Origin of the sequence: Mycobacterium neumannii (assembly GCF_048452905.1) — a bacterium.
GTDB lineage: Bacteria > Actinomycetota > Actinomycetes > Mycobacteriales > Mycobacteriaceae > Mycobacterium > Mycobacterium neumannii_B.
In genome coordinates this window covers 1,184,124-1,240,582 of sequence record NZ_JBCGVF010000003.1, presented here as the reverse complement: position 1 = coordinate 1,240,582, position 56,459 = coordinate 1,184,124, and the positions used below count along the sequence as shown (strand labels likewise).

Sequence of the window (56,459 nt, the reverse complement as noted above, 5' to 3'; positions counted from 1 at the left end):
AACGCCCTGATCAGCGCCGTGCGGTCGTTCAGTTGAGCTGGCGGACGAAACGCAGTTCTCGATGTGGTCCGGGCGGCAGTTCGGGCTGCGTCACATTGCCGTGCGGCACATGATCTGGACCACGAGCAAACTGCCGTCGGACTTTGCTTCAGTCCGCTATGTGTACCTCTAAAATGTCTGTGACGTGAGCCTTCGGCGATACCAGGGGCGGCGCCTTCGGTTGCTGAAAGACTCGTGAGCGATTGGTCAGCGTATAGGGGTGGTGGGTATCGTCCGCCGTCGATGGGACGACATTCATTCGCCAAGATGCGGCGGCGTCCGCGCTTGGCGGTCGTTGCAGGCGTGATTACCGCCGCCACGTTGTTTGTGGTCGGCGCAGACAGTTATCCGCAGGTCCGTGACGCGGTTGCGTGCTGCGACGTCGCCGCGGCGCCCCAACCACCGCCACCGGCGGTGAACCTGATGGCCGCACAACCGCCCGCCCCGAGTATCCCGCCCGTGCTGCCACAGGGCAGGGCGCCGGAAACGGGACTGCAGGTCGACACGATCTTGGCGGCGCGTGCGGTCAGCGCGGAGTTCCCCGAGATCCTCACCATCGGCGGCGTGCGCTCCGATTCTTTGAAATGGCATCCGCACGGGTTGGCGATCGACGTGATGATCCCGAGTGCTCGCTCGGCGGCGGGGATCGACCTCGGAGATAAGGTCCTGGCCTACGTCATGGCGAACGCGGAACGCTTCGGCCTCGAGCACGCCATCTGGCGCCAGACCATCTACCGCCCCAACGGCTCGAAGAATGTCATGTCGGACCGCGGTTCAGACACCGCCAACCACTACGACCATGTGCACATCGCCACGGCCGGCGGCGGATATCCGCAAGAGGGCCAGGTCTACCTCCGCTGACTCGCGCTGCGGTTGAAGCCGTCAATGTCCAGCACTCCAGCATCTTTCGTGTGGATTGACGGGTCGTCGCTCTCGTGACACCGGTATCGTTCGCGGAGGCGTCAGTCGAGCGACCTTGTCGCCTCGCGCGAACAGAGCTGGGCGCGTTGCGTTCTCGCTGTGCCCCCACCTCTCTGCGGCCAGACCATGGTTGTGTCTGAACGTCCGCATTGGCGAGCTGCGGGTCTCGGGGTAGATGGGCGGAACGCGAACGTACGCTGAAGTATGTGAGCGAGCAGGATCGCATCCGCTGGGAAGAGCGATACCGGAACCGTACGACGCCGGATGTATCCGCAGCCGAGATTCCTGCGGTGTTCGCTCCCTTCGAGGCCGAGTTCCCAACCCGCGGTCGGGCACTGGATCTGGCATGCGGGCCCGGGGCCGCCAGCGTGTGGCTTGCCCGTCGCGGGCTCGACGTCTGGGGTCTCGACATCTCGGCGACAGTCATCGAGCAGGCACGGGAACTGGCGGCGCAGGCCGGCGTGGGGGAGCGGTGTCGGTTCGATGTTGTCGATCTCGATGATGGCCTGCCGGCGGGCCCGCCTGTCGACGTCGTCGTGTGTTACCGCTTCCGTGATTCTCGGCTCGATCAGTCCATCGCAGAACGGTTGGCACCCGGTGGGCTGCTGGCGATCTCAGCGCTGAGCGTGGTCGGCGCTGGCGCCGGGCGCTTCCGGGTGCAGCCGGGCGAGTTGACTGCGGCGTTCGCTCAGCTCGAGGCCATCGCCGCGGGCGAAGGCGACGGCGAAGCGTGGCTGCTGGCAAGGAAACCGGCACGATAGCGGTACGGCGTACCCGGTCTGTCTGACGCGGAGTAAGCCGCGCATCGCGGTGGGTGAGGCGCGGCTAGATCGTCCGCTGTGCGACGAAGTCGGCGAAGTGGCGAAGGTCGATGGCGCCCCCAGCGAGTGCGTCGCCGATCGTCGTCTCGCCGACCCGGTCCCAGATCGAGAGCCGGCAGAGCCGGGGAGTCTGCGCCTGAAGCACTGCTATGTCTTTGACCGCATCGTAGAGCGCACGTTGCTTCCAGCGAGGCGAGCCAGGCCCGTCCAGGACGCCCGGTGGGCTCGACGGCCCGAACAGGGACTCGCAGGACGGAGTAGTCCACCGCTTACCCCACCTGCCCGCAGCGAGGCATTTCTTCTCAAAGTCATTGCAGTGGCCGAGGTAGGCGTCGCGACACGGAAGGGCCGTCGCCCACTTTGGTTGGAGCGTTCGAGCCCGGTAGCGGTTGAAGTGCAGTTCCTCGTCGAGTTCGACCACAAGCCCACCGGAGAAGGCGAGGTCCCATGCCCCGGGTCGCAACCGCGGCATCGGTGTCTGTCCGCCGAGCGACTCAAACAACTCGACGACCCGCTCGCGAGCGTCGGAGCCGAGAGCTTCGAGCCGAGGGGCAGGTGGAGCACCATGGCCACACTGAATCCGGCGCGGGCCATGAGATTCTGCAGAGCCTGTGCTCGAGCGCCAGTGCGGACCACAGGGATCAGTGTGGCAGTTAGTCGGGTGACTCCCGCGGCTACGCGCTTGTCTGACCGCTCGGAAGGTTGAGGCGAGGTTTCAGCTGAGGTCGTCGAGCACTTGGTAGGCGGCGTTATATCCGGGGATGAAGGTGATGCCGGGACCGCCGTGACAACCGGCACCGCCGAGATAGAGCCTGTCGATGCCGATCGGTAGATCGCGGAAACCCTTCGGGCCGGGCCGGTTCGGGCCCATGAGATCGGGGTGCAGCAGCCCGTGGCAGAAGTCCCCGGCGGGGGCGCCGAACATCGTGTTCATGTGGTACGGCGCGAAGGTGATGTGCCGGATCTGGATGTCCTTGAAGTTCGGCGCATAGCGGGTGATCTTGTCGATGACGCGTTGCGCCATCTCGTTTTTCAAATGCCCGTGCTGGTCGCGGGGCGTTTCGACGGGGAACGCGTAGGCGTAGGCACTGGCGGCGTGCTTGCCGGGCGGGGCCATGTTCGGGTCGTGCACGGACGGAATCTGGATGCCCAGCGACGGGTTGTCGGGAACGATGCCGCGGCAGGCGTTCTCCCATTGCCGCTGTTGCTCTTCCGGTGAGCCGAAGATACCGACGGACGGCTGCATACCGGGCTCGTTGAGCAGATCGTACGGCGGGGCGAACTCGGGCAGGCCGTCGAGGGCGAAGTGCATCTGGACGAAGGAGGCGCGGTGGTCGCGCCCCTGGAGTCGTTCTCGAAGCTGCGTCGAGACATGCTCGGGGTCAACGAGTTCAGTAAGGGTGGTGTCGGGGGAGAGGTTCGAGACGACGACGGGGGCGGTTATGGTGTGGCCGTCCTTGCAGCGGACGCCGGTGACCTTGACGTTGTCGACGAGGATCCGCTCGACCTTGGTGCGGTAGCGGATCTCGCCGCCGCGGCTTTCGAACATCTCGCGCAGGTGCTCGGTGAGGGCGCCGATGCCGCCTTCGAGTTTGGTCATCATCGCGGTGCCCTCGTCGGGGACGGCCAGGGCGAAGGCCAGACAGGTTGCGCTGCCGGGGGTGTAGGGCCCGCGGTAGGTGGAGTTGATGGCGAGGAAGGCGAGCATACCGCGCATGACGGCGTGGCGTTTCCTGTCGGGCAGGTAACGGTCGATGACGTCCATAGCCGAGCCGAACAGGGTTTCGTGGATGGCGCGGCGTTCGGATTCGTTTGCGGCGCAGGCGTACATCTCGTCGATGGTCTTGGGCGGTTTGCGAACGTCGAAGCGGCCGAGCGCCCGAGCGGGGCCTTGACTCCAGGCGATGAGTTCGGCCATGCCGGTGACGGCGTCGGTGCCGTGCTTGTCGGCGAGGTGAGTCATCAGTTGTATGGGGTCGCGGTAGAACACCATGGCTTCTTCGCCGGCCTCGCCGATGTTGACCGACATGACGTCGGCGTGGACGGTGGGCAGGGTGTCAAGGCCGAGGTCCTTGGTGATCTCGCTGGGGGTGGGGAACTGGACGGATCCGGCGATTTCGTAGCGGAAGCCGTCGATGAGTTCGACGGTGGCGGCCATGCCGCCGGCGTAGGTGTTGGCCTCGAGGCACAGGGTGCACAGGCCGGCGCGTTGGAGCAGGGCGGCGCCGGTCAGCCCGTTGTGGCCTGCGCCGACGACGATCGCGTCATAGTCACTCATGCGGGCAGGGTATGTCAGTACTGACATAATTGCGGCGGTACTGACAAATTTGTGCGATACGATCGCGGGACTATGGCGATGCCCGTGAACCTGCATCAGCAGCGCAGTCAGGCAACGAAGGACGCTCTGCGGCGGGTAGCGTTGGCGCGGTTCGCAAAGGATGGGTTCGCGAATGTGACGGTGTCGCAGTTGGCCGAGGAGGCCGGGGTTACTGAGCGGACGTTCTTCCGGCATTTCCCGACGAAGGAAGCGGTGCTGTTCGCGGACTACGAGACGCACCTGGAGTGGCTGGCCGAGGCGCTGGCGCGGCGGCCGGCGTCGGAGTCGCTGTCCGATGCGGTGATGGCGAGCGTCGCGAGCTTCCCGCACGACCTGGAGGTGGTGCGGCAGGCGGCGCTGCTGCGGGCGAGCATCATCGGTGAGCGGGTGGCCGGTCACCTGCGGGTGGTGCAGGCGTCGTTCGCGGCGGTAATCACCGACTTCGTCCGGAGGCGATATGCGGGTGTGCCGGACATCGAGCTGACGGCCGAGGTCGCGGGCGCGGTGCTGGCGGCGGCACTCGTTGTGGCCGTGGAGAACTGGGGGCGCGGCGGGTGCGTGGGTGATCTGGGGGAGATCGTCGCGGAGAGTGTGGATTTGGTGCGGTCGGGGCTCAACTTCTAACTGTCCGGTTCAGACGGTCGCCGGCTCCCGTCCTCTCCTCTGCAGACCGTCTTCTGCAGCAGTCGCCTGATACTCTGTCGCTCTCGCATCAATCGCGGGCTTCCGAAGTAGAGCATCGGTTGTTTGTACTCGCGACGACAAATGCTCCTCCTATTTAGCATCGCTCAATATGATGACAACGTGCCGCAATCCAATGCTGCTTTGCAGCCGAAGCCAATGAGACTAAGCGCGCTCGATCTTGATTTGGCGCCGGATGCCCCAGGGATCTATGCGTGGTATGCCCAGCTGGCACTCGGCAACCAGGACTGGGAGCGAAGCGATAGGGATGGCGTAGATGCGGCGATCGGCTACCTCATCAACGCCATATCTGATTACGCGCGCGTACACCAGCCAATTGCCATTCATTTGAAGGGTGAAGCAAGCTACAACTTGCACTGGTCGGGGAGGTTGGAGCGCGCGTCAATCGCGGACGGAAGTCCGCTTTCTGCGACGAGCGACGTCAAGGCTCGAATGGAAGGTCTTGCAGATCAGCCGGTCGTGCGTCGTCTGCTCATAAGCCTCTTACGCGCTGCGACACCCATGTTTGCGAGTCCGCTCTATATCGGCGTTGCCACCAACCTACGAGTTCGGCTCGGCCAACACATGGCTGCTTATGAGAACGCGCGAGCTTCACTTCGCCGAAGATCATCAACGATGACTGTCCAGGAAGAGGACGATTCCTTTGGAGCCCGTCTCGCAAGCACCGGTATGCCATTGGAATACCTCGAATGCTATGTATTGCCTGCAGATCTCGCTGAAGTGGCAGTGGAGGACAGCGGCACGACGCTGTCCGCGAGAGATGTCGCCGCGGCGGCGGAGTGGATCCTGCAGCGAATCTTCCTACCGGTGCTTGGGAGGCAGTAGATGACACTTAGCAGTTTGGGCGGCGCGCCGACGTTCCAAAACCTTGCGCAGGGCATTATCGGCGAGTTCGTGACGCCGGCAGGCAAGGTTGCGTACTTAATGACGAAAGCCCGGCTTGGTAAGGAAGCGACCGATCCAGAGCGCCGACTCACGCAGCATCTTGTGCCAGTTCGGGAAGTCATCCCGGCAGAACAGTTGGACTTTGACCAATTGCTCCAGCGCGACCTCGACGACCATCGTGTAGCAGTGAGCCTAGTACCGTACTTGATCAATACCGATTGGACCGGTCCTGCCTTTTTTCCGCCGATCGTTGCAGTCGCTCTGCCATTCGCCGGCCAGCAACCCTCAGAGTTTCCCGACTTCGATTCGCCGACTTCCATTGATGACCCATCAGGATTTTGGAGTCAGCAGGATGCCGGTGAGTACTTCCGTGTCCGACGCCTACTCGACAAAACTGGCCAACCAAACGCCGTTGCTCTCGGGCAGGTGTGGTGGAACGGCGAATTCTGCCGGACTGTGGTGATCGACGGCCAGCATCGCGCTATGGCATTGCTTGCTATAGATCGCACAATCCGTAAGAGTTGGCAGGGGAGTTCCGGTGCGCGCTACCAGTACTTTTATAAGTCGAGGATCGAGGAGGCGCTAAAGGACGGGCAGATTGCCGACATCGAGGTACCAGTCACATTGCTATGGTTCCCGGACCTCTTCGGCAAAGGTAAACAACCACATAAGGCCGCTCGAAAACTGTTCGTTGACGTGAACAAAGAAGCGCGTAGGCCCAGCGAGTCTCGCCTTATCTTGTTGTCCGACGGCGAACTCATCAACATACTGAGCCGTACCACGCTAACGCAACTGCGCAACCAGTCGGGCGAAGAGTTTTTGCCTCTCTATTGCGTGGAGTATGACAACCCAGGAGCGAAAACGACACAGGCTGCCCGGTGGTCAGCGCTAACCAACATACACGCGATCAGAGAGATGGTTTCACGGGCGGTTTTTGGTCCGGGGAAATACATCAACAAGGTCGATGTCACGATCGGACGCCGTGAAGCTGAAGAAGAACGCAACTCGTTCATGCGTGAGCAACTCGATGTCGAGACGCTCTTCCCGTCAGTTATCGAAGGTGACGAGCCATTCGCTCGAAATGATCTCGGGAACAGGAACTTTCCGGAAGTCGCTGTTGAGAGTCTCGTTGAGCGGTACCAAACAACCTGGGGGAAAGCCATACTCATCCTTCTCAGCAGCATCGAGCCGTGGGCCGCCCATGCGCGCGCACTTACCGAACTCAAGCAGAAATGGCTTGTCGACGATGCGATCGCCACCCTGGCGCACGACGCCCTCTTCAGCGGCGTGGGCATGTACTGGACGTTGCGAGATTCTGCGTCGCATTGGTTGGCCGATCCAGGTGCCTCGGCGGGTGGTACTCAAAAGCCGGACGTGGTCAAAGCTTGGGATTTGATTGCCGATAAGCAGAAAGAGTTTGAAGATCTGCGCGCTGAGCAGTTGCTTGACAGCAGAGCGAAGCGTGATGAGTGCAATCAGCTTTACCAGGCCATCAATACACACGCGTGCCAATTGGGCATCGCGTTGACCCTGGCCACTGTCTTTCGTCGCGCCTCTCTGGAAGGAGTTGAGGTAGTTGACCTCGCCTCGGCAATTGCCGCCGGGATCAATTCGTGGATGAAAAGTAAGACCGGCGGCACCTACGATCGGCGGCTGGTCCTTGCTAAGCGCCGCAACGACTTTCCGAAGTCTCCACTGAACATGGTGACAAACATGGACACCCCTCGCGCGGTTCAGTTTCGGTACTTTTGGTTGGAGATCCTTTCGTCGCCACAAGCAGTGAATGAGCTTGATCAATTTGTCAATGCGGAGAACCTGCATCAGCTTCGTGACGATGCGAGAAGTGCCTACGTGACGTACGTAGCGGGTGAAAAGTCACGCGCGCTCAAGACATCCAATCCCGAATTGAGCGAGAAGAAACGTAAGGAGCGCGGGTTAGCGGATGCACAAAAAGAGCTACGTCAGGCATTGACTAGATGGTTTGACAGGTCCGCGGCGGATATTGATGCATGGTTCGAAGTATCAGCGACAACGACCTCGACTGATGCGATCAACGAGTACCAAGATCAAGACGACGGTGAGCTGGAAGCTGCGAGTTCGACCGACGACGAGAGCTACGAAGAGGGCACGATGGCCGAAAGCTGGGGGGACGACGCGTAGACCCTGGCGATGTCTAGTTGAACTGGTGCTGTATCGGATACGCGGTATCGAATGGGGTTGCGGTTGCGGAACCGCCCAGCCAGGGTGGGGTGCGGCGGCGTAGTGTTGATTGCGCTCAAGCGATTCTGTCAAGAGAATCGGCGAGCTGCCGCTGCTAGTTGCAAACTTGAAGACGATGCCCTCGAACCACAAAACCCCCCGCGTCGAGCGTTGCGTTCCAGCCGGCAAGAGTTCCGATCCGCTCTGGAGCTGCGTAGAGACCCGCCTTAACTTCTGATCGCGTCAACTTTGCGTACAGTCGACGCCGCGGATGATCGAGCCCAATAAACTCTTCCTTCCGATGCAGTAGCGGTGGATTTGGCGACTGGCTGTAGTCGCGCCAATCAACCGAGAGTCTCTTGAGGTTCACGGTTACCGACGACGCGAGTGTGGGGTGTGCGTTCCGATCAAATTCCGGATAGGTCAGATATGACACTTGAGGTTCGGTGACGGAGAGTTTGATTAGGTTGGCGTGCTCAACAGTTCCGGATAGGGCGCGGGCGCACCCTTCATACACTTGAAGCACTGGAGGGAGCTCGCCCAACGCACTCTTATGCACATACAGAGCGCTTGGCGTCTGTTTGCCGACCCGCGAGCTCCGTGCGTTCACCAACACGATCGCCGGATCGCCGCACGCGAGCAACATTCGGTCGGCCTGCACGCAGGCGTCGTGGTACTTCCCGAAGTGCGCCCGAACATCCGCCGCCAGCGTCGGTCCCAGCTGCGTGAAACGGGGACGTCCGTTGAAACGTGACAATGCGATATATATCAACAGCTCTGCTCGCCGGTGAGCCGCTACTTCTTTCCAATACTCGTCGTCAGTCACCGTTCGAATGAGCTGGTGGCCTTTGGCGACGCTCCCAACGGCTCCCTTGATAGAGGTGATCTCGTCGGGCTTAAGTTCACCTGCTTTGGGTGGTCGCGCATGGAGGCGCATAAAGTCGAACAGCGGTCTGAGGGTGGCTTCGTTGGCTTGGTAGAGCTCATGCGGATCGATACGAACTCTCGGTCGATACGTATAAACCCGATTAGCGAGAAACTCTTGCGCATCGGAAGTCTCGCGGAAGACGTAGTAGATTCCCGGCGCCGCGGCGTGGGCTTCCGTTCCTAGCGCATCTTCAATCCAGCGGCCCAGTTCCGCTTGTTCATATAACTTTTGAAACGTGCCCGTCTTTGTGACAAGCCCGTCGCCTAGCGGGCGCCCTCCGAGGCTGCGTGCGTCCCACGTGAGCCGCGAAGACACTATGAGAACCTTTCGTGCGAGTTCCCATGCATTGCGTAACGTCTCGAGCCGCTCATGTGGATGTTCGATGACGTTCACGACATAGCCGAGATTGACTACGTCAGCGGGTTTTCGCTGAGTTGTTGGGCGGTGCGTTGGGTCCCAGCCATCGACCGAATAGCCCAGAGCCTTGAGGTGTCTAAGATCGTCACCGCGCCCACACCCGTAGTCGAATATCGATTTCGAGTCGTCGATCAAGGTATCGCGGATCGCAGTCGCGATGGGTCGTGACAGAGTCGCTCGACTCATAGCAGTTTTGTGGCGAGCGACTTGGTCAGTCATGCCGCCGGGTCGTCCGAAAGTCCAATGCCTGCAAGACCAACGACATCCGTCACTCTCGGGTCTCCGACGAGATACCCGATCCCGCGGTGGAGATGAAGGCGAAACTGGGTCGCGAGCGTCTCGTCATCTAGCGACCGTCCGTCAGCGTGACAGCGGAACCTTAGTAATCCCCAGTAAATGTCGCCGTAATCTCCAGCGAACACCTTCCATGACATTTCGATGTTGCTATCCAGAGTCAGCTGCAGGGCGGGCGGGGGAGCAGGCTCCGCGAGGGACCGACAGAATGCCCAGCGGCAGAGGACATTCCAGGTTGCTACCCCGGTACGCCGCTTTAAGGTGATCAGCTGATCGCGTGCGGCTTGTGAGAGACGTATGTTGTCGATTGTCATCATTTCTCCCAGAAGTATCCATCGACGACCGACGTCGCATTTTTCGCTTGATCAAATTCGAGCCGGTACTCCCGCCCGATGTGCTTGCGTATAAGTAGGTAAGCCTGATCGTCGATCTCGGTGTCCGTCGACAACAACAGCACCTGATGACTTGCGTGGGGGAAATATCGCTCGAGCAGGTGTTCTCTGTGGGATCCATCCAGCCGGCCGAGCGGAGTATCAATAACAATAGGTAGTGGCTGTCCTGCGGCACGCGCTAGTCCCCACAGCAAAGCGACGGCGAGGAGCTGCCGCTCACCGGCTGAAAGGTTGCTAGCCGGCAGCGGCAGGCCGTCCCGTCCGGTGAGCTCGACAGCATGGGACTCGGCATCTACAGAGACATCAGTGATGAGGTTTTCCTTCCTCATCAAGCGCCCCAAGGCATCCAGCACAAACTCGGATATGCGACCTAGGTGTCGGCGACTCGCGGCTAGTCGAAGTTGTTGCAGCGTTTGACGAACGCGGTCGACGTGGTCTACCAGCCGCCGGTCGTCGTCGACCGAAAGATTGGCGCGGGCGGCGGACTCGAGCGCTGCCTCGTAAGCGGCGTCTGCGCGGGCGCGATCTTGCCGAGTTAGATTCAGTCGCTCCTCTGCATGTGTGAGAGCCGCACGCCGGCGGACAAGAACTGCGGATGCCTCGTCTCGTTTCGCGACCAGAGAGCCGAGGGCTTCTCCGTCCGGTATTGCAACGAGAACTCGCTCCGCTTGCTCGAGTCTATTTTTGGTCTCGCTGCGCGAGGCGATGAGCTCGCGTAGTCGCTTTTCCGCAGTGGGCAGCGATGACGAGATGAGGTGACGAAGCTCTGCACCGTCTTGCAGACCGACGATCGCCTCGACGCTCGCTGCCTCGTCGCGTTCTTCCCGATCCCGCGTCATGAACTCGTCGATCTGGCTTCGAATCCCCTTCGCAACCTTCAATTCAGCCAGTAGCGCAGCTAGCTCAAGGTCACGTTCTACCAGCACATCGGCAATAAGTCTACTGCGCTCTGCATTGGTCTCGACTTCCACTCGCTCGGCCATACGAGTCAGGTGGTCACGAAGTTGCAGCAGCGGAGCCAATTCCCCTATCTCATAGCGAATTTGATCGTCGAAACGACTGAGATCCCTGCGCAGATCCTCTGCGTTGCGCTCTGCTGACTCGCGTTGATCAAACAGGTCGCCGCCCAGAGAGCGGTATTTCTCATCAAGCTCAAAGAGAGCCTTCTCAGCACGTTCAACCTCGACCCGCAGCGCTCCCAATTGTTGGGCGGCCGCTTCCTCCTCCTGCCGCGCGGCAGTAACTGCGTTCTGCTTCTCGTCGATGGCAGCGCGCAACTTGGTTGGTACTTGAGTGTTCTGATGTCGCTTACGTAGTACCGCGAGGTCAGTCGACAGTCGGTCGACGAGCTCGAGACCCATGAGCGAAGCAAGAGCAGACGAGAGAACTTCCTGTGAACGCTCCAGGTCTGCGAGTGCCTCGATTTGCTCGCCGTCGAAGAAGAAGAGTCCGGCAATGCCACGCGGAAGAAACGCTTCGATGTGCTCACTCCAGGTCGATGTGAGCGCCTCGTCATGACGGCCATCGACAGACACAAGCAGAATTTCACGTATCGACGCGCCAGTACTCCGCCAACTTCGCCGCACCCGGTATTCGCGTTCAACGCCCTCCTGGTGCGCGTGAAACTGGAGCTCGATTGCAGCGCCCTCACTTTCGGGCACACCGCGGTGAATGAGGCCACGAAGGTAGCTCTCGTAGCTCCCGGATTTACGGGCCGCAACCTGAGCGAGTGACCCGTAGAGCGCGAGATGAATCGCCTCCAAGAGAGTGGTCTTACCCGCTCCATTGAGCCCGCCGATGAGCACTATCGGCTTCTTAGGAGACGCCGGAGCAAGTTCGATCGTGTTTCGGCCGGCGAAGGTGCCGACGTTATGCAAGACGAGTTCATCGATAATCATTCGTTGGCTCCAACTTGTGCTTGACGGACGAAACCATCGGCAACATCGAGGGGGTCGGGATCTTCCAGAGGTGCGCTACCGTTGCGATCCAAAGCGGCTTTGCGCGTCTGAGCGCGTGATGTGGCATCGGCTTCATCGTCGTAAAAGCCGCGACGTAGCGCTTTCTCGAGTGAATCGAATAGACCCGCCCGGCGCGCACGCGATCTGTGGCGCTGCTCGATGTCAAGAAGCTCGCGTACCATCTCGAAGTGCAACCGATCGCCGCCGACGAGCTGCTTAAGCACCTCGACGGCCTCGGACCCGAGTGGCAGATGTTCGTCGAGCGGCTTGCCGGGATACTCGTCGCCCGTCGCTTCGCGGTAGATCCGCGGCAGGTTGTCTTCAAACTCATGCTTCTCGACGACCCATAGCCGCCGAATCTCTTCTAGTTCAGCAAGTGTCACAAGCTCAAGCGAGCGCACATAGTCTGGTCCGTTGGCCCGAATCCATGCCTGGGCTCCAAGTAGTTGAGTGAGCCACCGCTCGCGCGATTCTTGTGTGTAAGGACCTGGGATCGGTTTGTCGTGGAAGAGCTGAACCGACCCGTTCATCCGCCGGAAATCGCGCAGGTGCCGGTCGTCCGCAACATCGAGCGCGTTGCGCAGTTCGAGAAGTGGGAGCATCCATTCCTTCTCGTCATCGTTCTGGATCATGGCAGACATGGACTTGTCCTTGTCGACCAGAGTGCAAGTCCAACAACCGAATCGGCTGTCTCCGCAGCTCGGTGTCGTCGAGTCGACGACTAGCGGACATTCGCCATCAGGGGACGCCCCTTGGTACATGGTGAGTAATTCTTTATTCGAGTACCCCCACGGATTCGGAGTCTGCATCAGGAAAGTCCAGACATCGTCATTCGACCAGTTCTCAACCGGGGAGTAGACGAGACAGTTCGGGAGCGACTCGTTTGGGCTGAGGAGGTCACGTGATCGCTTTGCTTCGAGCTGGGTCATCCTGTGTGATCTGCCGCTGCTTTCCGCTTTACGAGTACCGAGGACCAGTATGGCTTCGCCGTGCGAACGCACCATGCTACGGATGAACGAATTCGACGGCTTGATCTTGAGTCGCTCTGTGCACCAACGGAATTTGGGCCGGGGCGCTGGATATCCCCGTCCAATCAAGTTGACCCAGAACGTGTCGGTGACAGCGGGCGTCAAACGGTGCGGCGTGATTGGGAGGTTCTGTGCAGCAGCTTGGTCCGCAAGGAAATCGAGGGAGTGGGTGACCCATGCTGCGACTACGGGATTCTCGACAAGCGTGTCAGTGCTGATTACGTGAACCGGCTTGGTCCGCTTCTTTTCCGGCAGTCCGGCGAGGGCTAGCCAGACTAGTTGGAGGACTGCTGTCGAGTCCTTGCCGCCTGAATAGCCGACGACCCAAGGCACTGTATCGGCGAGATACAACTCTTGCGTTTGTGTCAAGAGGGCGTCAACCGTTGATGCATAACCTAACTCGTCGAACGCGGAGTGCTTGCGTGGGGTGATGGGAAGTTGACGCTTCATCTGCCACTCCTTATAAAACCGTCTTCAGCCTGTTGTTCGTCTGGTGGTAGTTCGAGACCAAGGATGGAGCGGATATATCCGGCCGTAAGAAGCACGTTGGCGGCACCCTTGCTGACCTTGCCACCAACCGTGGCTCGCCCCTCCCAGGTCGACGCATTTGCTCGATGCCAGTCGATATTGGCTAGCTTCGACAACGTCTTTTCCCAGACTTTTTCGTCCTGAGACTGTCGGATGAGTGCGTTGCCGATTTTGCCAATTGATTGCAAAACGACGCCGTGACTGTGGATGAAGTCGCGTCTGACTTCACCCGAACTAACATCTCGGGATCGGACTTGATGCCACTCGGGAAACTGATCCGCGACCAGCATCCAGAAGCGGCTCGCTACGTCTACCTGCCGTTCAAAGGTTCCGAGCTCAACGCCCTCTAGCAAGGCCTTGTTGGCGCTGTACAAGGCGGACAGCGTGAACAGCTTGCGTGAGCGCGCGGAGAGGTTGCTGGTTTCTGTCTCGGTCAGATCGCTGAAGAACGGCGACCGCATCACGACGAGCTTCGTGATCGCGGACATCTCATCTCGATGGTCATACAGCACGCCGATCGACTTCGATGGCCGGATGGCGTAGCGGTTGAGGTCGGCAAACATCTGCTGGCAGCGGCTCAGGCCCACGTCCAGGAACAGAACGATGGCGATGCTTTCGTCACCCAGGTCGGGGTTCTCGGCAAGAGCGTGTTGAATCGCCGCCCGACGGTGCTGACCATCGTTTATTACAAAGCGCGCTGACATCGGGATTGTTAATGTCCCCACGCGCTCGCCAGGACCGTTCACACCCCCGGTCATCGGATCGAACTGAACCTCGGCGTTCACTGAGGCAGTCAGAGCCGAGAAGATGTAGGTGTCGGGGTTCTCCACGATGTACCGACTGATCTCAGGCACACGTGCCTTATTCAACGTGCGTTGTGCGCGCATCTCAGGGGGGAGTTCTTCCTCATCAAAGAGGAAGAGCCGCGGGATCAGTCTCAGTGGACACATCGTCACGTAGTACTCGCGACCAGCCTGGATGCCACGGATTGCTGGGAAAACGTATTCGTACCCGCTCGATCGGGTGCGTTCTTGGGGGTCGGACGCGGAAGGCTCGACTCTTACGGCCGTCATGCTTTCTCCTCGGTCGCAGATGTACGGAAGATTTTTCCGTACAAGGCGCTGTGTCGTTCCGTACTTGTGTCGGAAGCTACACGTACGCTTTGGCTCATGACGGTAACGACGCCCACCGACACGCCAACTTCTTCAACAGCGGGCGGACACGAGCGGCCCGTGTACTTAGACTGCAACGCGACTACTCCCGTGGATCCTCGGGTGGGTGATGAAGTCGCCTTCTGGATGTTCCGCGAGTACGGGAACGCAGGTAGCCGAACACACGCCTATGGACAAGCTGCAAAAGAGCGTGTCTCGAAAGCTAGGCGCCAGCTAGCAGATGTCGTGGCGGCTAGCGCGGACGAAGTGCTGTTTACGAGCGGTGCGACGGAGAGCAATAATCTAGCCTTACTGGGGCTCGCGAAATATGGGATGGCCAACGGAAAGCGGCACGTCATCTCTACCGAGATTGAGCATAAGGCCGTACAAGAGCCCCTTGAGGTGCTCGCACGGCAGGGCTTCGAAGTCACGAAGATTGCGCCCGGCACTGCTGGACGAATCTACGCGCGTGATATCGCCGACGCTCTCAGACCTGACACTTTGCTCATCTCCGTTATGGCCGTAAACAACGAGACGGGCATCGTGCAGCCAGTAGCGGAGATCTCCGAACTCTTGGCCGAACATGACGCCTACTTTCATGTCGACGGTGCTCAGGCATTTGGCAAGCTCCTCGATCCGCTTCGATCCAGCCGAATCGACCTATTGTCGATATCCGGCCATAAGATTCACGCTCCGAAGGGAATTGGCGCGCTAGTTGCACGTCGACGGCGGTTCAGTCGTCCGCCACTTGAGCCACTCATGTACGGTGGCGGTCAAGAACGGGGTCTACGCCCGGGAACCTTGCCTGTCGGACTGATCGCAGGTCTTGGGTTTGCTTCGCACCTAGCTTTGCAAGAGTACGCTGAACGGCTAAACCAGTGCGTAGCTATCCGTCGGGCGGCGCTCACCGCGTTGGAGCCACTCGGCATAGTCATAAACGGTGACCTTGAGGCGATGATGCCGCACACGCTGAATTTCACTGTGCCAGGGATAGATTCAGAGGCCGCCCTCGTTGGGCTGAAGGATGTCGTAGCAATCTCAAATGGGTCTGCCTGTACATCGCAAAGCTACGCACCCAGTCACGTTCTGTCAGCGGCTGGTTTGCCAGCCGATCAGGTTGCGGGTGCACTGCGCTTTTCTTGGAGCTACCTTACGCCACGGGTCCCATGGGAACTGGTGGCTTCGCGGCTCGCCGCGCTGGCACCCGATAAGTGACGTTTGCAGACTCGCGGATCACGGCAATGGACCGATCCACTCGTAGCTAGGCTTCATCGCTCGAATCGCCCTATCCGATTGGGGCCAAGGAGGAGTCCCCGCTAATCGGAGCTCACGATCATTGCGATTGGACTTACATCTGCCGCGACCGTTAGCTAGTGTCGCATCAATGGGAGACAGTTGCCGGACGGGTTCTCGGCTCGTCGCTCCACGATCTCAGTGGCCACAGGCAGTATGCGAACACCGTCAAGCCCTTGACCTGTCTGATGATTGACGAACTTAACTGGTCCCGTGTAGTCAACTTTCCGGGCAGCATCAGCAGCGTACCGGACGCGCCGGGTGTCTATGCTTTTGGCAAAGTAGCGAAGGTGCTCGGACTACCCTCATCTATCGAGTGGGTATATGTGGGCGAGAGCCGCAACCTTCGCCTCCGCCTTGCGAACCATCGCGCGATCGAAGAGGCCAATGAATTACTTGCAGCATGGTTGCGCTCGAATAAGAGTGGAATCGAAGTGTGGTACGCAACGACGGAACTGAAGGAACGCAAGACGGTGGAGCGGCGTCTGATCCGCGAGGTCGCGCCGGTATTCAACAAGATCAAATATCGAATAGGTGGTAATTAGGTGTCGAAGAACCCGGAAGATATCGCTGATGAAGTGCTAGCCACTCAAGACAAGGCCTCGGAAGCGATCCGCATTCTACTCGATCAGAAATTGGGCGTGCCAGGCAAAATACCTGTTTTTCGGACAAAAATGGGGGAAACCGAGTCTTATGTTGCGAGCGTGACCTTTAGTTGGATTAGGGCACACGTTGGATTCGCACACAATCTGCCTCTTTTCAGTCAGAAGATTAATCCTGAAACCAAAAAGATAGACATTGATCAAGAGACGATCGACCTCTTGATGCAGCGGCCACTAGATTGGTCCCGTCAAGGACCAATGGCGCAGTACCTACTCGCTAGGCAGAATCACAAATTCCCCCCTATCCTAGCGGCATTGAGTGACACATGGATAGACGACCCCTATTCTCCGAATTGGGCAAACGGGATCTCCCTCGAAAGCGCGGCGAAATTCACACCTTTCGACTCGGCTGGGCGGTTTGGCACGCTCGATATTCCCGAGTCCTCACAGCTCTTCGCCCTTGATGGTCAACATCGATTGCTCGCCATAAGTGGCGCTCTAGAACTCGTCGACGACGGTACGTTGTCGTTGTGGAATAAGGACCGGAAAAGACAAGTTGGGGTGCTTACCCGTGAGGAACTCCAAGATGAGTACCAGCTCACCGCCAGTGACCTGCAAAAGTTCCGACATGAATCTATCGGGATAGAAATTCTTCCTGCTGTGACGGTGGGAGAGACTAGAGAAGGGGCCCGCCGGAGAATTCGCACGATCTTCGTGCATGTCAATCGACTGGCATCACCTTTAGGCAAATCTCAGATGTCAGCGCTCGACGAGGACAATGGCTTCCGCATCGTCGCTCGTAGCATCGCAACCACCCATCCCCTTTTCAAACCGCTGGTTGGTGCAGATGGGACAAAGTTGGAGCGTGTCGATTTTGAGAACTCTAATTTGAATTCTAAATCCCCAGAGCTAACTACTTTAGAAACTATTGCGAATTCGGCGAAAGGCTTCCTGCAGTCACCTGCTTTCACGCGATGGGAGCCGCAGATTAAGGGTCTAGTTCCGCTGCGTCCGGAAGAGGCAGAGCTAGAACTCGGAACCACAGAACTAAATGCGTTCTACGACGAATTTATGGAGTTGCCTTCAATTCTCCAGGTGCGCCAAGGGATCGAACCCCGAAAAATGCGCGAATTTACGGACGAGGACGGGGCTCACAATCTTTTGATGCGGCCTGTTGGACAGATCGTGGTAGCCGCAGCTGTGGGTATTTGTCATTTCGAGCGGAAGATTCCGTTGCCAGCGATCTTCGCAAAGCTAAACGTCTTTGATAGCAACGGCGGATTCGACAGCATCGACAAGAGATCAAGTTACTGGTGGGGTCTGTTAACGACCACGGAGGCGCAGCCGCGGATGCGGGATGCGGGCCGCGGCCTCGCGATTAATCTGCTCACTTACCTCCTGGGCGGTTACGATCCGGCGGGATACACGACATTAACCGAAAGGGTCGAGAAAGCTCGTCGTACTAGCGAAGACGAAACCGTCGGCTTTGACGGGAATGTTTTAGCTCCGGGTCAACCACTGGTACTTCCGCCACTTTTCACTGCATAAGATGGTGACGCGAAGCCGGGTGGATCGTGCGGCCGATCAATTCGCGAAAGGCGACGAGAGTGTCGACGATCTTGATGCGGTGCGGATCTTTCGTGACGCTCGGGCTCCGATCCTCCGGGCTTTCATTGACGATTTATCTCCTGGGCTAAGGCCGGATGCAATTGGAATAGCAGGCCGCATAAAACGCATCAGCTCAATCGTTCGCAAATGCCGTCGAGGGCGAACACGCATCTCCGCTCTGGAGGACCTGGTGGGTTATCGCATAGTTGTTCGCGACTTGGAGGCACAGAAGGCATTTTGTGACGCCCTGGCGTCGTGGCCGAATGCTAAGCGGATCCGCGATTACACTTCAACACCACGCCCCGACGGCTATAGAGCAGTGCACATAATCCTCGAATATGACTTGGCTGATCAGTCTAAAGGTCGGATTGAGATTCAGGTCAGGACGATCTGGCAACATATTTGGGCGAATACCAGCGAAGCCTTCGGCTTGGCCGTCAAAGAGGGCGGCGGACCGGAGTCGATACGGAATTACCTCGAGGCGTTGTCCATAAGCGCAGCGTCGCTTGACGCGAGTGGAGATGTACCTGCGGGATGGGCGACGGAATCTGGACCATCGGGTCTGCCGTACATCGCAACTTTCGACGTGCGCCGGCGCGTCGTTCGAGGTGTTACTCCGTTCTCGGACATGGAGGACGCCCTGACAGCTCTCCTCATACGAGAGCGGGCGGATCTGCTTGACGCCGTGCTCCTTTTGGCCGAGTCCCCGCGCGTTCTACGCATCACTCATATCGGGTTGTTTCCGCAGGATCTGATAAGGGTCCTCGCCGACATCGAACCTTGTCTGACTGGTGATCAAACGCGCGCGTTGCTTAGCCCTGCCTAGGCATTCAGCTGCATCACCTCAACAGCGCGTGCGTGACTTCAGCGCCTCAGCCGCATACGTGAAACAAGAAGTTGGATTGTCAACCCTCTGAAAGTTGTTCTAGCGCTTGCACCGCTGCTGCATGAGGGCCATGGATGTCGATATCCAGCACCTCAACCTCGTCGACACCGACGCTGACTGCCACCAAATTGAAAACCATCGCGCTCGCCTTCCAGAGATCGTCGAGCCGATCGGCCGCCCCTGTGAGGCCGTCTTTACGCAGCTCATCGACGATTTCGCGGGGTGCGAGCTTACTGAACTTCCTATCGAGACTGCGTTTGGCGGTTTCATGAGATGCATCGGCACTTTGTTGAGCAGAGCGCACGATTTGCTGATACTCCAAGGCTAGTGAGCTCAAGTTTTCGGCCAAAAGCTCCGCCTCAACCAATAGTTGAGGTCTGCTACTAGTCATCGTCGCTAGCTCCTCCAAGCGTGTACGGTTGCCACCGCACAAGTTAACTCATCGAACCGACAAGCGATGTCATGGGTGTAGTTTCCTCGTTCGTCCGAGGTCGTGAGTGTTCTCCAGCGTGTCCGGGCGAGATGGTCGCCACCACCACCCATGTTGCGTTCTGTAATGCATTCAGTGGAGCGCGGTGGGTACGCCCCACTTGGTATTGAGTGACGGCCGCGTCAGTTGACGTGGCTAAGCTCTCGCTACCATCGATCCGAGGCTCACTGGGGAGGGGCGAGATGCCGTCGTTGATCTGCAGCAGAGAGCCGACGCGCCAGTGACCATCACCCCGACCGTGACGCCCAGATTGGCCAACGCTGCAGAGCGCCGCGTCTATCAAACACTGCGCGAGCAGCTCCAGCCCAACGACCTCGTCGTCGCGGGCCAGCGCGTCACCGACCACCTCAAAGACCACGAGGTCGACTTCGTCGTCGCGATCGAAGACGCAGGCATCGTCTGCCTCGAGGTCAAGGGCGGCGAGGTCTGGCACGACGGCCACGGCTGGCGGCAGATACGCGGCGGACGCAAGCACACCATTGAGCCCGTCCGGCAGGCCCGCTCAGCCTGCTACGCCCTGCGCGACTACATCGAAAAGGATCCCCGGTGGAGCCAAGGCCGGCTGCGCTGGGACAACGTCGTCGTCTTGCCCAACACCGAGTTACCCGACGACTTCGCGCTGGCTGACTGCCCGCGCTGGAAAGTGATCGACCGCAGCGATCTCCCGACCATGGTGGCCAAGCTGCGCGAGGTGCTTCTCAGCCAGGAACTCGACCGCTGCTGACAAAGGTCGGCATCGACCAGATCACCACCGCGCTCAGCGGCAGGGGATTGCCGCAGCGCGATGTCGTCGCCCGGGCCATCGCCAACGAGGACGCCGCCGACGCGTTGACCGAACACCAGGGCGTCATCCTCGACGCCATCCGACTGCTCAACCGCATCGAAGTCCGCGGCGGCGCCGGCAGCGGAAAGACCTTCCCCGCCATGGAGCAGGGCCCGGCGGCTAGCGCAACGAGGTCAGCGCGTCGCCCTCGTCTGCTACTCCCACGGCCTCGCGTCCTACCTGGAGCGGGTCACCGCGACGTGGCCCGCCGTCAGCGGCCCACCTACGTCGGCGAGTTCCACGCCCTCGGGGTGCAGTGGGGAGCGACGCAGGGACCCGACGAATCACTCCGCACCGAGGAGACCGTCCAGTTCCGGGAGCATGACCTGCCGCGGCAAATGGCCGAGCTGGCAATGGAACTCGAACCCGGACATCGCTTCGACTCCATCGTCGTCGACGAGGCGCAGGACTTCGCTGACTTTGTCTTGGGGCGAACGGATATCCGTCGTCGATTGTCGTCATGGCCGCGGCGAGTTAGCCAGCGGAGCGGTATCCTTGGCGTTGCTTCATGAGATGCCGTCGCCAAGCTCCGACTGGGCGGCACGCCAACCCCACGCTCGTGGGTGGCTCGGATGACGAAGCGGCCGCCACTAACCGGTGACGGTAAGAGCGCCTCCTAAGTAGGGGCCCGAACGAGAAGCGAGCAGTGACCGCTTCGGCGCGAATGCGGCAATCTTCCTGCTTGACGGCAGCAAGAGTGCCTATCGATCGACCGGTCGCCCCGAGGAAGGAAGACAGTTATGCCTTATCAGGTGGGTTCAATTCCCCATATGCACCACCCTTGCGACCGCTGTGGCTACGCCACTCGTTACAAGCAGTTCTCGTTGGTGTGCGAATGCACCGCGCCGGATCGCTGTCCACACCCGCCCGGCCACGTCGTCGGCGGGTCGTGCCGTCGCTGTGGTGGCGATGCGACGGAGAGTCGCAAGAGGCCCGATGAAGCCCTCCAGCAACGTATCTCTCAAATCGAAGCGGAGGGACAGTCTCTAAACGCCGCGCAGGAATGGCGCAGCGGTCCGGCGCTTCAAATGGCCCTCCGCTATGCCGCCGGCCCACCCCGACCTCGGCGACGCTGATCTCCCTCCTTGCATGCGATGATTGCTAGCAGATCCCCAAGCAAAGGAGCTTCAGATGGGGTTCGAGCGAATCGACGACTTGCTCAACGGGGTCACCACCGACGGTTCGTTGCACGGCATCGCCGCTACGGTGGTCGGCCGCGACGGCGTCCTCTACCAGGGCGCCGCCGGAGATGCGAAGTCCGACAGCATGTTCCGCAACGCATCCATGACCAAGGCCGTCGCCACCACCGCCGCGCTGCAGCTCGTCGAGCAGGGTCGCGTCGAACTCGACGCGCCCGTCGCCTCGATCCTGCCCGAATTCGGGGAGCTTCAGGTGCTCGACGGTTTCGAGAGCGGTGAACCCGTCCTCCGCGCGCCCAAGACGCAGCCGACCGTCCGCCAGCTGATGAACCACACGGCCGGCTGCGGCTACCACTTCATGAACCAGAAGCTCTTCACCTTCTGCACCGAGCAAGGCTTTCCCACCCCGCTCGACGGACTCAAGCAGGGCATCCACGCGCCGCTGGTCAACGATCCCGGCACGGTCTGGGAGTACGGCGTCAGCACCGACTGGCTCGGCGTGGTTGTCGAAACCGTGAGCGGCCAGACGCTCGCCGAATACCTCGCCGAGCACGTCTACGGCCCGCTCGGGATGACCGACTCGACATTCGCCCCGACCGAAGAACAACGTGCTCGCTTGCTGCCCATCCGCTTTCGCGCGCCGGACGGCAGCCTCGTACCGACCGACCTCGACCTGCCTCCCAACCCCGAGTGGGACGCCGCGGGCCACGGCTCCTACGGCACGATCGCCGACTACGGCCGCTTCGTGCGCGCCTGGCTCAACGGCGGCGAGCTCGACGGAACGCGCATCCTCAAGGAGGAGACCGTAGAACTCGCCCTGCGCGACCATCTCGACGGCGCGCCACTACCGAAGAAGATGGAACCGACCGTCCCCGAGCTGGCCAACCCGGTCGAGCTGCTCGACGTGCCGCAGGGATGGGGCCTCGGCTTCCACCTGTACCTGACGGATCTACCCGGTATGCGCAGCGCGGGCTCGGCCGACTGGTCCGGGCTGTTCAACAGCTTCTTCTGGATCGACCGCAAGGCGGGGATCGGCGCCGTCATCGCCACGCAGCTGCTGCCGTTCTTCGACGCCAAGATGGTCGAGACAATCCTCGGCTTCGAAGCCGCCGTCTACGCAGAACTCGGCGCGGCGGTGTCCTGACCACGCCATAGACCTGTCCCGCACTCGCAGGCGTTGTACAGGCGGGTGTCGGCGACGCGCGTGTTCTCAAATCTTTCCCGCGGCGTCTTCCCATTCCTCGGGGCGGGACTTCGCGACTTCGTCGCGGGCGCACAGAATTGTCGGCAGGTGCCGATACCGTCGAATCAACTTCGAAGACGCCCCGCCTCAGCCCGGCCCGGTGTCTCGCCTGCCGAGGGGAGCTGGCCTTGATTCGACCCAACAACGCGACCGCACCACCGGTCATCGTGCTCGGCGACGACGAAACCGTCCGCCGCTGTGAACAATTGACGGCTCGCGCCGAGCCGCGTTCAGCCACGATCGCCGCGATGTTTGCTTTCGCCTCAGGCGCGCCCGCCTCGCACGACCACTTGACCGAGGTCGAAGCCGTCGTCGCAGCGGTAGCCCGGGCGATCGCGACCCGGCTGCCGATATGGATGCCTGATCCGCTCGCGGACCTCGGACGCGAGCAGCATTACCGTCGGTTGAGCCTGGTGCTGCAACGGCACGGACTCGACCTGCTGGTGGGCCACGATTTCTGGCCCGTCCCAGACGCGGGTGGCATAAACGAAATCGACCACGCGTTGCGGTGTGAGGTGCAGGCCGTCGACGCTCTCGATCGGGCGGCGCTGGCCGCGGCAGGGGTGGAAAGTCTCGAGAGGGTCGTCGCGCAGGCTGCGACTGCCATGCCAGTGGGCTCGCACGAAAATGATTGGCCACCAACACTTCCCCAGGCCGGGTTGCCATGGCCCGAGCGCCGCCAGGCCCTCCTCGGCTATGTGTGTTGGCTGGTAGAGGGGTGCGGAGTGACTCGCGCAGCGGCCGCGCGGGTGCTGAATTCGTCGGGTCAACGCGCTCCCGACGGCCGCGCTTGGCAGTCAAGAAGCGTGACGGCGTTGCTCGACAGCCGTTACGGCTGGGAAGCGACCGCATGACCACCGTGGAGTACCTGTCGGCGTCTTACTCGGTCGGGCGATCTATGTGCTACATAAGTGCTACGCTCGTAGCATGTCCACGGTGGCCTCCCGCGAACTGCGAAACGACACGGCCGGCGTGCTTCGTCGCGTTCAAGCAGGCGAAGAGGTGACGATCACGGTGAATGGACGAGCCGTCGCGGTGATCGCCGCTGTCGAGTCGAAACGTCGGCGGTGGGTGTCGAAGGCAGAATTGGTCAAGCGGCTCCAAACCAGCCAGGCGGACCCCGGCTTGCGTGATGACCTCGCGGAGCTCGCCGGTGAAACCACCGAGGACCTCGACGAGTTGTGACGACCGATCGGCCCGTGGCCGGCCTCCTCGACACCTCGGTCTTCATCGCCGACGAGAACGGGCGGCAACTGGAGACGTCACTGCTTCCGGAGCAGCTGGCCACGACGGTGGTGACTCTCGCCGAACTGAATGCAGGTGTCCTCGCGGCGCGGACCTCGGAGATCCGGGCGCGTCGCCTTCGTACGCTGGATGCGGTCGCAGATATGACCGCGTTTCCGGTCGACGAAGAGGCGGCTCGACTTTGGGCGCTGCTACGCGTCCACGTGGCCGAGGCGGGCCGACGGGTCCGGATCAATGACCTATGGATCGCTGCAATCGCCGCCGCCAGGCAGCTGCCGGTAGTCACTCAGGACGGGGATTTCGATGTCCTAGAGGGTGTTGCGGGCCTGACGATAGTCCATGTCTGACAACGACTCTGGGTGACGGCCCGAGCAGGTCGGCCCGCACTGCGAGGCGCGGCGCTGAGGCGGCTGACGTCGAGACGCTTAAGGGGCCGGCCCGTTGATGAGTTCGTCGCGGTAGGGGAGCCGGCAGTGAAAGGGCACTATCTCGCGACGGTCTCAGCCGCGGGAGTGAACGAGGCCGCTGATCGAGTGGGCGCGGCTCCATGGCAGGAGACGTCAGCCGGGTTGAATCAGGCCGAACGCGGCCCGTAACCGGTCGCTGTCCATGCCCCCGCGCGCGGCTTCGCCGCGTGCCCTGTCGCCGCCGAGCGCTTCGGTCGTCAATCGAGCGCGAATCGCCCGTCACGAAACCGCTCGGCCGCACGGTGATCCACCAACTCCATCCGATCCTCGGGATGTTTCCAGTAATGGCGCACCATCCAGTAGAGCGGCACACCGGTCGGCACGTACAAGTTCAGGCCGCCTATGACTTCCTCGCTGCCATCGCGCAGGCACAGCACCACCGACCTGCCTGCCTTTTTCCCGTCTTTGGTGTCCGAATGGTCCTTGACGTCGACGATGTCGTTCCATTCGAGGGTTTTGGTATCGAACACGTTCGCGATTTCGATCATCGCTGGGGTGAACTTGAGGTATCCGACGCCGCGTCGCCGCACTCCTGCGACCAAACCCATGGCCGCCACCACAGCAAGCGCCGCGAATCCGATAGGGAAGAAGATCTGCATCCCGCGCGTCGTGTCAATGTCAATCATTCCCCGCGGCAACAATATTGCGAACATGGCCGCGAAGGGCACCGTCAATGCCAGACACGCGAAGTACAGCACCGTGAATGTCTTGTCCGGCCATACCGTGAACCCTGTGCGCTCGGCAGTCGTACGCGCTCTTACCACCCGCTTGGTCGCAAACGCCAGCGCGAGCATCAGCAAGAACAAGGGTCCAAAGGTTCCGAACCACACGATGGCCGTGAGATAGCTGCCACGGACGACAGTGAGAGCGCCCTGGCCAATCACGTACCCGAGCGCAACAAGAAGTCCCAGTCGCACCCAGAGCGGGAGTCGGCCGCTCTCGGCCCAATTCGGCGGTTCGGGAAGATTCAATACGGACACACGACCTCACCAATGAATTCGCCCATTTTCATGCCGCCGAGTCCTGCGAGTAGCCCCCCGGCAGCCGCGAATACCGGCACGGCCAATGGCGCTCCGGGGCCGGTCGCCACGCCAGCCGCCGCACCGAGCTCTGCGCCGCCCCAGCCACCACCGCCGCCGGCCACCCCCGCCACCAGCGCGATACATCGGTCTCTTCCGGACTCGGCCATCACCATGTCGAAGACCGTTGTCGCGACTGTCACTGCCGGTCCGCCGAACTTCATTGTCTTTCCGATATTTTCGACCGATTCCGCGGTGACCATCGGCAAGGAACCGCCACGGGCGATGTGCTTCTCCAGCCCCGACATCGCAGCAGTGGTACCCGTCGATATGTTGTCGATCAGCTCGACGGGCACCGCACTGTGCCGACCGTCTGCAGTAGTGAATCCGGCCTGTCGGTGGCCGGTGGGGTCCATCGACATCGTCCAGTTCGAGCCGTCCGCGAAAGTGATTGAGGTGTAGTCACAGTCGTTGGACAGGTCATGCCACGAACTGGTGCGCGCTACAAAGTCACCGTTCTTGTCGAACTCCTCGAGCTCGTAGAAGTTCTGCTTGCTGGGCCACTCGAACGGATCCATGCGGGTGGTGACGGCCTTGCTGCCGTCCTGTTTGACCACCGTCGTCACGTCCTCGCCGTATGCGTTCGTGGACTCGACGACCTCCCGAACGTTCTTCTGCTGATCAGCAGAACGAATCACCTCCTGCGCCACCGCGCCGATGGCTGTTCGGGGGTCGGCCACCTCATCGGGTGGTCGCTGCGCCGTGGGTAGCAGGATGCCCCCCAGATCGGCTGGCAGTCCCGCCTCAACGAACCCGAACTGGCTCCCTGCGGCCACCACCGCGTTCGCGGTCGCGTTGTCCGCATCGCCGACAGCGATCAGCATCGTGTTGACGGTGGCCTGCGCCTGCAAGGCCAACGCCTGCAGCTTGGCCATATCCTCCTCGGACATGTAGACCGGGTCGACGAGCACGACCCATTGATCGGTGACGTTCAGCGGACCCGCGTCGAGTTCGTCAGCCTTGGCCAACAACGCTTTACGCGCACTCCCGATCGACTCGGCACCGCTACTCAACGCCGCCGAGACCGCCTTGGCGTAGTCCGAGAACATCGACGCTTGGTGCGCCGCTCGACCGAACATTGCGCTCGCCGCGGCGTGCGACTTGCCTGACCATGCCCGCGTTTCCGGCATCCGCGTGCAGGCGTCGTCGATGCCCGACACGCCGTCGACGACTGTCTGCGCTGCCGTGATAATCGCCGCGGCCGACGTCGCCAACGACTCTGGATTCCAACTCTGGAGAGTCGGGCGAGAGGGCAGCATCGGATCAGAACAGCCCGTCGAATTCGCCGGCCAAGGCCTCGTCAGTCACTTCGAAAGTGTCCCCGGCACCGCGCACGGCCTGGCCCATCCGAGCCACGTTCTGCGCCAGGTTCTCGGCCACTTTGGAGAAATGCTCGCCGACCGACCTCGCCGCCCACTGCGTTGTCGCCCCGGGCAACCCGTCGGCCGCCGAAGTGGCCGTCGGGCCCACCGCGGCTCCCGTGATGTGACCGCTGACGGCATCGACGTGCGCGGCGAAGACCCGCAGGACCTCCGGATCGACCAGCACAGACATACCCCGCCTCGAATTGATGGTGTGTCTAGATTCTTAACACGCCCCCGGCGCACCGGGACGCACCAATTTCTTCTGGGATCGCCCCGGAGGTCTCGCACCGAGGCTCGGTATCTAGTGAACTGCCCGGGTGCATCGCGATCAGCGTGTCACCCGGGCGCAGCGTGCGAAGCGTCAGGCGGCTTGCCGTTCCATTTCCCTCGTCGGCTCAGCGGGCATGGACGTGGCGGCGTCCAACAACTGCTCGTGGTTATCGCGCACACCTCGGTACGTCGACAGATAGTGGTCGATCTGCTCGCGGCGCAGCGGTCGCGCCCAGATGTTCTCGCTGGGGATCTCGATACCGCTGTCGTTGGACTCCACGCGCTTGCGGGCACCAACGCGGAAGCCCGCCACTGCCGCCACCATCAACACGACCATGCCGGCCCCGATGATTCCCGCCACCGCACTTTGAGCGGCCAGCGCGTAAACGAACGTCCCGAGCGCCGCGAAACTCAGCAGCAGGGACACATACCCAACCGCAGTCGGTGGAATTCGTCCTATCGCCTTCAACATCAAAAGCACCTCTCGTAAGCTTCAACGAAACGCTACGCGCATCGTAGCGCTACGTTTAGTGTAGCGTTTTTGCAGCCGGAGATATTCCCGGCCAGAGGAGGTGCGATGGGACAGCGACGCGACGTCGACGACGGCATCACCGAGGCCACCCTGGCGCTCCTGCGCACCAAAGGGCCCAGCTCCGTGACCGTCGAGGCGGTGGCGGCGCGCTCCGGCATCGCCAAGACCACCATCTACCGGCGACATCGCGACCGCCGCGACATGCTTGCCGCCGCGCTGACGCGGGTGACCTCTCCTGAACCCCTCGCCGCATCAACCGCGGCACCGGATCGGTTCCGCTGGCTCATCGCAGAGGCGGTCAAGGCCATCGAGGTCGGCATCGGCTTTGGCGGTCTCGCCGCCATGCTCACCGACGACGACCCCGACTTCACCAAGCTCTTCCGCCGCATCCTGGCCAAGGAGCGGGCCGAACTGACATCAGTGATCGACGCGGCCAAGGCCGATGGATCGTTCCGCGCCGACGTTGACGGCGCCACCCTCATCAACGCCGTGGTCGGCGCAGTCATCGCCGAGCGCGCTCGCACGGGCCGCATTGCGAACGGCTGGGAAGAGCGACTGTTCGACCTCCTCTGGCCGACGGTGCGGGCCTGAACCCACCGTTGCCTCACGGCGCACGCTGCCGCCTGCCTGACGCGGGACGGTACGACCGTCGACTCCGGCATGTCCAGCTGGCAGGATGGCGACCGTTGGCCGCGCAGATCCGAGGTTCCGATGTGACTAATCGTCCTGTTGCCGTTGATTTTCACTTCGACGTCATGTGCCCGTTCGCGTATCAGACATCACGGTGGATCCGCGAGGTGCGCGATCTGAGCGGCCTGGAGGTGAACTGGCGCTTCTTCAGCCTCGAGGAAATCAACCGTCAGGACGGCAAGAAGCATCCGTGGGAGCGCGAGTGGTCGTACGGCTGGTCGATGATGCGCATCGGCGCGCTGTTGCGCCGGCAGTCGATGGCCGACCTCGACGCATGGTACGAACGCGCAGCACGAGCGCTCCACGTCGAAGGACATAAACCACACGAAAAGGCCGTCGCCCGAGCCCTTTTGGAGGAACTCGGCTTCGAACCCGGGCTCGTCGACCAGGCCATCGCCGACCCGACCACCAACGACGAGGTGATGGCCGACCACCAGCGCGTCGTCGACGCCGGCGGCTACGGCGTGCCGACGCTGTTCTTTCCCGACGGGCAGTGCCTGTTCGGGCCGGTGCTCATTGACCCGCCGGCGGGGGAGGCGGCGCTGCGGCTGTGGGACTCCGTCGTCGCCTGGACTGAGTTCCCGCACCTTTACGAGCTGCAGCGGCCGAAAACGCCCGCCGACCAGCAGGCCATCACCGAGACCTTCCGCCCGTATCTGGAGGCCAGGGACTGGGTGTCGATCAATCGGGGCGAGGTCGTCACGTTCGACCCGCCGGGTTGATACGGCGCCCTAGGCGCGTCGTCCTACGCCGCGACCAATGACCCGAGCTTGATGTCGGGGTTGTCGCGCTGGAAGCCGTCGAGCCGCCACGGGGTGGAGAACAGCACGAGCATGATGCCGTCGCTGCGGGTGAGCACTTCGGCCGACACCTGCTTGTCCATGAACTCGGCGTCGGCGGGGTCGACGACCCGCGCCACTTGATACGGCAGCGACTCCAACGCAATCGGGGTGCTGAACTCGGCCGCCATCCGGTGCACCGCCACCTCGAACTGCATGGGGCCGACCGCAGCCAGCACCGGCGCCTGATCGCCGCGACGGTCTGAGCGCAGCACCTGCACAACGCCTTCTTGCTCGAGTTGCTCGATCCCGCGGCGAAACTGCTTGTGCTTACTCGGATCGGTGCCGCGCGCTACCGCGAAGTGCTCGGGGGAGAAGCTCGGGATCGGCGGATACTGCACGGGCACATCGCGATACAGCGTGTCACCCGGGCGCAGCGCGGCGGCGTTCGCCAAGCCGATGACATCACCGGGCCACGCGGTGTCCAGCGTGGCGCGCTGCTGGCCGAACACCGACTGCGCATACTTCGTCACGAACGGCTTGCCCGTCGCCGCGTGGGTCAGGACATCTCCACGCTCGAAGGTGCCCGACACCACCCGTGCGTACGCGATGCGGTCGCGGTGTGCCGAATCCATGCCCGCCTGCACCTTGAAAACAAAAGCGCTGAACGGTGATTCGACTGCGCGACGCGCTCCCTCGACGTCGAGCGCTCCGCTGGGCGCCGGCGCAAGTCCGACCAGCACGTCGAGAAGCTGATTCACGCCGAAGTTCAACGCCGCCGACGTGAACAGCACCGGTGAGGCCGCGCCGCTGAGGAACTGCTCGCGGTCGTAATCGGCGCCGTCGGCGGACAGCAGTTCACTCTCCTCGACGGCGGTGTCCCAGTCGTCGCCGGCAGCAGCGTGGGCATCGGCCGCCGCGATGTGCTCCTCGGGGGCCGCGGTGGCACCGCCCGCGGTGCGGGTGAACCGGATGAAGTTTCCGCTTCGCCGGTCGAGCACACCCTTGAAGTCGCCGGCGATACCGACCGGCCACGTCAAAGGCGTGGGGCGCAACCCGATTCGCTCCTGGATCTCGTCCATCAATTCCAGGGCGTGGCGTCCGGGCCGGTCCCACTTGTTGATCACCGTGATGATCGGAATCCCTCGGTGCTTACACACCTGAAACAGCTTCAGGGTCTGGGGCTCAAGACCTTTGGCCGCGTCGATGAGCATCACCGCCGAGTCGACGGCCGTCAGCACCCGGTAGGTGTCTTCGGAGAAGTCGGCGTGGCCGGGGGTGTCGAGCAGGTTGATGACGCAGTCGCGGTACGGGAACTGCAACGCCGTCGAGGTGATCGAGATGCCCCTGGCCTTCTCCATCTCCATCCAGTCCGACACCGTCGCGCGCCGACCGGCTTTGCCGTGCACCGCGCCCGCCTCGGTGATCGCGCGCGCGTGCAGCGCCAGCGCCTCGGTCAACGTCGATTTGCCGGCGTCGGGGTGGCTGATGACGGCGAAGGTCCTGCGGCGGCCGGCCTCAGTGGAGATACGGCCAGGTGGCGCGGCGTCGGCGCTCGGCGCAGCCGTCAGAGCAGTGTCGGTCATAGCGGTGGCCATGGTATTGGCTCCGTGGCGCAAACCAGTAATCGGACGTTGCATGGCAGACGGCGTGTTTGGCCGGCTCGCCGAGCGTCAGCCCTGATCGCCGATGAGCCTTTCCAAGAGGTCAACGATGTGCTGTTGGCCTGCGGCCGCTACCTCGAGTTTTCCGCGCATTTCGCTGCGCAAATCAGTCATGTCATCGCGCAAGGCGTTGAAGCCGGAGACAGTGGCCCGACGAAAGTCGCGAAGCTCTGTGTGGAATTCGGTGACGTCGCGGTCGGCCGCGCCGGCGAGGACACGGGCCGCTGCGGCGTCCTGCTCACTCGCCTGTACCCGCTGCGCAAGCCCACGCACCTGGGTTTCCAGCGCCGACACGCGGGCTTCAAGATTGTCAGGCTCCACGCTCGAGAGCCTACCGCCGGCCCAGCCCTGTTTGACACATAAAATCGTGGCCGTTTCGTCACGGCAATAGCGGCGGCACCTGCCTCACGACGAGCGGAGGTTTTTCGATTGCGTCGCCTGCTGCCGGTTCGCGTAGACCTCGGCGAGGAATTGCTCGACGGCGACGGCCGCGTGCGCGGCGCGCGCCGACCCGAACATGTCGAAAGCGTGCTGGGCGAACGGCAATTCGGCGTACACGACCGGCTGGGTGCTGACATCCCGCAGCTTGGTGACGAACGCCCGCGCCTGCTCGACGGGCACCAGCGAGTCGTTAGTCCCGTGCAGGACGAAGAACGGCGGCGCGTCGGCGGTGATGTGGTTCACCGGTGAGGCCTCGAAGTAGGTCTCGAAGGCCGACTTCTGCGGCTGCTTGATGACCATCTGCTCGAGCAGCTCGGGCATCGAGGGATGCATCGCGTCGTCGAAGCGGGTGAAGTCGTAGACACCGTAGAACGGCACCGCGGCCTGCACCCGGGTGTCGACGTCTTCGAAGCCCGGCTGGTACCGCGGGTCGTTGGGCGTCAGCGCCGCCAGCGACGACAGATGCCCGCCGGCCGAGCCGCCGGTGATCGCGATGAAGTCCGGGTCACCGCCGTACTCGGCGATGTGCGTCTTGACCCACGCCAGCGCGCGCTTGACGTCGACGATGTGGTCGGGCCAGGTGTTGCGCGGGCTGTGGCGGTAGTTGATCGCCACGCAGATCCAGCCCAGCTCGGCAAGATGACTCATCAACGGATGTGCTTGTCCGCGTTTGTTTCCCGTCACCCAGGCACCGCCCGGAATCTGAAACAGAACCGGCGCCTTGCCGTTCCGGTCAAGGTCGGGACGCCGCCAGATGTCGAGCTGGTTGGCGCGGCTGTATTCGCCGTAGCTGATGTCGCCGTCGTGGGCGTAGTCGCGGTAGATGCGCATCATCCGCAGCGCGCCGGGGGTCTTGGCGGTACCGCCGCCCGCCGGCTGGCGCCACAGGCCCGACGAGTCGGTGCGGCGATCGGTGCCCAGGCCGCGGTCCAACGCCTCGGTCAGTGGGGCAGCCGCCTTGTGTCCCGCGCGGTTGAAGTTCAGCAGCCCGATCGCCGAGATAGCGGCCACCACCCACGCGACCACGCGCACCGGACGGCTCAGGCGCCGAGTGGTCAACGCCAGCCCGCCGATCTGGCTCGCCAGCGTCTGCAGTGGGAATTCGCTCACCACCAAACCGAACCCGAACGAGAAGATCGACGGGTAGCCCTTGCGCACCAGCGGTCGGTAGCCGTTGAGCGTCGAGGCCGCGGTGACTGCCGTGACAACTATTGCCGCGACCTGCTGGGCGATGCGGCCGATTCGCGCCTTCTTCATGCGGTCACCATACGAGCCGGCGCCGGTGCGGTGACACGGCCATACGTGCGCGACCCGCTGTCCGCGGAGAACGGCCGACACCCCGCTGTGGGAGAATTCCCGCATTCGCACGGCGTGATGGTGCGATCCGCGGGGGGTTCCGCCTGGCACATCGCCGACAAGGCCGTCGGTAGCGCTCTGTCACGCCTTGACCTGCACGTTTGGAGTTTTCATGGGCGTCCACAGGAATTCTGAGGCCGGCACTGGCGCCTCGCCGACCGCGTCGGGCCTCATCTGGCTCTCTGGCGGCGAGCCGCGCGACGTGTCTGCCCGCCACGAGCGGTCCACTTTGGTCAGCGCCGGTGTGGTGGTGCTGGTCACGGCGCTGCTGGCATGGCTGGTGGCCGCCTCCGCCCTGGCTCAGTCGACATCCTGGCCGTTGGCGACCGTCATCGCGGTGACCTCGGTGTTCGGGCTGCTGATCGGTGCCCTGAGCCGGGCGATCGCCGCGCGGCCCGTACGTGGCTCTGGTGTCGCGGGACGCGCTGCCGTCGCGGTCGCGGTCGGGCTTGTGATCGGTGAGCTTGCCGCCGTAGTCGTGTTCTCCGGATCGGTCGATCGGCTGCTCGACGAGCGGGCGGCGCGGGCCGCCGATTCCAGCCCGGCTGTCGCGCAGGCCGCAGCCGACGTGGACCGCAGCCGGGCCGCGCGCAGCGAGCTCGACGCCGCTGTCGAGCGGGCCGTGCAGCGCCGGCAGGACGCGCTGGTGGTGGCGCGCTGCGAGTTCAATCCCCGGCCCGAGTGCCCGCAGACCGTCATCACCGGCGTGCCGGGCGCCGGGCCCGAGAACCGGACGGCAAACGACTTCCTCGCCGACGCCCAGGGGAGCCTCGACGCCGCGCTGGCCGACCGCGATCTTCGCGCGCCTGCGCTCGATGCGCAGATCGCCGACGCCGAGCAGGCGCTGGCGCAAGCCCGGCAGGCCGCGACGACAGATGCGGATCGGGGACTCGGCGCGCAGTGGGTCGCGATGAACGACCACACGCTGGCGAACCCGGGGGCGCTGGTGTTGCGGATCCTTGTCGACGGCTTCTTCGTCCTGCTGAGCCTCCTGCCGTTGATTCTTCGGCGGTGGCGCGGTGAGACGTCGCAGGATCGCGGGATCGCCGCCGACGTCGCGCGGGATCGCGCCGAGCTGGAGGCCGACACGGCGGTCGCGGTGAAGCGGGCCGAGGTGCGTGCGGCCATCGACACCATGTGGGCCGAGCAGCAGCTGGCGAGCGCCCGCATGGCTGTCGAGGCGCAGCTGGAGATCGATCGCGAGCAGCAGCGCCGCCGAGTGATAGAAGCGGTCGACACCGCGATTCCCACACGTGCGGAACGTATTTCGGAGCCCGAGGATGTGTACCTGCCGATAGCTGCGGAGGCCGAGGCGGCGAGCCTCGTTGCGGCCGAGGCGCCGGCGCCTGATGTGAAGGTGGCGGAGAACCTGCCCGCACCCGTCGAGGAAGACCGCGCGGTAGAGCCCGCCAAGGAGTCCGGACGTCCGCTGATCCCGGGCATCCCGGATGTCACGCGTGCCGCCGCGCGCTGGATACGTCCACTGGTGCCGCCGATCATCGTCAACGCGATCGACACCACCACAAGACCGTTGCGGAGCGCACGGCAGGTCCTCGAGGAGACCGAGGAGATCCACTTCTCGATGCGACGCACGCGCAAGGTGACGACGCACGTCGAGGAGGGCGAAGTCGATGCGAGAGAACGTGTTTCGGATCCGACGGGTGAGGTGCGGCCAGTGTCTACCGTCCGAGGCGACGACCGTCGTCACGATTACGGCCAGGTAGGCGTGGGCGCGGAACACACGTCGTCGGCCGTGACGAGGGGTGAGGGCCGCCCTGAGTTGAGCGCGGGTGGCACGCGTGAGCTGAACGAACGTCGCGGCCCACGGGAACTTCCGCCGGGGCGTTGACCCAGAAGCCGTAAGACTCGTCATCTGAATGGTGGGTGCGACAGGTGTCGTCCGTGAGTGCCAACCCGCTTGATCGATCGGTGTGTACCTGCGGCGCCCGAGTGATTTCATGCGTACGGAGGTTCTTCACCGTGATCGGAGGCGCATGACTCTCGTCGACAACGCGACGGCTCGTCGAGCGGTTGAGGCGTTCGGGGCGAAGCCTGACCAGCGAGGTGTCCTCGATGTGCTGCGGTCGTGCATGTACGGCGAACTGCTTTTCGACGTCACCGGGTCCGACGAGCCCGAGGACGGTACTTTCGCCGCCGGAGCGCATCTGCAATTCCGCGGCGGTGCGGGACCCGATGGCGGCCGAGCACTCTATGTGTTCACCCGGCAGGAGGAGATTGCGCGCCTCTACGATTCGGACACCCGCATTCAGTCGATGGCCACGCCGGCGACTGGCGCGCTGAGTTTCGCTCGGAGCCGTCGGGATGCTTGGCTCTATATAGATCCTGCAGGTCCGACCTGTGCGCTGTCGGCGGCGGACATCGATTTCGCGCTGGGCAACCCGAGCAACGAGCCGTTGAAAGCGGCGCTCGCCGCATTCGATGCCGGAGACGCTGACAGGCAGGAGGTTCTGGAAGTTCTACTGACGGAGGGGCCGTTACTGCTGGGAGCCGACGGGAACTCCGTACCGGGCAAAACTTTGCTCCGATCAATGACTTTGAGTGATGGCTCAACCGCCCTGGTCGCTTTCACCAGCGCTCCCGAGGTCGCCGCGCACAACGCGTTCGATGGCCCGGGCTCATTCACCACGCTCCGGGTGCTGGACATGATCCGCAAGAACCGACACGGAGGAATCGTCATCAACCCCGCTGGGCCGTCAATTACATTCTCGGCAGCCGAGATTGGCGATTGACTCTCGCGGGCTGAGTCAATGTATCCCGAGATACTGACTGCCCAGGATCCCCTCCTGGGACAGTCAACGCGGGTCAGTAGTCAGCGAAGTTGCCATCCGACGCATCGACCAATCTGGTCGAGAGCCTCGGGGGACAGTTCGGGATGAAGGACGCTGAACCTGCTGATGATGTCGTTGACGCCTTCAGCCAAGGTCATCCGACGTCCGCGAATCCCCTTGTAGGAAGCCTTGAGTCACCGCCCGAGGATGCCGGCGCGCGCGGCTTCGAAGTGTTCGCCGATGATGTCGCGAACCCAACGCAATTGCTCGGCTGTCGTCTTTGGCTTGAAGCTGACCGACTCAACCAACTCCTCGAGAGGCGTATCCGGCAAGGGGACGAATTTTGTCAAGTACTGCCAGCTGAGTGACCTGTCATGAGGTCCGAATACGTTAGGCGCATCGAGTGGCGCGATCATGCAATTTGTACTGCCCTCGCGTGCGGATTGGTAGACCTGTATCTTGCAGTCTGCCGACCGGTAGTAAACAACAGCGCCTAGCCTGCCGCCTTCGTCAACGTTGAGGTCAACGCCATCGAGTCTGAAGCCGAGTTCGGACAAAAGAGGCCCGACAATAGACTGCACTTGATCTGAGAAGTCGTCGGCCATCTATGTCAGCCTTCCTTTTTCACCCATGAATTACCAACTCGCTCGTATCCATATGATGGCGCATTCTGCACCAAATACTTTATCTCCATTGCGGAGAACGAATCTGGGTCGGTTCGGACAACGTCATCCACTGAGGAAAAACGCGTGCCCTCGACTATGTAGTCGATACGGGCAACACCGCTTTCCATCTGGGTCTTGAGGAACTGCTCGTTGACGAGCCATCCGACCGCGTTTGCGTCAGGCTTGCTGAGGCCGTCGCCGATTGCGTTCCAGGTGTCTGGTCCCGTGTCGTAATAGATCCCGCCATTAGCGCGAGCCTCGCCGATGTATCCACCGTCAAGACCATCCCATTTGCCAAGAACGACGCGATCTACGTCGCCGAATCGGTGGGTGGATAGTTGCGCGACCTCGCGAGCGAGATCTGTCGTCGGGCTTCCGTTCACGAACGCTTCGTTCAGGTTCGAGGCAACAAGGGGCGCATCGGGTGAGTAACCCGCGTCGCCCAGCGGCAGTGGCGGATGACCGGTCGCCAATGGCGCCTCGGTGTGGCTCGGAAGATCAGCAAGCGGAGTCGAGTGCTCGACTGTGCCTGTGTGACTTGGCATGTCGATAACGTCATCGGGGATCGCAGCGCGCGCTCCGAGGGCGGCTTCGCCGCCGAACATCGCGCTCGGCGCGGTGAGGGCCGTACTGCCGGCGACCTCACCGAGATAGTGCTCGGGGTATTTCGTCAGGTGCTCGATATCCTCCTTCATCGAGTCGATCGGGTTCGTCACCCGTTCCCAGGTGCCCTTGGCCAGGTCCGTCCACGACTCTTTCAAGTCCTCCAACCCGTTCGCCCCGATGAGATTCTTGATGCTCTCTTCGGTGCCGAACCAGCCGTCGGCGAAGCCGTCCTCGAAGCTGGGTTTCGGCATTGCATCGCGTTCGGGCGTCTTGACTGGGGCAAGCGGTTTGTGCGCTGCGGCGACCATCGCGTCGAGCCGCTGTTCGATCTGCTCGGGCGGAACCCCGCTGTGCAACATCGTTTCGCGCGCGAGGTCCTTGAACTGCTTGACCGCGGCCGGGTCCAACCGCACCGGCTGCGCTGGTTGGCCAGGTTCGGCGATCCGGTCCAGTGCTTCATCGAGATTCTTCGGCGTCGACGACTGCTCGTCCAGCTTCGGTCCATCACGCCGCCCGCCAGTCGCAGGCAGCAGCATGTCCTCCAGCGACCCGGCCGTTCTCACCACCCGTTCACCGCTGGCCGCGGTGATCGCACCCGCCAACTCGGTGTCGATGCGCTCACCGTCGGCGAGCGCATCCGCGATGCGCTCCCTGAGGTCGGTGACCTTGGCCGCCACTTGCGCGGCGTACTCCTCGGTCATGTGGCTGGTATCGGGCGGGATCACCTGATTGGTGGACTCATCGATGCCCACTGCCGGTTGGGCGGCGGCATCGTCGAGGATGCCCTTGATCGTCTCGGCGAGGGCCTCCGCGTCGCGGTGGACGTTCTCCATCCTTTGAGCCGCCGCGCCGAGATTGTCGGCCACCGCTTCGTGGTCTGCGGCCGTGGCCGTCATCGCCGACTTCGCGGCCTCTGCGCCCTGGCCCTCCCAGGTCGACACCGTGATCAGCGAACGATAGAACTCAGCCGAGCCGGTGTGATTGTCCGCGGCCTCGCGTGCTGCCTGGGCCACGTCGGCGATCTCGGGAGGCCACTGTTTGAGCTCCCCAAGGCTCAGCGCCATGCCCGCACCTCACATCGCAGAGCCGGCGTCTTCTACCGCCTCGGCGCCACCGGCGTCGGTGCGCACATAACTGTCTGCCGCCTCGCGATGTCCCTGCGCGTGTTTGGCGAAATCGCCGGCGAACCGTGCGCCGTCGGACTCCCACGCCGCCAGCATCTTCGGCAACGCGGCGGCTGCCGACCCCGATCCGAGAGCGGTGTTCCCCGCTCGTGAATGTGCCGCCTGGTGCGCTGATTGAAACCCGCTCGCCTGGCCGTCGAGCCGGTCTGCGACCATGCGCAGCTCGGTCGGATCGACCTTCAGCGGCTCGTTCGAGTCAGACACCATGCCCCCTTTTCCAGCGTCAGCCGCACACTAACACCGCCCGACGGGCCGCCAACGCAGCAATTTCGTCCCCGGGAATCTTCGGCCAAGCGTTAAGCTCATCCCATGGAACTACTACGCAACGTAGTTGTACTGCTGCACATCGTCGGCTTCGCGATCACGTTCGGCGGCTGGGCCGCCGAGGCCCTGGCCCGGCGCTTCCGCACCACCCGCGCCATGGACTACGGCCTTCTGCTCTCGCTGCTCACCGGCCTCGCTCTCGCCGCGCCGTGGCCCGCCGGGATCGAACTCAACTATGCGAAGATCGGGATCAAACTGGTCATCCTCGTGATCCTCGGCGGACTCCTCGGCATGGGCAGCGCCCGCCAGAAGCGCACCGGCAACCCGATACCGCGCCCGATGTTCTGGTCGATCGGCGTCCTGTCGTTCGCCGCCGCGGCCATCGCCGTCCTCTGGTGACCCGATCAGCAAACGCCTGAATCAGTGAAATGTCATATGCACCTGGAATAATGGTGTAGTGACGCAAACTGCAATCGAACGTCTTCACATCGTCGAGGGAGCCGACTGGAAGGACGCGGTGATCACTCTTCTGGAGGATCGCTCGTCGTACCGGCCGTGGCGCTACGGCTTCGGTGAAGCCCACATCGGCGACCCGGTGGCCATCGTTCTGAACACCGACCCGCCGTCGGTCATGACGCGACTCGGTCGCATCGGTCCCGACGGCCGCTTCGACCGCGCCGAGATCACCTGGGGCCTGCCCAGCCCCGGCCTGGTGGACCTCGGCACCCTGGCGCGGGTGGTCAGGTTCGCCGGCGACGAGGACCCCCGCAAGGTGTGGCAGCTTCGCGGCGACGCGGCCACGCGCATGGTCCTCGCGCTGACCGACTGCGACGCCGACGGCAAGCGTTCGACGCGGTTCGGCCATTCGACGATGGCCGCGGCGGCCACCCTCCTGCACTCCTGCGGCCGGTGCACCGGATGCGGAGCCGTCCTCGACCTGCTCGGCGAGCGTGCCCGCGACGCCTTCCGCATCCGCACGGTCGACTTTCCCGAGCGGCCGCAACCCCAGCCGGTGATCATGGAAGCCACCAACGTGCCCAGTTACTTCTACGGCCCGATACCCGACAAGTGTTGGCTGCCAGAACTTCCCGCCGATTGGCCCGGCGTACTGTGCTTGCGCTGCGACACCGCCATGCGCGACGGCGGCTTCACAAGCCTGATCGACTTCCTGTTCGCCCAGCATCCGCGGTGTCCCTACTGCGGCGCCCAACGCACGCAAAGCGCACAGTTCGGAGAGGTCTTCCATCTGGACTTCCCGCCGTGGGACGACTACCGCGGCTGCGCCCGTCGAAAGGACAACTGGACCTGCACCGTATGTGGCAGCCAATGGTGACCCGGTCAAGGCGAGTCCGCTGAGCGCCCCACTTATCGTGTCCGAATTCGCTGCGCCACCTCGCCGTAGCGCTCGAACCGTTCCGGATCGGCCAACGCGTTGTAGAGCACCACGCGTGATGCCACCCCGCCGTACCGTGAGATCAGCGCGTCCGCCAACCCATCCCACGTCGACTCGGTCGCGAACGTCGCGATGTGTTCGTCAGTGATGCAGGCCGCCATGCCCGCGAAATCGCCCGCCTTCTGCTTCTCGCGGATCCGCGCCGTCGTGCCCTCGAACCCGGCCTCGTCCCAGATGAAGGCGTAGTTCGGTGTGCTGCCGTAGAAGCTCATGCTGGTGCGCACCAGCTCCCGCTCGCGATCGCGTTCTTCATCGGTGTCGCCGACGATCGTCATCACCGGCGCGATCACCGCGATGTCGTCAACTGAGCGGCCCGACTTCTCCACTCCCTCAGCCAGATTCGGCATCACATGCCGCTCGATGTACCCGGGCTCGCCGAGCGGATGCACATGGATCCCATCGGCCACCTCGCCCGCCATCCGCAGCATCCACGGATTGACCGCCGCGACATCGACCTTCGGGTCCGGCGCATCGATCGGCCCCGCGCTCCACTGCGGCGTGATGAAGTCCAGGCTGTAGAAGTCGCCGCGGTGCTCCAGCTTGCCTGTGCGGAACGCATGGAAGCACGCCTTCACCGCCAGCACGTAGTCCCGCAACCGCGGACCGGGTCGCTCGAACTCCATCCCGTAACGCCGCACGACATGGGTGCGCACCTGTGTGCCCAGGCCGAGACGAAAGCGCCCGCCCGAGGCCTCCTGTAACTCCCACGCCGTCGCTGCCGTCACGAACGGGCTGCGCGGAAACGCCACCGCGACGCCCGTCGACAACTCGAGTCCCGGCGCCGCCTGCGCCGCCACCGCCGCGTTCATGTACGGCGTGCGCCCGGTCTCGGTGAACAGCAGTCCGGAGAACCCGGCTGTCTGCGTCCGTCGGGCCAGCTCGCCGATATCCTGGAGCGGTTGCGGGGTCGTCATCACGTCGACGTGCACAGTCGCACCCTAGCCCGACCACCCGTCTGCCACGCCAACTTTGGCTAGCCTTTGCTTAGCAACCGCCAAGGCCGACGCGAACTCTCGGAACCTCCACCACTTTCGCGATGCCTTTCGTTACTTTGGCTACACGCTGCGATGGTGAATCCGATGTCGTCGGAAGGGATAGCCGTGACAGACCAGTTCTTGGAGCCCGCGCCGAGCAAGGCGGAACTCGCCATCTCCAAAGGCTGGGTCCAGGGCGTCGCCCTGGTCATGGTGTTCGGCTTCCTGATCATGGGTATGCTGGCCGCCCGCACCTACTCCGACTCGATGCCGCAGCCACAGCGTGTCGTCGGACCCGACGGCCAGACGCTCTACACCGAGCAGGACATCACCGCCGGACAGCAGATCTTCCTGCGCCGCGGGTTGCAGCAGTACGGGTCGGTGATGGGCCACGGCGGCTATCTCGGACCCGACTACACCGCCGAATACCTTCGCCTGTCGGCCGACCACGTCGGCCAGGAGCTGCGCGACGCCGGAGTGCAGGATCCGACCGCCGCCGTCGTCGAGATGATGCGGACCAACCGTTACGACGAGGCCACCGGAACGCTGCAGTTCACCGCCGAGCAGGTGAGCGCCTTCGAGAAGATCCGCGACTACTACGCCGACTTCTTCGGCACCGACTCCACCGAGTACGGCCTCATCCCGCAGGTCATCACCGACCCGCAGGAAATCAAGGAGCTGACAGCATTTTTCAGCTGGACGGCCTGGGCCAGTGCCGCCCAGCGTGACGGCCACTCCTACTCCTACACCAACAACTGGCCACCCGAACACCGCGTCAACAACACCCCCACGGCCGACATCCTGGTCTGGTCGGCGATGTCGCTCATCGCGCTGCTCGCCGGGCTCGGCGCGCTGTTCGCCCTCTACGGCCGGTGGAGCCGCAAGATCGGTTGGCACGCAACCGAAACCCCGTCCCTGAGGTTCCGCCAACCCGGTGAGGTCGCGATCACCCCGTCGCAGAAGGCGACCGCGTGGTTCTTCCTCGTCGTCGCGGTGCTCTTCCTCGGCCAGGCGATACTGGGCGGCGCCATCGAGCACTACCGCGCCGAGCTGAGCAACTTCTTCGGTCTGGACCTGGCCCAGATTCTGCCGTTCAACCTCGCGCGGACCTGGCACGTCCAGCTGTCGCTGCTGTGGACAGCGGCGTCCTTCCTCGCCGCCGGAATCTTCTTGGCGCCGATCATCTCCGGCCGCGAACCGCGCCGACAGTCCTGGCTGACCTACGGCCTGCTCGGCGCGTTGTTCGTCGTCGTGGCCGGCACCCTGATCGGCACGGCGCTGAGCACCTTCGGTGTCGACTGGGCCAAGGGCTCGATCTTCTTCGACCAGCAGTGGGAATACCTTGACCTGCCGCGCTTCTGGCAGGCGCTGCTCGTGATCGGGCTGTTCCTGTGGATGGCGATCATCTTCCGCGCGATCCGCTCGCGGCTGAAGACCGAGAGCAAGCTGAACATGCCGTGGCTGTTCTTCTACGCGGGGCTGGCCATTCCGGCGTTCTACGCCGTCGGCATGCTCGCCGGTACCGAAACCCATCTGACCGTCGCCGAATTCTGGCGGTTCTGGGTGGTGCACCTGTGGGTCGAGGACTTCCTCGAGCTGTTCACCACGGTCATGGTCGCCTACATCTTCGTGATGCTGGGTGTGGTGCGGCGCAAGATCGCGATCCAGCTGATCTTCCTCGACGTCATCCTGTACTCGATGGGCGGTGTGATCGGCACGATGCACCACCTGTACTTCTCCGGAACACCGGTGGAGCACATGGCTCTTGGCGCGTTCTTCTCCGCGCTGGAGGTCATCCCGCTGACATTCCTCACCGTCGAGGCGTGGACATTCCTGCAGCTGGGCTCGCGGCAGCAGTCGCGCAGCAGCGCGCCGTTCCCGCACCGGTGGGCGGTGATGTTCCTGGTCGCCGTCGGCTTCTGGAACTTCGTCGGCGCAGGCATTTTCGGCTTCCTGATCAACCTGCCGATCGTGTCGTACTACCAGATCGGCACCGCGCTCACAGCAAACCACGCGCACGGCGCGATGATGGGCGTCTACGGCATGCTCGCCGTCGGGTTGGCGCTGTTCGCGCTGCGCTACATCATCCCGCCGCAACGCTGGCCGGAGAAGCTGGCGAAGCTGTCGTTCTGGTCGCTCAACATCGGGTTGGCGTGGATGGTGTTCGCCACGCTGCTGCCACTCGGTGTGCTGCAACTGTGGCACTCGGTCAACGACGGTTACTACGAGGCCCGCACGCTGAACTACATCACCCAGTCGGGCAACGTGGTGCTCGAGTGGCTGCGCATGCCCGGTGACTTCCTGTTCATCCTCGGGGGTGTCCTGCCGTTCCTCTGGATCGCTTGGCTCGGTGTGCGATACGGCATCAAGGCGACCACGCACACGCTGCCCGCCGAGACGTTGTTCGTCGAGGAACACGCCCACGCCGAGGAGGACCGCACCGGTATGGCGGTACCGGGACGCAGCCGTTATGCGTCGGACCGACGGGTGACGCCCGACGAAAGCGGTGAGGGCCCGTGATCGCCGGCATCGGGATCGCCGCGTGGCTGACGATCGGCTACGCGGTCGTTCTCGTCGCCATCGCGTACGGCATCGACACCTTCGCCCGCCACGCCGCGGCCAAGGTCGAGGGGCACCGCACGGGCGCGTTCGTCTACCACGAAGACCACGATGCCTGGCAGTGTCCGGAGGATCAGTGGTTGTGGCCCACGTCCTTTGACCCCGACAACCGGGTCATGCGCTACCGGGGGACCCCGTCGATCTGCAACGCCTGCCCGGTCAAGCACACCTGTACCTCGTCGCACGACGGTCGCGAGGTGAGCCGCGCGATCGACAGTTGGCCGGCATCGGAGGCCGCGCGCTTCCACCGCGGAATCGCCTGCGCCGTCAGCGCCATCGCGGTGATCCTGCCGTTGGCGACGGCCCTGGCTGCCGACACCGCACCGGAGGCGCTGCTGCTGTTGGGCTCCGCGGTCGTGGTCGGTGTGATGAGTCTGCCGCTGTGGTCGCACCTGCGACGCACCCCGGCCGTTCCTGACGGGGTGGTGTTCCAGTCGCTCGACGAGAACCTCGAGGAACGAAAGCGGCTGGCAGAAGCGGAGATCCGGCGTCGGAGCTCGTATGCGTCCGACCGGCGGAACGAGCCGCGGGAGGTGCTCTGATGGACGCCTGGATGGTGGTTGTGGTTTTCTTCGCGATCGTGCTGCTGGCGGCTGCGGTCGCATCGATACGCGTGGTCAAGGAGTACGAGCGTGGTGTGGCGTTTCGTCTTGGCCGGCTGCGTGGGCCGCTGGGACCCGGCATCGTCGTCGTGCTGCCGGGCGTCGACAAGCTCGTGCGCGTCGACCTGCGGACGGTGACGCTGACGATCCCGCCGCAGGAGGTCATCACCCGCGACAACGTCACCGCGCGCGTCAACGCCGTGGTGCTGTTCCGGGTGACCGATCCGACGAAATCGGTGATGGCCGTGGAGAATTTCGCGATCGCGACGTCGCAGATCGCGCAGACCACGCTGCGTTCGGTCGTGGGCCGCGCCGACCTCGACACGCTGCTCGCGCACCGCGCCGATCTCAACGAGGACCTCGCGGCGTCGATCGCCAAACAGACCGAACCATGGGGGATCGTCGTCGAGGTCGTCGAGATCAAGGATGTCGAGATCCCCGAGATGATGCAGCGCGCGATGGCCCGCGAGGCCGAGGCCGAACGGGAACGGCGCGCCAAGGTGATCAGCGCGCGCGGCGAACTGCAGGCGTCGACAGAACTGCGCGATGCGGCGATCACGCTCAGCGAGAGCCCGGCGTCGCTGCAATTGCGCTATCTGCAGACGCTGCTCGAACTCGGCGCCGATCAGAACTCCACCGTCGTCTTCCCGATCCCCATGGACATCGTGCGCCCGTTCCTCGAAGGTTCACGGTCGGACAAGGCCGTCGACGCCGGCGGCCCCAGTGAGGCGGTTCCCCACATCAGGAGTGTGAAATCCGATGAGTAGCACCACACCTGACCCCGCGACGGTCGGCGAGACGGACGACGCCTTGGACGACGGGCGTCCCGTCGTACTCGAGCCGACGCCACCCGGCCTGTGGCGGGCACTGCTGGGAACGGCGGTCGCCGTGCTGGCGCCGCTGTTCGGGTTTCTGGTCGGCGGCATCTTCGGCGCCGGAACCACCGGCGACTCCGTCGATCCGATGTTCCTGTCGCTGTTCGCCGGCATCGTGATCGGCGGCGTCGGGGTGCTCGTTGCGCTCTCGGGTGGCGCGCGGTTGTGGCGGCACTTCCACCGGCAGGACGCGCTCCCGGAGGCCGACGGTATATAACAGATCTCGACCTAAATCTACGGTGTGACAGTCGAAATCGCATCGCTCGCCGACGTGATCCGCGCGGAGCAGGCCGCCGCCCGGCCGAAGTATCGACGCGTCTTGCCGACGCTGCGGGAGCTGCTCGCCCGCCGCGACGAACGGCGATAGTCATGTGTCGAGCATCGTGACACCCTCACGCCAGGCGGTGAGGACATCCTCGACGCGGTCGTACACCCGCGCCCTGGCGCTATCGCGATCGACACCCGACATGAGCAGGTCGTCGTATTCCGTGTCGATATGGCGGATCGACGCGGCGACGGCAAGTCGGACCGCTTCGGGGGCCAAACTCCGTGCCGCAGCGCTGCGGCCCACCCTGCCACTGCCGCGGGCCGCGGTGTGCATCGCGATCGCCTCCGCACGGTCCGGGGGACACCCGGGGAACTGCTCACGGATCGCGGCGGCGAACTCGCCCTGAAAGCGCACGTCCTCATCGGCGCGACGAATCCTGTCGCGATCGCGGCGCCTTGCCCGTAAGTCTGCGTCCGACAGGCATTCTCGCGCGGCCTGTTCGATGGCTGCCGACTCCACCAGGACGCCCTGTCGTTCGTAGCGATGACGTCGCCTGGCCCAGCGCACCACGACCGCGGACAACCGGCTGGCCTTCTTGGCGCGACGGGTGAGCGCGGCGTCACCGGACGGCAGGAATTCGAGATGGCCGAGGTCGGCGCAGTCGAGGCACAGGGTGCCGGCCGTGCCCTGGACCAGCAGATCGCCGGGGTCATGAGCGTCGCCGCACGAGGAACAGTCCCAGGGGTTGTGCGGCGAGATCACGACAATGTCGCGGGGACGCGGCTGTTCGCGCACCGGTTCGACGTGGCCCGCCGTCGCCAAATACGTGCGGTAGGCCTGTTCGACGTCGGGGTCGCCGTCGGCGGTGAAGACCAGATCGCCATAGGTGGCCTCACGCTGTTCGAGCCCGCGCTCTTCGGCCCAGCGCCGCAATGCCTCCGCGGCTTCCACGACCTTGTCGCCGCCGACCTGTACGCACATCTCCAGCCGCGGAACTCGGCCCCGCTCCCACCGCTCGACGTTCGGTTGCGCAAGCCAGCCCAGTTCCACGAGAACGTCGATGGTTCGGACCGCTCCTCGTTCGGCCAGCACCGCATCTGCCGCGCGGGCGACGCGCGTCTTCACGTTCGCCATGAGCCGACGTTACTTCTCGTGGGTGACATCGCCGAGCGGGACGCGTGGTATCAAAGTGGTATCGTCACGCGCATGGGCATGACATTGCGGACCAGCGAGAAGCAGGCGGAAGCGCTTCGCCGACAGGCCGAGGCCGAGGGGCGTTCCATGCAAGCGGTGGCGCTGTCAGCCATCGACGAGTATATCGAGCGCCGCGCGCATCAAAACGACGTAAAGACAGTGTTAGACAGGGTAATCGAACGTGAACAAGGTGTGCTGCGGCGACTCGCAGACACATGACCGTCTACCTGGACCTCGATGACTTGTTGCTGATCGCGGCGTGGGCGATCTCCAGTGAGGTGGTGGTCAGGGACTACGGCTTGCTGGAATCGGCGGTGGCGCGGCCCAAGACCACCGTCGCCGGGGCCGACGCCTATCCCGACATCCACACCAAGGCGGCTGCCGTGCTGCATTCCCTCTGCCGCAATCATGCACTCGTCGACGGCAACAGGCGGCTGGCGTGGACGGCGTGTCAGGTGTTCCTCGGCCTCAACGGTGAGAGGGTGACGGCAGGCGAGGACGCTCGTTTCGACTTCATGATCACCATCGCTTCGGGTGTGATCGACGACGTACCAGAGATTGCGAACCAGTTGAGGCCATGGTGCGCCTGAAACCCGGTTAGCGATCGGCCAGCCAGGCAAAGAACTCCTCGGCGGTGAACACCGGCTTGCCGTACTCCTGCGCCTTGCGCGCCTTACCCGACTGCGTGCCCGCCTCGGCCGTGACCAGCACCTCGCACCGTGTCTTGGTCACCGACCGCACCGGTTTCAGGCCCGCCCTCGCAGCCATCCGCTCGATTTCGTCGCGTTCCACCACGCGGCCGTTCGGGTCCAAAGCCGTTCCCGTGAAACAGATCCGCGCGCCGGGCGCCAGTGCTTCGCCGATGTCGTGGCGGGCGACCAACTCCGCGTCGCCGACCACGTCGACGCCCAGCAGCTCCGAAATCGCGTGCAGGCGCGCCACCACGTCGTCGGGCAGCAACGTCCGGGAGGCCGCCGCACGCAACTGATCCGCGACCGTCGACCGCGCCGCCGCATCCCACGACGAGTCGAGGTCCCGGTGCACCGATGCGCCCAACAGCACCGCGCCCACGTCGCGGCTGATCCTCAACAGCGCCGACAACCCGGGTAGATGCTCGGCCGTCGGCGTCGGCACGTCCGGGTCGCGGCTGACCAGTAGGCCCGAAACCGACTCCGCCGGTTCGGGTTCCTCGAACGGCGACGAACCCTCCTCGACGTCCGCGGCAGCCAACGCCCCCAGCGCCGACCGCGCACGTTCCAACGCCGTCCGCCCTGTCACGCGCGCTCCGCGCAGTTCGACGCCCAGCGGCATCGGCGTGACGTGGCCGAGTCGTTTGAGCTCGAAGTCGATCAGTCCGAGCGTCTCGTCCACTCCCGGCGCGACGGGCGTGCAGCCGGCCAGCATCGGCGCGATCACCGCCCAGGCTTCGCGCAGCGTCGGTGCCAGCAGTACATCGGACACGCTGATGCCGTAGGCGTTTCGCGCGTCGGCCAGATCACGCTGGGGGTTGACCAGCGTGGAGACGGCGGTCCCGTCGTCGAAGGCCACCGCCAGCTCCACCGGCCGCGGCCGCGACATCCGTCCTTCGTCGCCGACGGTGAGCATGCCGATCGCGCAGTACTTGCGCGCCGCGGTACCGCTGATCGAGCTGCGCAGGAAGCGGGCGATGCGCCGGTCGGTCTTCAAATCCTTCGGCAGCACAGGGCGTTTCAGCACCAACCCCGCCAGCGAGGTGCACCGGCTCAATGCCACGTACAACTGACCCGTGGAGAACATGCCGCCGGTGAGATCGACGACGACCCGCTCCAGCGTCTGCCCCTGGCTCTTGTGGATCGTGATAGCCCACGCCAGCTTGAACGGCAGCTGCGTGAACGTGCCGATCACCTCACGACGCAGCGTGCCGCCGTCGACCACCGGGCGCGTCGCCTCCCACGTGAACGGCGTGACCTCAGCGCATGATCCGTCGGCGAACTCGACCTCGACGACGACGCCGTAGCGGTCGTAGCCGACGCCGACGACTCGCCCGATCGAGCCGTTGACCCACCGGTCGCCCTGGTCGTTGTTGAGCATCATCACCTGCGCGCCGACCTTGAACCGCAGCTCGTCCTCGATCGGTTTGTCGAACAGCGACAGGTCCCCGGACTCGCGGGCGCGGTGCATCATCTCGTCGCCGTCGAGCCGCTCGAGATGCTGGCGGTTGCGTGCGGTCACGAGCCGATTGGTCGGCGCGAGCGTCAGCCAGAACTCGTCGTCGGGCGGGATGAAGTCGTTGTCGGCGCGGGCGTTGAGCTGCTCCTGGGCGTGGCCGAGCAGGACGCCTTCGCGAATCTCGTTCAGAATCGCGGTCATCCGGTCGTCGCCGAGCTGGCGGAAGACCGTCGTCAACGAGATCGTGAGGAAGTCCTCGCGGGCGAATTTGCGGGCCGAGAAGAAGTAGGGAGTCTCATAGACCGTCGAGAAGTAGGTTTCTTCGCCGTCGCCGACCACCGGTGGAAGCTGGTACAGGTCGCCGACGAGCACGATCTGCACGCCGCCGAACGGCACGCCCGGCTCCGGTCCGTAGCGCTCCAGCGCCGTGGCGACCATGTCGAAGACGTCGGCGCGGACCATGGAGGCCTCGTCGATGATCAATGTCTGCAGCGACGCCAGCGTCCTGGCGAATCGGCCCGGCCGGTACTGACCGCCGGTGACGTCGCTCAGCGTCGTCGTCGTACGGAAGCCGAACAGCCGGTGAATGGTGTAGCCGTCGACGTTGAGCGCTGCAATCCCCGTCGGCGCGACCACCACGACGTTGCGGTCGGTCTCCGCCATGAAGCGACGGATCAGCGTCGACTTGCCGGTGCCCGCCTTGCCCGTGAGAAACAGATGCTTGCCGCCGGCCAGGAGCGCCAAGGCCTCCCGGAACTCGTCGGTGAGGATCAGATCCCCGCTCACCGGTCGGACAGTACCTCGTGGCCTCAGCGCGCAGTTGGCGACGCTCGACTCTGGCCTGGCGCATCTGCACAGCGACGTGGCAGTCCTCATCGCCTGATCTACGGGGCGGGATTCGGCTCTGCCGAATCCCGCCCGCACGCGGCACACTGGAGCGCGTGGCGGAATTGCTGATCGCGGCGAACCCGCAGCCCGATTCCCGGCTGCGGTATCTGTTGCGACTTCCGCAACCGGGCGGGGATCTGGTCTTCCGGACCTCGGGCACGTGGCCGCGCGTCAAAGCGCTGTACTGCCACCCGATGAGTCTTGACGAGTGGCCCGCCGACGCCGAGGTCATCGAACGGCTTCCGCTGCAATCGTGTCAGCGCCGTGGCGCGGCCATCGATGTCATTCTGCAGCGCGGGCGCGAGAACCGCTCCCAGATCGTGTTCACCACTGCCCGGGGCCGCGAGGTGGTGTTCTGGCAGTCGCCGCGCACCCGTAAACAAGCGCGCCCCAACGTGCGAACGCCGACCGCACGCGCTCAAGGTATCGAAGAGTTGCAGGTGCTGGTGGATGCGCATGAGCGGTACGCCTACACCTTCAGCTCGCAACAGGTCAGCATCGTGAAGCGGGCACTGCCATGCGGTGACTACGGGATCACCGTGGACGGCTCGCTGGTGGCCAGCGTGGAACGAAAATCACTACCCGATCTCGTGTCCGGTCTGACCAGCGGCAAGCTTCGCTTTCAGGTCGCCCATCTCTCGGCACTCCCGCGCGCAGCGGTTGTGGTCGAAGACCGCTACTCGCAACTGTTCCGGCACAACTTCGTCCGCCCCGCCGTGGTCGCCGACGCCCTCGCCGAGTTGCAGATTCGGTGGCCGAGTGTGCCGGTGGTGTTCTGCGAGACTCGCCAGCTCGCCGAGGAATGGACTTACCGCTTCCTCGCTGCCGCGCACACTTGGGCGCTCACTGAAGAAGCTGCGCAACAGCGCATCTCGGGGGAGCGAATCGACATCGCAATACCTGCGCCGGCGGGTGCGGAGTCCGAACCGAGCACCGCCGAAGTCCGCGCGTGGGCGCGCGACGCGGGCCTGCCGGTACCCGACCGCGGTCGGCTGCGCCCCGAAATATGGCAGGCGTGGCGCGACGCGCACGACCCCTCGGTCAAGCCATAGCCATCGCTTCGCGGGCCATGACCTCGGCCGCGGCGCGCTCGCCGGAACGCACGGCGCCGTCGATGAACCCGTACATCACCGCTGACGTCTCGGTGCCGGCCCAGTGGATCCGTCCGCACGGCTCACGCAGCGCGGGTCCGAACTCGGTGAGCACACCCGGCGGGGCGTGCGCGATCATCCCGCCGCCGGAGTACCTCTCGATGGTCCAGTTCTGTTCGACATAGTCGACCGGTTTGAGCGCTTTGTCACCAAGACGTTCCGCGACAGCGCCCAGGACCGCGCTCCTGCGCTCGTCCTCGTCGAGGTTGGTCAACCGGCGCGCTTCGGGACCCTCGGTGATCACCGTGAGCATTCCGGGAGTGCCGGTGTCGGTGCACGAGTCGATCGTCAGGCTCGCGGGTGATCCGGGTCCGAACGACTGCCCCGACAGGCCGTCGGCTCGCCAGAACGGTTCGTCGAACACCAGCGCGATCTTGTAGACCGCCCCGCTCGGCATGCGTTGGTGCAGAAATGATCGGTCGGCGGGAAGCATTGGCTCATAGGTGATCTGGCTTGCTATCGAGATCGGCACCGCGACGATCGCTCGGCGCGCGTTGACCACCATGTCGTCGGAGCGCACGTTAACCCCGTCGGAAGTCTGCTCGACGCTGCGCACCGGTTGCGACAGGTGGATAATGTCACCGAGCTCGGCTGCGACCGCACGATGGATAGCGCCCATGCCGCCGACCGGCCGCGCGTCCTCGGCTGCGTCCTTGACGCCCAGCACGAAGCTCGGTCCGCCGGCCGACGCCATCTGGTACAGCATGAACAGCAACGAGATCTCTGATGCCGCAGACGTATACAGTCCCGCGACAGCGCTTTCCAGCAGTTCGCGGGCGGGCTTGGACAGCGTGTTCCTGTCCAGCCACGCCGCCCAGCTGGTCTGGTCCCACTTCTGCGCCTTGCGCGCGGTCCACGGCGCCTCCACCGGGATGGCCTTGCACATCTGCGTGAGCTCGAGAAAAACCGTGCCGATGTTGGCGACCGCCCACGGGCTCATCGACAGCGGGATCGTTCCGGTGTAGCGGTACTTCTTGCCGCCCACGAACATCATCGCGTCGCCGTCGGTGTACTGCTTGTAGCTCGGCACCCCGAATTCCTTCATGAGCGCGTAGATCGCGTCCTGTCCGGGACCGATCCAGGCGCCGCCGCGATCGATCCAGGTCCCGTCGTCGCGCACCTCGGTGAATGTGCGACCACCGACGCGGTCGCGGGCCTCCAGCAGCGCCACCGAGTGACCTGCCTGCTTCAAGCGCAATGCCGCGGTCAGACCGGCGAATCCGGCACCCACGACGCAATAGTCCACGTCTGCCATGACGAGCCCCTTCGATACGGTTTGCGCGGGGCCAGGCGGCCGGGTGCAAGCCTCGGCGCGCCCTCATGCGGACGCCAAGGCACCTAGACTCAACGCCCGATTGGCGTCTGTGTCAATAAACCGTTGCGTCGGCAAAGGCCTTGCGGGTGCCGTTGATTCAGGCCGGCGAGAGTCGGACTCATGCGGTCGACGCTTCGACCCGCAGTCCTTCGTACGCCGCGCGCACCAATTCCTCGTCGGCAAGCCGCGGCCGCTCCAGATACGCACCGGGAATCAACAAGGCGATCTCGTCCCGCAGCGCCCACAGCGTGCTCCGCGGCGGCAGGTGAACCACGAACCGGATCCGCTCACATCCGGCCTCCTCGCGGACCCGGCGTACGACGTCGAGAATCGCCGTGTCACCAGAGTCCGCACGCACGGTTCCAGTCCAACATCGGTCCTGCGAGCATGCCGAATAGCGGAGCAAGGGCCCGCGCGGACGGGCCAGCGCGATGGCGACCGATGTGATCATGCCCGTACTGTATGCGCAGGGTCCGACAAGTCAGGTCCGCATGTGTATCGGTTCGCCCGCGAAGATGTTGTCGCACAACGTCACGGGGTGACGCAGCGGAATCCGATGTGTGTGGTGGCGCTGTCCTGCGACTGAGAGGACCGAGCGGCCGGCCGGTACCGATGGCAGTACTCGGGTGCGCAGAGGTGTGAGCCGCCCTTGAGCGTCTGGAATTTCGACGGATCGCCGGTGGGCGGCGCGCAGCAGCTCGACTTCTGGGTGTCGGGTCGGTGGCGTGGCGCGTACGGCGTCGTCGTCCATTCCCAGACGTTGCCGATCATGTCGACGAGTCCGAATGCGTTGGGCGGGAACGTGGCCACCGGCGAGGTGCCCACCCAGCCGAGGGCCCCGTCGTTGCGGTACGGGAAGCGGCCCTGCCATACGTTGGCCATCAGGCGTCCGTCGGGCTGCGCGTCGTCGCCCCAGGCGTATCGGGATTGGGATCCGGCTCGCGCCGCGTACTCCCACTGCGCTTCGGTCGGTAGGCGGCGGCCCGCCCAGGCGGCGTAGGCCGACGCGTCCGGATACGCGACCTGCACCACGGGGTGGTCGGGGCGGTCGTCGATCGAGGATTCCGGCCCGAACGGGTGGCGCCAGCTGGCGCCCGGTACCCAGGTCCACCATTGCCGCCAGTCGCGCAGGTTGACCGGACCGCGGGTCGGGCGGAAGACGAGTGCGCCGGGAACCAGGTCGTCGGGCGAGGCGCCCGGATAAGCGGCGGGGTCGAGCTCCTGCTCAGCGAGGGTGACGTAACCCGTGTCGGCGACAAACTCGGCGAACTGCGCGTTGGTGACGGGGTGGCGTTCGATCGAGAACGCTTGGACCGTCGCCTCGTGGACGGGCGCCTCCTCCGGGTAGAAGTCGGCCGATCCCATCGCGAAGATGCCCGCGGGCAGCTCGATAAGCTCGGTCAGCATCACATCCAGGCTAGGCGCTGCGACGGGGACCACGACGCGGAACCTCGGCGGGAATGTGATCGTGGTCGCAGCGGTTGTCTGAGCTATGGCCAAGATGACGACCGATGAGCGCGAGAAGTTCCTGTCCGACGTCCACGTGGGCGTCATCGCCGTCGAGCGCCCCGACCGGGCGCCGCTGAGCGTGCCGATCTGGTACGGCTATCAGCCGGGCGGTGAGGTGCTGTTGTGGACGGAGTCGGCGTCGCTCAAGCACCAGCTGATCAAGGATGCCGGCCGGTTCTCGATCACCGCGCAGGACGAGGCGCCGCCGTATCGGTACGTCACCGCCGAGGGCGACGTGACCGGTATCGAACCCGCCGAGGACGGGGTCGTCCGCGAGATCGCCATCCGCTACCTCGGTGAAGAGGAAGGCAACACCTTCACCGACCAGAACCTCACGTCGACGTCGGTCATCATCCGGATGCGCCCGCAGCGCTGGTTGAGCTTCGACTACTCGACGCAGTAGTTGTCTTGCGGGCCGCGAGCGCGCGTGTTTGTAGGCGGCATGCCGTGAAATCTCGGCGGTTTGCGCACCGTCGCGATGCGACGAGCGTGCGCTTAGTGCCGGTAGATATCCGTACGCCTTGATTCGCTTTGGTGAGTAGGGTTTTCGGCCATCGTTCGCTGTAAAAGAGTTGGCGATTGTCGCCGTCGTCTGAAACACGCGTCCGCGAGCAATCATTACGGCGTGTTGTATGCAATCAATCGCGTTATGCGCACACTCGCGCCGCCTCGAGCGTGCGCAGACTGTCGAAATTCCGCGGCGTGGCGGCTGCAGACCCGCACGCTCGCGGAACGAGGTGAGGGGTGAGCGTGATAGCGTCTCACGTGGATGTTTATCTACATCCGTTCAGAATGAGAGAAGTTGAAAAGTATGGCACAGGGAACTGTGAAGTGGTTCGACGGCGATAAGGGCTTCGGCTTCATCGCTCCCGACGGCGGCGCGAAGGATGTCTTCGTTCATTATTCGGAGATCCAGGGAAATGGATTCCGGTCGCTGGAGGAGAACCAACGCGTTCAGTTCGACATCGAGCAGGGCGCCAAAGGGCCTCAGGCAATCGGCGTAACCGCCGTCTAGCTTGCACGACGACTGTGGGCTGGTGGGAATTCCCACCAGCTCACTTTTCGTATGTGGGTCCGAAGCGGAAATAGTGAAATTCGCTGCTGCCCAATGGATTTGAGTTCAGGTCGGCGATGACGGGCCAAGTGGCGTAGGCTGAACGGCTATCGGCGATATCTCGCACGCGACCATTTGAGATCGTGTCGTCACCGAGCTGAGTGATGGAGCCGTTCGACGGCTCAGACGGGACCATTCCATGGCGGTACAAGTAGCCCCCACAGTCTCCGCCCGACGACACGACGGGCCCGAGAGCATCCCTCGATTGCGCGTTCTTTCGGTTCGTCTCGGACCTGTGTCCCGGATGATCTACAACCTCGCCGACTGGGCGGAGGCGCCGCGGAAGACGGTTGTGGGCGGGCGAGTCGTCCGTCTCGACGGATACCAACGGCAGCCGGCTAACACGATCGCGATGGCCGCCGCCACGACCGGAAACGAGTCGACGGTAAACTCCCTCCTCACGTCCGGCTCGTGACCCAGCTCATGCGGCGACAGGTCGGGGTCGAACTCCAGGTCGAGATCACCGATCCGACCGAATTGGAATTTCAGATCGCCGTCGCCCCGCATCCGAATGCCGAAGTACACGAGCAGCTTTCAATTCTTCTCGACGGCAAACCCGTCGAACCGACCGAGATCAGCGGCGCACATGGAAACCGCATACACACCCTGTCCGTGTCCACAGGCACGCTGACGGTGGAGTACGCCGCGACGATCGTCGGCCGGACGGATCCCGCGCCCATCACCCCCTACGACCGGTTGATGTACCTGCGTCCCAGTCGCTACGCCGAAGCCGACAAGTTCTACGGTTTCGCCGCGACCGAGTTCGGTAGTTACCTCAACTCGACGACCCTGCTCGAGAACGTGTCCTCCTGGGTCGGCACCCGCCTGAAGTATGTCCCCGGCTCAAGCGACCCGATCGACGGTGCGGCCGACACCCTGCTGGCCGGCGAGGGGGTGTGTCGCGATTATGCGCACCTGGTCGTGGCTCTGCTGCGGGCGGTGAACGTCCCGGCCCGGGTGGTATCGGTGTATGCCCCCGGGCTGTACCCGATGGACTTTCATGCGGTCGCTGAGGCGCTCGTTGACGACGCCTGGCGCGTGGTCGACGCGACGCTGCTGGCACCGCGCCAGTCGTTGGTGCGTATCGCCGCCGGACGCGATGCCGCCGACATCGCCTTCCTGACCAACCACAACGGCGCTATCACGCTGGACAAGTTGCTGGTGACGGCGGTCGTCGACGGCGAGCTGCCCAACGGCTCGATCGACCAACTGGTATCGATCGGCTGACACCGCCGCCGTCGCCCCGACGATTTTTCTCTAGACTGGTCGCAGCCGACGTGCTGCCGTTGTCTTTCGTCGATTCCGGCCGGTGGTCCGCTGTCACCAATGGCTCGTACGCGAGCCTGCTCCACCACCCGCACGAACACAGGACACATTTTGGCAATCACCGACGTCGGTGCCTACACCCACCTGACCGAAGCGGACATCGAGGCCCTCGGTGTCGAGTTGGACGCCATACGCAGTGATATCGAGGACTCGCTCGGCGAACGCGACGCTGCCTACATCCGGCGCACGATCTTGTTCCAACGGGCGCTCGAAGTGGCGGGGCGGTTGCTCATCGGCGTCAGCCGGTCGCGCACCGGCTGGCTCTTCGGTACGGCGTCGTTGGCGTTCGCCAAGTGCGTCGAGAACATGGAGATCGGCCACAACGTGTCCCATGGGCAGTGGGATTGGATGAACGATCCGGAAATCCATTCCACTACCTGGGAATGGGACATGGTCGCTGTCTCGGCGCAATGGAGGTACTCGCACAACTACCGCCACCACGTGTTCAGCAACGTGGTCGGTGTGGACGACGACCTCGGGTTCGGCATCATGCGGATCACCCGCGACGAGCCCTGGCAACCGGTCCATCTGCTGCAGCCCCTGCGAAACCTGCTGCTGGCGGCCATCTTCGAGTGGGGTATCGCGCTGCATGGCGTCCATTCCGAGCGCGACCGCGCCGAGGGTGACACGGTGCGGGTCACGCGGGAGAGAAGGAAGCTGCTCCGCAAGATCGCCCGCCAGGGTGTCAAGGACTACGTGGTCTTCCCCGCGCTGAGTGGACGGCGCTGGCGTCGCGCGCTGGCCGCGAACGCGTTGGCGAACCTCATACGCAACCTCTGGACATATGTGGTGATCTTCTGCGGCCATTTCCCCGACGGGGCCGAGAAATTCACCGCCGACGCCATCAACGAGGAGAGCCGCGCCGAGTGGTACCTGCGGCAGATGCTGGGCGCCGCCAACATCGACGCCGGTCCGTTACTGGCGTTCTCGACGGGCAACCTGTGCTACCAGATCGAACACCACT

At 63.6% G+C, this 56,459-nt stretch carries 56 protein-coding genes, 2 pseudogenes and 1 riboswitch (1 of these 59 only partly in view); of the genes and pseudogenes, 34 read left to right on the top strand and 24 right to left on the bottom strand.

The window, feature by feature from the left end; genetic code table 11:
- Positions 1-282 precede the first annotated feature (282 nt).
- Both AAHH99_RS12340 and AAHH99_RS12335 read left to right on the top strand, forming a co-directional pair.
- A complete protein-coding gene (locus AAHH99_RS12340) occupies positions 283-900 on the top strand; it encodes a hypothetical protein (protein ID WP_418768864.1) in 618 nt (205 codons plus the stop codon).
- A gap of 266 nt (positions 901-1,166) precedes the next feature.
- A complete protein-coding gene (locus AAHH99_RS12335) occupies positions 1,167-1,721 on the top strand; it encodes a class I SAM-dependent methyltransferase (RefSeq protein ID WP_418768863.1) in 555 nt (184 codons plus the stop codon).
- A gap of 64 nt (positions 1,722-1,785) precedes the next feature.
- Here AAHH99_RS12335 and AAHH99_RS12330 read toward each other — a convergent pair whose 3' ends face one another.
- The gene (locus AAHH99_RS12330) at positions 1,786-2,283 is read right to left on the bottom strand and encodes a DUF7255 family protein (RefSeq protein WP_418768862.1); all 498 of its coding nucleotides are present in this window, start codon (positions 2,281-2,283) and stop codon (positions 1,786-1,788) included.
- A 213-nt stretch (positions 2,284-2,496) separates the two neighbouring features.
- Positions 2,497-4,059, bottom strand: coding sequence for a phytoene desaturase family protein (locus AAHH99_RS12325; RefSeq protein WP_418768861.1), 1,563 nt, complete (start codon positions 4,057-4,059; stop codon positions 2,497-2,499).
- Between the two features lie 72 nt (positions 4,060-4,131).
- Between AAHH99_RS12325 and AAHH99_RS12320 the strand changes: the two genes are divergently transcribed.
- The 3 genes from AAHH99_RS12320 to AAHH99_RS12310 all read left to right on the top strand — a co-directional run bounded on the left by AAHH99_RS12320 (position 4,132) and on the right by AAHH99_RS12310 (position 7,845).
- Positions 4,132-4,722, top strand: coding sequence for a TetR/AcrR family transcriptional regulator (locus AAHH99_RS12320; RefSeq protein WP_418768860.1), 591 nt, complete (start codon positions 4,132-4,134; stop codon positions 4,720-4,722).
- A 180-nt stretch (positions 4,723-4,902) separates the two neighbouring features.
- Complete coding sequence (locus AAHH99_RS12315) at positions 4,903-5,625, top strand: hypothetical protein (RefSeq protein WP_418768859.1); 723 nt, start codon at positions 4,903-4,905, stop codon at positions 5,623-5,625.
- Positions 5,626-7,845, top strand: a complete 2,220-nt coding sequence (locus tag AAHH99_RS12310) for a hypothetical protein (RefSeq protein WP_418768858.1) — start codon at positions 5,626-5,628, stop codon at positions 7,843-7,845.
- Between the two features lie 154 nt (positions 7,846-7,999).
- On the opposite strand, the gene AAHH99_RS12305 is transcribed toward AAHH99_RS12310, so the two are convergent.
- From AAHH99_RS12305 to dndB, 5 genes are read right to left on the bottom strand one after another with little or no spacing between them, the layout of a single operon-like run.
- Positions 8,000-9,448, bottom strand: a complete 1,449-nt coding sequence (locus AAHH99_RS12305) for a DNA phosphorothioation-associated putative methyltransferase (protein ID WP_418768857.1) — start codon at positions 9,446-9,448, stop codon at positions 8,000-8,002.
- Positions 9,445-9,837 (bottom strand): DNA sulfur modification protein DndE, encoded by a 393-nt coding sequence (dndE, locus tag AAHH99_RS12300; protein WP_418768856.1) that lies wholly within the window; start codon positions 9,835-9,837, stop codon positions 9,445-9,447. The genes AAHH99_RS12305 and dndE overlap by 4 nt, the downstream gene beginning before the upstream one ends.
- Positions 9,837-11,813, bottom strand: a complete 1,977-nt coding sequence (dndD, locus tag AAHH99_RS12295; RefSeq protein WP_418768855.1) for a DNA sulfur modification protein DndD — start codon at positions 11,811-11,813, stop codon at positions 9,837-9,839. The genes dndE and dndD overlap by 1 nt, the downstream gene beginning before the upstream one ends.
- On the bottom strand, positions 11,810-13,351 hold the full coding sequence (gene dndC, locus AAHH99_RS12290; RefSeq protein WP_418768854.1) for a DNA phosphorothioation system sulfurtransferase DndC: 1,542 nt from the start codon (positions 13,349-13,351) through the stop codon (positions 11,810-11,812). The genes dndD and dndC overlap by 4 nt, the downstream gene beginning before the upstream one ends.
- Positions 13,348-14,502, bottom strand: a complete 1,155-nt coding sequence (dndB, locus tag AAHH99_RS12285; RefSeq protein WP_418768853.1) for a DNA sulfur modification protein DndB — start codon at positions 14,500-14,502, stop codon at positions 13,348-13,350. The genes dndC and dndB overlap by 4 nt, the downstream gene beginning before the upstream one ends.
- A 96-nt stretch (positions 14,503-14,598) precedes the next feature.
- Here dndB and AAHH99_RS12280 point away from each other — a divergent pair, with 96 nt between their 5' ends.
- The 4 genes from AAHH99_RS12280 (at position 14,599) to AAHH99_RS12265 (ending at position 18,909) form a co-directional block, all read left to right on the top strand.
- On the top strand, positions 14,599-15,795 hold the full coding sequence (locus AAHH99_RS12280; RefSeq protein WP_418768852.1) for an aminotransferase class V-fold PLP-dependent enzyme: 1,197 nt from the start codon (positions 14,599-14,601) through the stop codon (positions 15,793-15,795).
- Between the two features lie 158 nt (positions 15,796-15,953).
- Positions 15,954-16,418 (top strand): hypothetical protein, encoded by a 465-nt coding sequence (locus AAHH99_RS12275; protein WP_418768851.1) that lies wholly within the window; start codon positions 15,954-15,956, stop codon positions 16,416-16,418.
- Complete coding sequence (locus AAHH99_RS12270) at positions 16,419-18,023, top strand: DGQHR domain-containing protein (RefSeq protein WP_418768850.1); 1,605 nt, start codon at positions 16,419-16,421, stop codon at positions 18,021-18,023.
- Position 18,024: 1 nt separating this feature from the next.
- A complete protein-coding gene (locus AAHH99_RS12265) occupies positions 18,025-18,909 on the top strand; it encodes a RelA/SpoT domain-containing protein (RefSeq protein WP_418768849.1) in 885 nt (294 codons plus the stop codon).
- Positions 18,910-18,988: 79 nt separating this feature from the next.
- Here the strand turns inward: AAHH99_RS12265 and AAHH99_RS12260 are convergent, their stop codons facing one another.
- Positions 18,989-19,360, bottom strand: coding sequence for a hypothetical protein (locus AAHH99_RS12260; protein ID WP_418768848.1), 372 nt, complete (start codon positions 19,358-19,360; stop codon positions 18,989-18,991).
- 319 nt (positions 19,361-19,679) lie between these two features.
- Between AAHH99_RS12260 and AAHH99_RS12255 the strand changes: the two are divergent.
- The 5 genes and pseudogenes from AAHH99_RS12255 to AAHH99_RS12235 form a co-directional block, all read left to right on the top strand.
- Positions 19,680-20,701, top strand: a pseudogene (locus AAHH99_RS12255) (NERD domain-containing protein); the annotation flags it as partial.
- Between the two features lie 85 nt (positions 20,702-20,786).
- Positions 20,787-20,898: riboswitch (SAM riboswitch) on the top strand.
- A 515-nt stretch (positions 20,899-21,413) separates the two neighbouring features.
- The gene (locus tag AAHH99_RS12250; protein WP_418768847.1) at positions 21,414-22,565 is read left to right on the top strand and encodes a serine hydrolase domain-containing protein; all 1,152 of its coding nucleotides are present in this window, start codon (positions 21,414-21,416) and stop codon (positions 22,563-22,565) included.
- 227 nt (positions 22,566-22,792) lie between these two features.
- A complete protein-coding gene (locus AAHH99_RS12245) occupies positions 22,793-23,518 on the top strand; it encodes a hypothetical protein (RefSeq protein ID WP_418768846.1) in 726 nt (241 codons plus the stop codon).
- A 73-nt stretch (positions 23,519-23,591) separates the two neighbouring features.
- Entirely contained in the window at positions 23,592-23,849 is a 258-nt protein-coding gene (locus tag AAHH99_RS12240; RefSeq protein ID WP_418768845.1) for a type II toxin-antitoxin system Phd/YefM family antitoxin, read from the top strand.
- Positions 23,846-24,256, top strand: coding sequence for a type II toxin-antitoxin system VapC family toxin (locus AAHH99_RS12235; RefSeq protein WP_418768844.1), 411 nt, complete (start codon positions 23,846-23,848; stop codon positions 24,254-24,256). The genes AAHH99_RS12240 and AAHH99_RS12235 overlap by 4 nt, the downstream gene beginning before the upstream one ends.
- Positions 24,257-24,573: 317 nt before the next feature.
- On the opposite strand, the gene AAHH99_RS12230 is transcribed toward AAHH99_RS12235, so the two are convergent.
- The 4 genes from AAHH99_RS12230 to AAHH99_RS12215 form a co-directional block, all read right to left on the bottom strand.
- Positions 24,574-25,356 (bottom strand): hypothetical protein, encoded by a 783-nt coding sequence (locus AAHH99_RS12230; RefSeq protein WP_418768843.1) that lies wholly within the window; start codon positions 25,354-25,356, stop codon positions 24,574-24,576.
- Positions 25,344-26,714, bottom strand: a complete 1,371-nt coding sequence (locus AAHH99_RS12225; RefSeq protein ID WP_418768842.1) for a hypothetical protein — start codon at positions 26,712-26,714, stop codon at positions 25,344-25,346. Before AAHH99_RS12225 ends, AAHH99_RS12230 begins: the two co-directional genes overlap by 13 nt.
- 4 nt (positions 26,715-26,718) lie before the next feature.
- Complete coding sequence (locus AAHH99_RS12220; protein ID WP_418769609.1) at positions 26,719-27,003, bottom strand: type VII secretion target; 285 nt, start codon at positions 27,001-27,003, stop codon at positions 26,719-26,721.
- 177 nt (positions 27,004-27,180) lie between these two features.
- Positions 27,181-27,516, bottom strand: coding sequence for a hypothetical protein (locus AAHH99_RS12215; protein WP_418768841.1), 336 nt, complete (start codon positions 27,514-27,516; stop codon positions 27,181-27,183).
- 150 nt (positions 27,517-27,666) lie between these two features.
- Between AAHH99_RS12215 and AAHH99_RS12210 the strand changes: the two genes are divergently transcribed.
- Together AAHH99_RS12210 and AAHH99_RS12205 are read left to right on the top strand one after the other, a co-directional pair.
- Positions 27,667-28,212, top strand: coding sequence for a TetR/AcrR family transcriptional regulator (locus AAHH99_RS12210; RefSeq protein WP_418768840.1), 546 nt, complete (start codon positions 27,667-27,669; stop codon positions 28,210-28,212).
- A gap of 122 nt (positions 28,213-28,334) precedes the next feature.
- A complete protein-coding gene (locus AAHH99_RS12205; RefSeq protein WP_418768839.1) occupies positions 28,335-29,033 on the top strand; it encodes a DsbA family protein in 699 nt (232 codons plus the stop codon).
- Between the two features lie 23 nt (positions 29,034-29,056).
- On the opposite strand, the gene AAHH99_RS12200 is transcribed toward AAHH99_RS12205, so the two are convergent.
- The 3 genes from AAHH99_RS12200 to AAHH99_RS12190 all read right to left on the bottom strand — a co-directional run bounded on the left by AAHH99_RS12200 (position 29,057) and on the right by AAHH99_RS12190 (position 32,452).
- Positions 29,057-30,676 carry a peptide chain release factor 3 gene (locus AAHH99_RS12200; RefSeq protein ID WP_418768838.1) on the bottom strand — a complete coding sequence of 540 codons (1,620 nt, stop codon included), beginning with the start codon at positions 30,674-30,676 and terminating at the stop codon, positions 29,057-29,059.
- Positions 30,677-30,763: 87 nt separating this feature from the next.
- Positions 30,764-31,075 carry a hypothetical protein gene (locus AAHH99_RS12195; protein ID WP_064345961.1) on the bottom strand — a complete coding sequence of 104 codons (312 nt, stop codon included), beginning with the start codon at positions 31,073-31,075 and terminating at the stop codon, positions 30,764-30,766.
- 84 nt (positions 31,076-31,159) lie between these two features.
- Positions 31,160-32,452, bottom strand: coding sequence for an alpha/beta hydrolase (locus tag AAHH99_RS12190; protein WP_067388346.1), 1,293 nt, complete (start codon positions 32,450-32,452; stop codon positions 31,160-31,162).
- Positions 32,453-32,663: 211 nt separating this feature from the next.
- Here AAHH99_RS12190 and AAHH99_RS12185 point away from each other — a divergent pair, with 211 nt between their 5' ends.
- Both AAHH99_RS12185 and AAHH99_RS12180 read left to right on the top strand, forming a co-directional pair.
- Positions 32,664-34,400, top strand: coding sequence for a DUF4407 domain-containing protein (locus AAHH99_RS12185; protein WP_418768837.1), 1,737 nt, complete (start codon positions 32,664-32,666; stop codon positions 34,398-34,400).
- A gap of 145 nt (positions 34,401-34,545) precedes the next feature.
- Positions 34,546-35,301, top strand: coding sequence for an SseB family protein (locus tag AAHH99_RS12180; protein WP_418768836.1), 756 nt, complete (start codon positions 34,546-34,548; stop codon positions 35,299-35,301).
- A gap of 233 nt (positions 35,302-35,534) precedes the next feature.
- On the opposite strand, the gene AAHH99_RS12175 is transcribed toward AAHH99_RS12180, so the two are convergent.
- The 3 genes from AAHH99_RS12175 to AAHH99_RS12165 all read right to left on the bottom strand — a co-directional run bounded on the left by AAHH99_RS12175 (position 35,535) and on the right by AAHH99_RS12165 (position 38,002).
- Entirely contained in the window at positions 35,535-35,945 is a 411-nt protein-coding gene (locus AAHH99_RS12175; RefSeq protein ID WP_064400414.1) for a hypothetical protein, read from the bottom strand.
- Positions 35,946-35,950: 5 nt separating this feature from the next.
- Entirely contained in the window at positions 35,951-37,507 is a 1,557-nt protein-coding gene (locus AAHH99_RS12170; protein ID WP_418768835.1) for a hypothetical protein, read from the bottom strand.
- A 177-nt stretch (positions 37,508-37,684) separates the two neighbouring features.
- On the bottom strand, positions 37,685-38,002 hold the full coding sequence (locus AAHH99_RS12165) for a type VII secretion target (RefSeq protein ID WP_418768834.1): 318 nt from the start codon (positions 38,000-38,002) through the stop codon (positions 37,685-37,687).
- A gap of 102 nt (positions 38,003-38,104) precedes the next feature.
- On the opposite strand from AAHH99_RS12165, the gene AAHH99_RS12160 reads away from it, so the two are divergent.
- Positions 38,105-38,458 carry a Fe-S protein gene (locus AAHH99_RS12160; protein ID WP_418768833.1) on the top strand — a complete coding sequence of 118 codons (354 nt, stop codon included), beginning with the start codon at positions 38,105-38,107 and terminating at the stop codon, positions 38,456-38,458.
- Positions 38,459-38,516: 58 nt separating this feature from the next.
- Positions 38,517-39,392: a hypothetical protein gene (locus AAHH99_RS12155; protein WP_418768832.1), complete on the top strand. Its 876-nt coding sequence runs from the start codon at positions 38,517-38,519 to the stop codon at positions 39,390-39,392.
- Between the two features lie 32 nt (positions 39,393-39,424).
- Here AAHH99_RS12155 and AAHH99_RS12150 read toward each other — a convergent pair whose 3' ends face one another.
- On the bottom strand, positions 39,425-40,441 hold the full coding sequence (locus AAHH99_RS12150; protein ID WP_418768831.1) for a TIGR03617 family F420-dependent LLM class oxidoreductase: 1,017 nt from the start codon (positions 40,439-40,441) through the stop codon (positions 39,425-39,427).
- A 171-nt stretch (positions 40,442-40,612) separates the two neighbouring features.
- On the opposite strand from AAHH99_RS12150, the gene AAHH99_RS12145 reads away from it, so the two are divergent.
- Genes AAHH99_RS12145 through AAHH99_RS12125 form a run of 5 tightly spaced genes read left to right on the top strand, consistent with a single transcriptional unit; the run spans position 40,613 to position 44,949 of the window.
- Positions 40,613-43,006, top strand: a complete 2,394-nt coding sequence (locus AAHH99_RS12145) for a nitric-oxide reductase large subunit (RefSeq protein WP_418768830.1) — start codon at positions 40,613-40,615, stop codon at positions 43,004-43,006.
- Positions 43,003-43,647 carry a hypothetical protein gene (locus tag AAHH99_RS12140; protein WP_418768829.1) on the top strand — a complete coding sequence of 215 codons (645 nt, stop codon included), beginning with the start codon at positions 43,003-43,005 and terminating at the stop codon, positions 43,645-43,647. Before AAHH99_RS12145 ends, AAHH99_RS12140 begins: the two co-directional genes overlap by 4 nt.
- An 11-nt stretch (positions 43,648-43,658) precedes the next feature.
- Positions 43,659-44,474 (top strand): SPFH domain-containing protein, encoded by an 816-nt coding sequence (locus AAHH99_RS12135; protein WP_418769608.1) that lies wholly within the window; start codon positions 43,659-43,661, stop codon positions 44,472-44,474.
- Positions 44,467-44,799 carry a hypothetical protein gene (locus AAHH99_RS12130; protein ID WP_418768828.1) on the top strand — a complete coding sequence of 111 codons (333 nt, stop codon included), beginning with the start codon at positions 44,467-44,469 and terminating at the stop codon, positions 44,797-44,799. The genes AAHH99_RS12135 and AAHH99_RS12130 overlap by 8 nt, the downstream gene beginning before the upstream one ends.
- 24 nt (positions 44,800-44,823) lie before the next feature.
- Positions 44,824-44,949 carry a hypothetical protein gene (locus AAHH99_RS12125; RefSeq protein WP_418768827.1) on the top strand — a complete coding sequence of 42 codons (126 nt, stop codon included), beginning with the start codon at positions 44,824-44,826 and terminating at the stop codon, positions 44,947-44,949.
- Here AAHH99_RS12125 and AAHH99_RS12120 read toward each other — a convergent pair whose 3' ends face one another.
- Positions 44,950-45,984: a DUF2293 domain-containing protein gene (locus AAHH99_RS12120; RefSeq protein ID WP_418768826.1), complete on the bottom strand. Its 1,035-nt coding sequence runs from the start codon at positions 45,982-45,984 to the stop codon at positions 44,950-44,952.
- 72 nt (positions 45,985-46,056) lie between these two features.
- Here AAHH99_RS12120 and AAHH99_RS12115 point away from each other — a divergent pair, with 72 nt between their 5' ends.
- On the top strand, positions 46,057-46,263 hold the full coding sequence (locus AAHH99_RS12115) for a CopG family transcriptional regulator (RefSeq protein WP_418769607.1): 207 nt from the start codon (positions 46,057-46,059) through the stop codon (positions 46,261-46,263).
- Complete coding sequence (locus tag AAHH99_RS12110; protein WP_418768825.1) at positions 46,260-46,634, top strand: type II toxin-antitoxin system death-on-curing family toxin; 375 nt, start codon at positions 46,260-46,262, stop codon at positions 46,632-46,634. The genes AAHH99_RS12115 and AAHH99_RS12110 overlap by 4 nt, the downstream gene beginning before the upstream one ends.
- Positions 46,635-46,641: 7 nt before the next feature.
- Here AAHH99_RS12110 and AAHH99_RS12105 read toward each other — a convergent pair whose 3' ends face one another.
- On the bottom strand, positions 46,642-48,978 hold the full coding sequence (locus AAHH99_RS12105; RefSeq protein ID WP_418768824.1) for an AAA family ATPase: 2,337 nt from the start codon (positions 48,976-48,978) through the stop codon (positions 46,642-46,644).
- 16 nt (positions 48,979-48,994) lie between these two features.
- Between AAHH99_RS12105 and AAHH99_RS12100 the strand changes: the two are divergent.
- Positions 48,995-49,075, top strand: a pseudogene (locus AAHH99_RS12100) (VapC toxin family PIN domain ribonuclease); the annotation flags it as partial.
- A 58-nt stretch (positions 49,076-49,133) separates the two neighbouring features.
- Entirely contained in the window at positions 49,134-50,132 is a 999-nt protein-coding gene (locus AAHH99_RS12095) for an ERCC4 domain-containing protein (RefSeq protein WP_418768823.1), read from the top strand.
- On the opposite strand, the gene AAHH99_RS12090 is transcribed toward AAHH99_RS12095, so the two are convergent.
- The 3 genes from AAHH99_RS12090 to AAHH99_RS12080 all read right to left on the bottom strand — a co-directional run bounded on the left by AAHH99_RS12090 (position 50,122) and on the right by AAHH99_RS12080 (position 52,953).
- Complete coding sequence (locus tag AAHH99_RS12090) at positions 50,122-51,486, bottom strand: flavin monoamine oxidase family protein (protein ID WP_418768822.1); 1,365 nt, start codon at positions 51,484-51,486, stop codon at positions 50,122-50,124. The genes AAHH99_RS12095 and AAHH99_RS12090 overlap by 11 nt on opposite strands.
- A 178-nt stretch (positions 51,487-51,664) precedes the next feature.
- Positions 51,665-51,997: a hypothetical protein gene (locus tag AAHH99_RS12085; RefSeq protein WP_418768821.1), complete on the bottom strand. Its 333-nt coding sequence runs from the start codon at positions 51,995-51,997 to the stop codon at positions 51,665-51,667.
- Positions 51,998-52,077: 80 nt separating this feature from the next.
- Positions 52,078-52,953, bottom strand: a complete 876-nt coding sequence (locus AAHH99_RS12080) for a formylglycine-generating enzyme family protein (protein WP_418768820.1) — start codon at positions 52,951-52,953, stop codon at positions 52,078-52,080.
- Between the two features lie 85 nt (positions 52,954-53,038).
- Here AAHH99_RS12080 and AAHH99_RS12075 point away from each other — a divergent pair, with 85 nt between their 5' ends.
- The 5 genes from AAHH99_RS12075 to AAHH99_RS12055 form a co-directional block, all read left to right on the top strand.
- Positions 53,039-53,458, top strand: coding sequence for a pyridoxamine 5'-phosphate oxidase family protein (locus tag AAHH99_RS12075; protein ID WP_418768819.1), 420 nt, complete (start codon positions 53,039-53,041; stop codon positions 53,456-53,458).
- A gap of 408 nt (positions 53,459-53,866) precedes the next feature.
- Positions 53,867-54,070 (top strand): cold-shock protein, encoded by a 204-nt coding sequence (locus AAHH99_RS12070; RefSeq protein ID WP_059165242.1) that lies wholly within the window; start codon positions 53,867-53,869, stop codon positions 54,068-54,070.
- Between the two features lie 238 nt (positions 54,071-54,308).
- The gene (locus tag AAHH99_RS12065) at positions 54,309-54,584 is read left to right on the top strand and encodes a DUF5994 family protein (protein ID WP_418768818.1); all 276 of its coding nucleotides are present in this window, start codon (positions 54,309-54,311) and stop codon (positions 54,582-54,584) included.
- An 8-nt stretch (positions 54,585-54,592) separates the two neighbouring features.
- Positions 54,593-55,396 carry a transglutaminase-like domain-containing protein gene (locus AAHH99_RS12060; RefSeq protein ID WP_418769606.1) on the top strand — a complete coding sequence of 268 codons (804 nt, stop codon included), beginning with the start codon at positions 54,593-54,595 and terminating at the stop codon, positions 55,394-55,396.
- Between the two features lie 150 nt (positions 55,397-55,546).
- On the top strand, positions 55,547-56,459 hold the 5' portion of the coding sequence (locus AAHH99_RS12055) for a fatty acid desaturase family protein (RefSeq protein ID WP_418768817.1). Its footprint extends 215 nt past the window's final position; only the first 913 of its 1,128 coding nucleotides appear in the window; the start codon lies at positions 55,547-55,549; the stop codon falls past the right edge of the window.

Bases quoted from the DNA above. Each gene is read 5' to 3' on its own strand.
- AAHH99_RS12340 (WP_418768864.1), top strand. From the start codon at position 283: ATGGGACGACATTCATTCGCCAAGATGCGGCGGCGTCCGCGCTTGGCG.
- AAHH99_RS12325 (WP_418768861.1), bottom strand. From the start codon at position 4,059: ATGAGTGACTATGACGCGATCGTCGTCGGCGCAGGCCACAACGGGCTG.
- AAHH99_RS12320 (WP_418768860.1), top strand. From the start codon at position 4,132: ATGGCGATGCCCGTGAACCTGCATCAGCAGCGCAGTCAGGCAACGAAG.
- AAHH99_RS12310 (WP_418768858.1), top strand. From the start codon at position 5,626: ATGACACTTAGCAGTTTGGGCGGCGCGCCGACGTTCCAAAACCTTGCG.
- AAHH99_RS12305 (WP_418768857.1), bottom strand. From the start codon at position 9,448: ATGACTGACCAAGTCGCTCGCCACAAAACTGCTATGAGTCGAGCGACT.
- dndE (WP_418768856.1), bottom strand. From the start codon at position 9,837: ATGACAATCGACAACATACGTCTCTCACAAGCCGCACGCGATCAGCTG.
- dndD (WP_418768855.1), bottom strand. From the start codon at position 11,813: ATGATTATCGATGAACTCGTCTTGCATAACGTCGGCACCTTCGCCGGC.
- dndC (WP_418768854.1), bottom strand. From the start codon at position 13,351: ATGAAGCGTCAACTTCCCATCACCCCACGCAAGCACTCCGCGTTCGAC.
- dndB (WP_418768853.1), bottom strand. From the start codon at position 14,502: ATGACGGCCGTAAGAGTCGAGCCTTCCGCGTCCGACCCCCAAGAACGC.
- AAHH99_RS12280 (WP_418768852.1), top strand. From the start codon at position 14,599: ATGACGGTAACGACGCCCACCGACACGCCAACTTCTTCAACAGCGGGC.
- AAHH99_RS12265 (WP_418768849.1), top strand. From the start codon at position 18,025: ATGGTGACGCGAAGCCGGGTGGATCGTGCGGCCGATCAATTCGCGAAA.
- AAHH99_RS12260 (WP_418768848.1), bottom strand. From the start codon at position 19,360: ATGACTAGTAGCAGACCTCAACTATTGGTTGAGGCGGAGCTTTTGGCC.
- AAHH99_RS12250 (WP_418768847.1), top strand. From the start codon at position 21,414: ATGGGGTTCGAGCGAATCGACGACTTGCTCAACGGGGTCACCACCGAC.
- AAHH99_RS12240 (WP_418768845.1), top strand. From the start codon at position 23,592: ATGTCCACGGTGGCCTCCCGCGAACTGCGAAACGACACGGCCGGCGTG.
- AAHH99_RS12225 (WP_418768842.1), bottom strand. From the start codon at position 26,714: ATGCTGCCCTCTCGCCCGACTCTCCAGAGTTGGAATCCAGAGTCGTTG.
- AAHH99_RS12210 (WP_418768840.1), top strand. From the start codon at position 27,667: ATGGGACAGCGACGCGACGTCGACGACGGCATCACCGAGGCCACCCTG.
- AAHH99_RS12200 (WP_418768838.1), bottom strand. From the start codon at position 30,676: ATGACCGACACTGCTCTGACGGCTGCGCCGAGCGCCGACGCCGCGCCA.
- AAHH99_RS12190 (WP_067388346.1), bottom strand. From the start codon at position 32,452: ATGAAGAAGGCGCGAATCGGCCGCATCGCCCAGCAGGTCGCGGCAATA.
- AAHH99_RS12185 (WP_418768837.1), top strand. From the start codon at position 32,664: ATGGGCGTCCACAGGAATTCTGAGGCCGGCACTGGCGCCTCGCCGACC.
- AAHH99_RS12180 (WP_418768836.1), top strand. From the start codon at position 34,546: ATGACTCTCGTCGACAACGCGACGGCTCGTCGAGCGGTTGAGGCGTTC.
- AAHH99_RS12175 (WP_064400414.1), bottom strand. From the start codon at position 35,945: ATGGCCGACGACTTCTCAGATCAAGTGCAGTCTATTGTCGGGCCTCTT.
- AAHH99_RS12170 (WP_418768835.1), bottom strand. From the start codon at position 37,507: ATGACGGCCACGGCCGCAGACCACGAAGCGGTGGCCGACAATCTCGGC.
- AAHH99_RS12165 (WP_418768834.1), bottom strand. From the start codon at position 38,002: ATGGTGTCTGACTCGAACGAGCCGCTGAAGGTCGATCCGACCGAGCTG.
- AAHH99_RS12160 (WP_418768833.1), top strand. From the start codon at position 38,105: ATGGAACTACTACGCAACGTAGTTGTACTGCTGCACATCGTCGGCTTC.
- AAHH99_RS12135 (WP_418769608.1), top strand. From the start codon at position 43,659: ATGGTGGTTGTGGTTTTCTTCGCGATCGTGCTGCTGGCGGCTGCGGTC.
- AAHH99_RS12130 (WP_418768828.1), top strand. From the start codon at position 44,467: ATGAGTAGCACCACACCTGACCCCGCGACGGTCGGCGAGACGGACGAC.
- AAHH99_RS12120 (WP_418768826.1), bottom strand. From the start codon at position 45,984: ATGGCGAACGTGAAGACGCGCGTCGCCCGCGCGGCAGATGCGGTGCTG.
- AAHH99_RS12115 (WP_418769607.1), top strand. From the start codon at position 46,057: ATGGGCATGACATTGCGGACCAGCGAGAAGCAGGCGGAAGCGCTTCGC.
- AAHH99_RS12110 (WP_418768825.1), top strand. From the start codon at position 46,260: ATGACCGTCTACCTGGACCTCGATGACTTGTTGCTGATCGCGGCGTGG.
- AAHH99_RS12090 (WP_418768822.1), bottom strand. From the start codon at position 51,486: ATGGCAGACGTGGACTATTGCGTCGTGGGTGCCGGATTCGCCGGTCTG.
- AAHH99_RS12085 (WP_418768821.1), bottom strand. From the start codon at position 51,997: ATGATCACATCGGTCGCCATCGCGCTGGCCCGTCCGCGCGGGCCCTTG.
- AAHH99_RS12080 (WP_418768820.1), bottom strand. From the start codon at position 52,953: ATGCTGACCGAGCTTATCGAGCTGCCCGCGGGCATCTTCGCGATGGGA.
- AAHH99_RS12075 (WP_418768819.1), top strand. From the start codon at position 53,039: ATGGCCAAGATGACGACCGATGAGCGCGAGAAGTTCCTGTCCGACGTC.
- AAHH99_RS12070 (WP_059165242.1), top strand. From the start codon at position 53,867: ATGGCACAGGGAACTGTGAAGTGGTTCGACGGCGATAAGGGCTTCGGC.
- AAHH99_RS12065 (WP_418768818.1), top strand. From the start codon at position 54,309: ATGGCGGTACAAGTAGCCCCCACAGTCTCCGCCCGACGACACGACGGG.
- AAHH99_RS12060 (WP_418769606.1), top strand. From the start codon at position 54,593: ATGCGGCGACAGGTCGGGGTCGAACTCCAGGTCGAGATCACCGATCCG.